Annotated in this window: 52 protein-coding genes (2 of these 52 running past the window's edge); 32 read left to right on the plus strand and 20 right to left on the minus strand. The window is 44.8% G+C overall.

Annotation, left to right across the window (positions count from 1 at the left end; genetic code table 11):
• On the minus strand, positions 1–105 hold the start of the coding sequence (gene pilM / locus ITG09_14910) for a type IV pilus assembly protein PilM (GenBank protein UPR51939.1). It extends 921 nt beyond the left edge of the window; the window shows 105 of its 1,026 coding nt (coding positions 1–105); its start codon is at positions 103–105; its stop codon lies beyond the left edge, outside the window.
• A gap of 151 nt (positions 106–256) precedes the next feature.
• On the opposite strand from pilM, the gene ITG09_14915 reads away from it, so the two are divergent.
• A complete protein-coding gene (locus tag ITG09_14915) occupies positions 257–2,818 on the plus strand; it encodes a PBP1A family penicillin-binding protein (GenBank protein UPR51940.1) in 2,562 nt (853 codons plus the stop codon).
• Between the two features lie 111 nt (positions 2,819–2,929).
• Here ITG09_14915 and oxyR read toward each other — a convergent pair whose 3' ends face one another.
• Positions 2,930–3,823 carry a DNA-binding transcriptional regulator OxyR gene (oxyR, locus tag ITG09_14920; protein UPR51941.1) on the minus strand — a complete coding sequence of 298 codons (894 nt, stop codon included), beginning with the start codon at positions 3,821–3,823 and terminating at the stop codon, positions 2,930–2,932.
• 222 nt (positions 3,824–4,045) lie between these two features.
• Between oxyR and ITG09_14925 the strand changes: the two genes are divergently transcribed.
• Positions 4,046–4,774 (plus strand): glutathione peroxidase, encoded by a 729-nt coding sequence (locus tag ITG09_14925; GenBank protein UPR51942.1) that lies wholly within the window; start codon positions 4,046–4,048, stop codon positions 4,772–4,774.
• Positions 4,775–5,065: 291 nt separating this feature from the next.
• A complete protein-coding gene (locus ITG09_14930; protein UPR51943.1) occupies positions 5,066–6,532 on the plus strand; it encodes a dihydrolipoyl dehydrogenase in 1,467 nt (488 codons plus the stop codon).
• 254 nt (positions 6,533–6,786) lie between these two features.
• Here ITG09_14930 and ITG09_14935 read toward each other — a convergent pair whose 3' ends face one another.
• A complete protein-coding gene (locus ITG09_14935; protein ID UPR51944.1) occupies positions 6,787–7,134 on the minus strand; it encodes a RidA family protein in 348 nt (115 codons plus the stop codon).
• Positions 7,135–7,221: 87 nt separating this feature from the next.
• Between ITG09_14935 and ITG09_14940 the strand changes: the two genes are divergently transcribed.
• On the plus strand, positions 7,222–7,470 hold the full coding sequence (locus ITG09_14940; GenBank protein UPR51945.1) for a DUF3624 domain-containing protein: 249 nt from the start codon (positions 7,222–7,224) through the stop codon (positions 7,468–7,470).
• Positions 7,471–7,723: 253 nt separating this feature from the next.
• On the opposite strand, the gene argH is transcribed toward ITG09_14940, so the two are convergent.
• The 4 genes from argH to argC all read right to left on the minus strand — a co-directional run bounded on the left by argH (position 7,724) and on the right by argC (position 13,076).
• The gene (argH, locus tag ITG09_14945; protein UPR51946.1) at positions 7,724–9,598 is read right to left on the minus strand and encodes an argininosuccinate lyase; all 1,875 of its coding nucleotides are present in this window, start codon (positions 9,596–9,598) and stop codon (positions 7,724–7,726) included.
• 347 nt (positions 9,599–9,945) lie between these two features.
• Complete coding sequence (locus ITG09_14950) at positions 9,946–11,157, minus strand: argininosuccinate synthase (protein UPR51947.1); 1,212 nt, start codon at positions 11,155–11,157, stop codon at positions 9,946–9,948.
• 113 nt (positions 11,158–11,270) lie between these two features.
• Positions 11,271–12,059: an acetylglutamate kinase gene (gene argB, locus ITG09_14955; GenBank protein ID UPR51948.1), complete on the minus strand. Its 789-nt coding sequence runs from the start codon at positions 12,057–12,059 to the stop codon at positions 11,271–11,273.
• A 12-nt stretch (positions 12,060–12,071) separates the two neighbouring features.
• The gene (gene argC, locus ITG09_14960; GenBank protein ID UPR51949.1) at positions 12,072–13,076 is read right to left on the minus strand and encodes an N-acetyl-gamma-glutamyl-phosphate reductase; all 1,005 of its coding nucleotides are present in this window, start codon (positions 13,074–13,076) and stop codon (positions 12,072–12,074) included.
• Positions 13,077–13,229: 153 nt separating this feature from the next.
• On the opposite strand from argC, the gene argE reads away from it, so the two are divergent.
• From argE to ITG09_14975, 3 genes are all read left to right on the plus strand, one after another.
• Entirely contained in the window at positions 13,230–14,366 is a 1,137-nt protein-coding gene (gene argE / locus ITG09_14965) for an acetylornithine deacetylase (GenBank protein UPR51950.1), read from the plus strand.
• A gap of 239 nt (positions 14,367–14,605) precedes the next feature.
• Entirely contained in the window at positions 14,606–17,242 is a 2,637-nt protein-coding gene (ppc, locus tag ITG09_14970) for a phosphoenolpyruvate carboxylase (GenBank protein ID UPR51951.1), read from the plus strand.
• 349 nt (positions 17,243–17,591) lie between these two features.
• A complete protein-coding gene (locus ITG09_14975) occupies positions 17,592–18,131 on the plus strand; it encodes a PadR family transcriptional regulator (GenBank protein UPR51952.1) in 540 nt (179 codons plus the stop codon).
• A 172-nt stretch (positions 18,132–18,303) separates the two neighbouring features.
• On the opposite strand, the gene metF is transcribed toward ITG09_14975, so the two are convergent.
• From metF to ITG09_14990, 3 genes are all read right to left on the minus strand, one after another.
• The gene (metF, locus tag ITG09_14980) at positions 18,304–19,203 is read right to left on the minus strand and encodes a methylenetetrahydrofolate reductase (protein ID UPR51953.1); all 900 of its coding nucleotides are present in this window, start codon (positions 19,201–19,203) and stop codon (positions 18,304–18,306) included.
• A 297-nt stretch (positions 19,204–19,500) separates the two neighbouring features.
• Positions 19,501–21,912, minus strand: coding sequence for a bifunctional aspartate kinase/homoserine dehydrogenase II (locus ITG09_14985; GenBank protein UPR51954.1), 2,412 nt, complete (start codon positions 21,910–21,912; stop codon positions 19,501–19,503).
• Between the two features lie 2 nt (positions 21,913–21,914).
• Positions 21,915–23,096: an O-succinylhomoserine (thiol)-lyase gene (locus ITG09_14990; protein ID UPR51955.1), complete on the minus strand. Its 1,182-nt coding sequence runs from the start codon at positions 23,094–23,096 to the stop codon at positions 21,915–21,917.
• Between the two features lie 208 nt (positions 23,097–23,304).
• On the opposite strand from ITG09_14990, the gene metJ reads away from it, so the two are divergent.
• Positions 23,305–23,625 carry a met regulon transcriptional regulator MetJ gene (metJ, locus tag ITG09_14995; GenBank protein UPR51956.1) on the plus strand — a complete coding sequence of 107 codons (321 nt, stop codon included), beginning with the start codon at positions 23,305–23,307 and terminating at the stop codon, positions 23,623–23,625.
• Between the two features lie 200 nt (positions 23,626–23,825).
• Here metJ and ITG09_15000 read toward each other — a convergent pair whose 3' ends face one another.
• Both ITG09_15000 and rpmE read right to left on the minus strand, forming a co-directional pair.
• On the minus strand, positions 23,826–25,115 hold the full coding sequence (locus tag ITG09_15000) for a malate dehydrogenase (protein UPR51957.1): 1,290 nt from the start codon (positions 25,113–25,115) through the stop codon (positions 23,826–23,828).
• Between the two features lie 347 nt (positions 25,116–25,462).
• On the minus strand, positions 25,463–25,681 hold the full coding sequence (gene rpmE, locus ITG09_15005; protein UPR51958.1) for a 50S ribosomal protein L31: 219 nt from the start codon (positions 25,679–25,681) through the stop codon (positions 25,463–25,465).
• Between the two features lie 331 nt (positions 25,682–26,012).
• On the opposite strand from rpmE, the gene priA reads away from it, so the two are divergent.
• The 7 genes from priA (at position 26,013) to rraA (ending at position 33,961) form a co-directional block, all read left to right on the plus strand.
• Entirely contained in the window at positions 26,013–28,214 is a 2,202-nt protein-coding gene (gene priA / locus ITG09_15010) for a primosomal protein N' (protein UPR51959.1), read from the plus strand.
• 239 nt (positions 28,215–28,453) lie between these two features.
• A complete protein-coding gene (gene cytR / locus ITG09_15015; GenBank protein UPR51960.1) occupies positions 28,454–29,458 on the plus strand; it encodes a DNA-binding transcriptional regulator CytR in 1,005 nt (334 codons plus the stop codon).
• Between the two features lie 122 nt (positions 29,459–29,580).
• Positions 29,581–30,120 carry an SPOR domain-containing protein gene (locus tag ITG09_15020; protein UPR51961.1) on the plus strand — a complete coding sequence of 180 codons (540 nt, stop codon included), beginning with the start codon at positions 29,581–29,583 and terminating at the stop codon, positions 30,118–30,120.
• A gap of 228 nt (positions 30,121–30,348) precedes the next feature.
• Complete coding sequence (gene hslV / locus ITG09_15025) at positions 30,349–30,897, plus strand: ATP-dependent protease subunit HslV (protein UPR51962.1); 549 nt, start codon at positions 30,349–30,351, stop codon at positions 30,895–30,897.
• Between the two features lie 58 nt (positions 30,898–30,955).
• Positions 30,956–32,296 carry an HslU--HslV peptidase ATPase subunit gene (gene hslU, locus ITG09_15030; protein UPR51963.1) on the plus strand — a complete coding sequence of 447 codons (1,341 nt, stop codon included), beginning with the start codon at positions 30,956–30,958 and terminating at the stop codon, positions 32,294–32,296.
• Positions 32,297–32,451: 155 nt separating this feature from the next.
• A complete protein-coding gene (locus ITG09_15035; GenBank protein ID UPR51964.1) occupies positions 32,452–33,369 on the plus strand; it encodes a 1,4-dihydroxy-2-naphthoate polyprenyltransferase in 918 nt (305 codons plus the stop codon).
• Between the two features lie 73 nt (positions 33,370–33,442).
• A complete protein-coding gene (gene rraA / locus ITG09_15040) occupies positions 33,443–33,961 on the plus strand; it encodes a ribonuclease E activity regulator RraA (GenBank protein UPR51965.1) in 519 nt (172 codons plus the stop codon).
• A gap of 109 nt (positions 33,962–34,070) precedes the next feature.
• Here rraA and zapB read toward each other — a convergent pair whose 3' ends face one another.
• On the minus strand, positions 34,071–34,313 hold the full coding sequence (zapB, locus tag ITG09_15045) for a cell division protein ZapB (GenBank protein UPR51966.1): 243 nt from the start codon (positions 34,311–34,313) through the stop codon (positions 34,071–34,073).
• A gap of 324 nt (positions 34,314–34,637) precedes the next feature.
• Here zapB and glpX point away from each other — a divergent pair, with 324 nt between their 5' ends.
• The 3 genes from glpX to ITG09_15060 all read left to right on the plus strand — a co-directional run bounded on the left by glpX (position 34,638) and on the right by ITG09_15060 (position 36,954).
• Positions 34,638–35,645, plus strand: a complete 1,008-nt coding sequence (glpX, locus tag ITG09_15050) for a class II fructose-bisphosphatase (GenBank protein ID UPR51967.1) — start codon at positions 34,638–34,640, stop codon at positions 35,643–35,645.
• A gap of 198 nt (positions 35,646–35,843) precedes the next feature.
• Positions 35,844–36,470, plus strand: coding sequence for a transcriptional regulator (locus ITG09_15055; protein UPR51968.1), 627 nt, complete (start codon positions 35,844–35,846; stop codon positions 36,468–36,470).
• Positions 36,471–36,606: 136 nt separating this feature from the next.
• The gene (locus ITG09_15060; protein ID UPR51969.1) at positions 36,607–36,954 is read left to right on the plus strand and encodes a DUF3135 domain-containing protein; all 348 of its coding nucleotides are present in this window, start codon (positions 36,607–36,609) and stop codon (positions 36,952–36,954) included.
• A gap of 60 nt (positions 36,955–37,014) precedes the next feature.
• On the opposite strand, the gene ITG09_15065 is transcribed toward ITG09_15060, so the two are convergent.
• Complete coding sequence (locus ITG09_15065; GenBank protein ID UPR51970.1) at positions 37,015–37,443, minus strand: DUF805 domain-containing protein; 429 nt, start codon at positions 37,441–37,443, stop codon at positions 37,015–37,017.
• Between the two features lie 45 nt (positions 37,444–37,488).
• The gene (locus ITG09_15070) at positions 37,489–37,836 is read right to left on the minus strand and encodes a 5-carboxymethyl-2-hydroxymuconate isomerase (protein UPR51971.1); all 348 of its coding nucleotides are present in this window, start codon (positions 37,834–37,836) and stop codon (positions 37,489–37,491) included.
• A gap of 249 nt (positions 37,837–38,085) precedes the next feature.
• On the opposite strand from ITG09_15070, the gene tpiA reads away from it, so the two are divergent.
• On the plus strand, positions 38,086–38,856 hold the full coding sequence (tpiA, locus tag ITG09_15075) for a triose-phosphate isomerase (protein UPR51972.1): 771 nt from the start codon (positions 38,086–38,088) through the stop codon (positions 38,854–38,856).
• A 149-nt stretch (positions 38,857–39,005) separates the two neighbouring features.
• On the opposite strand, the gene pfkA is transcribed toward tpiA, so the two are convergent.
• The 3 genes from pfkA to ITG09_15090 all read right to left on the minus strand — a co-directional run bounded on the left by pfkA (position 39,006) and on the right by ITG09_15090 (position 41,867).
• Entirely contained in the window at positions 39,006–39,968 is a 963-nt protein-coding gene (pfkA, locus tag ITG09_15080; GenBank protein UPR51973.1) for a 6-phosphofructokinase, read from the minus strand.
• 317 nt (positions 39,969–40,285) lie between these two features.
• Positions 40,286–41,194, minus strand: coding sequence for a CDF family cation-efflux transporter FieF (gene fieF, locus ITG09_15085; GenBank protein UPR51974.1), 909 nt, complete (start codon positions 41,192–41,194; stop codon positions 40,286–40,288).
• Positions 41,195–41,357: 163 nt separating this feature from the next.
• Complete coding sequence (locus tag ITG09_15090; protein UPR51975.1) at positions 41,358–41,867, minus strand: CpxP family protein; 510 nt, start codon at positions 41,865–41,867, stop codon at positions 41,358–41,360.
• Positions 41,868–42,054: 187 nt separating this feature from the next.
• On the opposite strand from ITG09_15090, the gene ITG09_15095 reads away from it, so the two are divergent.
• The 9 genes from ITG09_15095 to ITG09_15135 all read left to right on the plus strand — a co-directional run bounded on the left by ITG09_15095 (position 42,055) and on the right by ITG09_15135 (position 51,659).
• Positions 42,055–42,744 carry a response regulator gene (locus ITG09_15095; protein UPR51976.1) on the plus strand — a complete coding sequence of 230 codons (690 nt, stop codon included), beginning with the start codon at positions 42,055–42,057 and terminating at the stop codon, positions 42,742–42,744.
• Positions 42,744–44,123, plus strand: coding sequence for an envelope stress sensor histidine kinase CpxA (cpxA, locus tag ITG09_15100; protein ID UPR51977.1), 1,380 nt, complete (start codon positions 42,744–42,746; stop codon positions 44,121–44,123). The genes ITG09_15095 and cpxA overlap by 1 nt, the downstream gene beginning before the upstream one ends.
• A gap of 76 nt (positions 44,124–44,199) precedes the next feature.
• Positions 44,200–44,820, plus strand: coding sequence for a superoxide dismutase (locus ITG09_15105; protein ID UPR51978.1), 621 nt, complete (start codon positions 44,200–44,202; stop codon positions 44,818–44,820).
• A gap of 231 nt (positions 44,821–45,051) precedes the next feature.
• A complete protein-coding gene (locus ITG09_15110) occupies positions 45,052–46,257 on the plus strand; it encodes a site-specific integrase (protein UPR51979.1) in 1,206 nt (401 codons plus the stop codon).
• A 2-nt stretch (positions 46,258–46,259) separates the two neighbouring features.
• Positions 46,260–47,558 (plus strand): hypothetical protein, encoded by a 1,299-nt coding sequence (locus tag ITG09_15115; protein UPR51980.1) that lies wholly within the window; start codon positions 46,260–46,262, stop codon positions 47,556–47,558.
• Between the two features lie 276 nt (positions 47,559–47,834).
• Positions 47,835–48,341: a hypothetical protein gene (locus ITG09_15120; protein UPR51981.1), complete on the plus strand. Its 507-nt coding sequence runs from the start codon at positions 47,835–47,837 to the stop codon at positions 48,339–48,341.
• Entirely contained in the window at positions 48,338–48,754 is a 417-nt protein-coding gene (locus tag ITG09_15125) for a hypothetical protein (GenBank protein UPR51982.1), read from the plus strand. Before ITG09_15120 ends, ITG09_15125 begins: the two co-directional genes overlap by 4 nt.
• A 23-nt stretch (positions 48,755–48,777) precedes the next feature.
• Positions 48,778–51,138, plus strand: a complete 2,361-nt coding sequence (locus ITG09_15130) for a hypothetical protein (GenBank protein ID UPR51983.1) — start codon at positions 48,778–48,780, stop codon at positions 51,136–51,138.
• Entirely contained in the window at positions 51,135–51,659 is a 525-nt protein-coding gene (locus ITG09_15135) for a hypothetical protein (GenBank protein UPR51984.1), read from the plus strand. The genes ITG09_15130 and ITG09_15135 overlap by 4 nt, the downstream gene beginning before the upstream one ends.
• 214 nt (positions 51,660–51,873) lie before the next feature.
• Here the strand turns inward: ITG09_15135 and ITG09_15140 are convergent, their stop codons facing one another.
• Positions 51,874–52,185 carry a helix-turn-helix transcriptional regulator gene (locus ITG09_15140; GenBank protein ID UPR51985.1) on the minus strand — a complete coding sequence of 104 codons (312 nt, stop codon included), beginning with the start codon at positions 52,183–52,185 and terminating at the stop codon, positions 51,874–51,876.
• A 104-nt stretch (positions 52,186–52,289) separates the two neighbouring features.
• Here ITG09_15140 and ITG09_15145 point away from each other — a divergent pair, with 104 nt between their 5' ends.
• The 3 genes from ITG09_15145 to ITG09_15155 all read left to right on the plus strand — a co-directional run bounded on the left by ITG09_15145 (position 52,290) and on the right by ITG09_15155 (position 54,585).
• A complete protein-coding gene (locus tag ITG09_15145; protein UPR53655.1) occupies positions 52,290–52,820 on the plus strand; it encodes a hypothetical protein in 531 nt (176 codons plus the stop codon).
• Positions 52,814–54,193, plus strand: a complete 1,380-nt coding sequence (locus ITG09_15150; protein UPR51986.1) for a DEAD/DEAH box helicase family protein — start codon at positions 52,814–52,816, stop codon at positions 54,191–54,193. The genes ITG09_15145 and ITG09_15150 overlap by 7 nt, the downstream gene beginning before the upstream one ends.
• A gap of 104 nt (positions 54,194–54,297) precedes the next feature.
• Positions 54,298–54,585, plus strand: coding sequence for a hypothetical protein (locus ITG09_15155; protein ID UPR51987.1), 288 nt, complete (start codon positions 54,298–54,300; stop codon positions 54,583–54,585).
• A gap of 567 nt (positions 54,586–55,152) precedes the next feature.
• On the opposite strand, the gene ITG09_15160 is transcribed toward ITG09_15155, so the two are convergent.
• Positions 55,153–56,919, minus strand: a complete 1,767-nt coding sequence (locus ITG09_15160; GenBank protein UPR51988.1) for an exo-alpha-sialidase — start codon at positions 56,917–56,919, stop codon at positions 55,153–55,155.
• 681 nt (positions 56,920–57,600) lie between these two features.
• On the opposite strand from ITG09_15160, the gene ITG09_15165 reads away from it, so the two are divergent.
• Positions 57,601–57,671: the start of a hypothetical protein gene (locus ITG09_15165; protein UPR51989.1), read on the plus strand. 76 nt of this gene lie beyond the right edge of the window; only the first 71 of its 147 coding nucleotides appear in the window; it begins with the start codon at positions 57,601–57,603; the stop codon falls past the right edge of the window.

Below are 57,671 nucleotides of genomic sequence, written 5' to 3' on the forward strand. Positions count from 1 at the left end.
CTCTTTGTATCCCACTAGGGCATACAACTCCCCCACGGGTTTTAGTACCACGGCTTTGATGCTGTGATGATTTATATCTATACCTGTAATTAATGATGAACCCATGTGACCTAGCTCCTGAAGTGCCAAGCATTTCGTTGATTATCTAGGGGTTGTGATTATTAGTTAAATAAGCGTTAATAAACGAAAGCTAAGTTTTTAGCCTAGAGTACAAGGGTTTGCTGCTTATCAGCCTTAACTAATCAGGGATTATCCGGTGAAGTTCATAAAGCGATTATTCATATTTACATTGATTTGCATGATTCTTGGAGTCAGTACAATTTTTGGGTTTTATTATTACGTAAAACCAGAGTTGCCTGATGTTGCCACTTTGCGTGACGTAGAACTCCAAACCCCGATGCAAGTCTTCAGTCAAGACGGAAAATTGATCTCTCAATTTGGTGAAAAGCGTCGTAACCCAGTCACTTATGACGAGATACCTCGCCACCTGGTTGAAGCCCTAATTGCTACTGAAGATAGTCGTTTCTACGAGCACCCGGGTATTGACCCAATTGGTATTACTCGTGCCGCGATCGTTGTTGCGATGTCAGGATCTGCAAAACAAGGTGCGAGTACCATTACTCAGCAGCTTGCGCGTAACTTCTTCTTATCTAATGAGAAAAAGATCATGCGTAAAATCAAAGAGATCTTCATTGCGATCCACATTGAACAACTTCTTAGTAAAGAAGAGATCATGGAGCTTTACGTAAACAAGATCTTCCTTGGTCACCGTTCATATGGCTTTGGCGCAGCTGCTCGTGTTTACTTTGGTAAAGACCTCCCTGAACTGACTCTGAGTGAAATCGCTACACTTGCTGGTATGCCAAAAGCACCATCCACAATGAACCCTATCTACTCTATTGAGCGCGCGACTCACCGTCGTAACGTGGTATTACGTCGCATGTTAGACGAGAAATACATCACTCAAGCAGAGTTCGATGAGGCTCGCAATGAAGAGCTTATCTCGAAATACCACGGTGCAGAGATCGAACTGAGCGCACCATATGTTGCTGAAGTTGCACGCGCTTGGATGGTGGAACGCTACGGTGAAGAAGCTTATACATCAGGCATGAAAGTCTACACGACCGTTGATTCGAAACTGCAAAAAGCAGCGAACCAAGCCGCGATTAAGAACCTACTTGGCTACGATGAACGTCACGGCTACCGTGGTGCGGAAAAAGTATTGTGGCAAACTGCACAGTCAGCGTGGGATCAAGAACAAATCGTTAAACACCTTAAGTCTCAACCAACCTATGGTGACCTAGTCCCTGCTGTTGTTACCGCGGTTGATTCGAAAAGTGCTCAAATTTGGGTTAAGAACCAAGGTGAAGGCACTATCGAATGGCAAGGTATGAACTGGGCACGTAAATTCCTAACAGATAACCGCCAAGGACCAGCACCTTCTCAAGCGAAAGAGATTCTGGCTGTTGGTGAGCAAATCTGGGTTCGCCATGAAGCTGTTACCGGCGATGAAGTCTCTGAGGAGCCGACAGAAGAGTCAGCAACGACAGAATCAGAAACACCAATTTTATGGCGACTAAGCCAAGTACCAAATGCGAACACCGCATTTGTTGCAATGAACCCGAACAACGGCGCGGTATTGTCGATGGTCGGTGGCTTTAACTTTGTGCACAACAAGTTCAACCGTGCGACGCAATCTATTCGTCAGGTGGGTTCTGGTATCAAACCATTTATCTACTCAGCAGCGATTGAGAAAGGCTTAACGCTAGCCTCACTGATCAATGATGCGCCGATTAACCAATGGGATAAGAGCCAAGGTACAGCATGGCGACCAAAGAACTCGCCACCGACTTACGTGGGTCCAACTCGTCTACGTATTGGCTTAGCTCAGTCTAAAAACGTAATGGCGGTACGTGTACTGCGCGAAGTAGGCCTAGATGATACTCGTAACTATCTAACTCGATTTGGCTTTGATATTGATGAAGTCCCGCGCTCTGAAACCATTGCTCTGGGTGCTGGTAGCTTAACGCCAATGAAAGTAGCTCAAGGTTACTCAGTATTCGCTAATGGCGGCTACTATGTTGAACCTTTCTACATCAGCCGCATTGAGACACCATTTGGTGAGACTGAATTTGAAGCGACACCGAAAGTGGTTTGTAAAGACGATTGCCAGCAGCAAATGACCGCAGACCCAATGGCGGACGAGTTTGCAGAGCAAGATGTGGATGCCAAAGTACAATACGCACCTCAAGTTATCTCTGAACAGAACGCATTCCTTGTTCGTGAAATGATGTACAGCAACATCTGGGGTGGCGGTGATTGGAGCGCAGGTACTGGTTGGAACGGTACTGGTTGGCGTGCACAGCCGTTGAAGCGTCGTGACATTGGCGGCAAAACGGGTACCACCAACGATTCGAAAGATACTTGGTACAGCGGTTACGGCCCTGGCATGGTTGCAACGGTATGGGTTGGTTTTGATAACCACAACCGTAACCTAGGCAGAACCAAAGCAAACTCGAACCTTGGTAAGAATCAGATTACGGGTGCAGAAGCTGGCGCGAAAACAGCAGAACCTGCATGGGTTGATTTCATGGGTACAGCGTTAGCGGGCGTGCCTGCTGAACGTAAAGAGATTCCGGAGAACATCGTTCGTGTTCGTATCGACCGTGAAACTGGCTTATTGACGAACAAATTCGATAGCTCATCGATGTTCGAGTACTTCGAAAAAGGCACAGAGCCAACCGAATACATCACTGAACGTTTCAATGACGACATCTACTCAACCTCATCAGGTGAAGCAGTAGAAGAACTGTTCTAGCTAGGGTTTGTTGAACCTAATAAGATGAACAAACAAAAAGGGTTGATATGAATTCATATCAACCCTTTTTTTATATCTATATCCGACCAGACTAGGCTCTGAACTCAAGCGCTAAGCCGTCTTCTCCAATTGAGTGCGAATCGTTTCCGCCAGTTGCTCAAAGCGACCTTTCAATGGAGAGCCCGGACGGTAAGCCACAACAATTCGACGTGAAGGTGTTGGATTCACCGCAGGTACGTAACACACACCATCTTTCTGCTTTTCCTTTGGCACCGATAGCTGAGGTAGCAAGGTAATGCCCGCCCCCGCCGCGACCATGTTACGCAGCGTTTCTAAGCTGGTTGCCTTAAAACGTTCATCGTCTTTTGCGCCCGCAGCAAAACAGAAGCCCAAGGCTTGGTCTCTTAAACAGTGACCGTCACCTAACGCCAGTACGGTTTGTCCATTTAACTGCAGCATATCGACAGTGTCTTGCTGAGCCCACTCGTGGTCACATGGAACGGCAACACTTAACGGCTCGTCATACACATCAATTTCTTTAAACACCGCCGTTTCATCAACCGCAGCCAGTACCAAGCAATCAAGCTTGCCATCTTCAAGTTGGCTCACTAATTGATGGGTCTGGGCTTCATGCAAGTAAAGCTCAAGATCTGGGAAGCTCTCTTTCAGGTGAGGAATGATTTTAGGCAAGATGTAAGGACCAACAGTCGGAATAAAACCAATGTGCATCGGCCCCGTCATCGCTTCACCATGTCCACTCGCCATATCTTTAAAAGTTTTCACTTCGTTGAGAATGCGCTTGGCTTGTTCAACAAGTTGTAACCCTGATTCTGTAAATATGACCTTCCTTGGACTACGCTCGGTTAACTGAAGTCCAATTTCATCTTCTAGTTTGCGTATTTGACCGCTTAGTGTCGGCTGACTGACAAAGCACGCTTCTGCCGCTTTTCGGAAGTGTTTATGCTCTGCGAGCGCCACCAAGTATTCAAAGTCACGAATGTTCATGATCAGTCTCTTACCTCAGGTTTTAATAAGAACAAGGGTTCTAATCGAAACATTTAAAAGAAAAATGCTTTTGATAGAATTTACCTATCAAAACCATAACATCAAACGATTAGAGCTATCAAAGGATTTATCTAATAATGGGCTCAACAAAACGAAACTGAGCAACGAAAAACGTTAAGCTCTAATAGAACAAAATTAAAAATACTATTTAAGGAAATCAATATGTTTGCATCTAAAGAAGGTCAATCAATCCCTCAAGTAACATTCCCAACTCGCCAAGGCGATGCATGGGTTAACGTAACGACAGAAGAGCTATTTAAAGACAAGACAGTTATCGTATTCAGCCTACCAGGTGCGTTTACACCAACATGTTCTTCAAGCCACCTTCCTCGTTACAACGAACTACATTCAGTGTTCAAAGAAAACGGTGTTGATGACATCCTTTGTGTTTCTGTAAACGACACGTTCGTAATGAACGCATGGAAAGCTGACCAAGAAGCTGAAAAAATTACATTCATCCCAGATGGCAACGGTGACTTCACAGACGGCATGGGTATGCTAGTTGAGAAAAACGACATCGGCTTCGGCAAACGTTCATGGCGCTACAGCATGCTGGTTAAAAACGGCGTGGTAGAAAAAATGTTCATCGAAGAAGACGTACCAGGCGACCCGTTCAAGGTTTCTGATGCTGATACTATGCTTAACTACCTTGCTCCTGAGCACAAAGAGCAAGAGTCAATCACAGTATTCACTAAGCCAGGCTGTCCTTTCTGTATGAAAGCGAAACAGAACCTAATCGACAAAGGTCTAAACTACGAAGAAGTGGTTCTAGGTAAAGACGCAACAACAGTAAGCCTACGTGCAATCTCTGGTCGCACAACAGTTCCTCAAGTATTCATCGGTGGCAAACACATCGGTGGTAGCGAAGAACTAGAAACTTTCCTAGGTTAATCACTTAGTCGCTAATAAACGCTTAGTAATACCAGCTAACCCACCCTCTTGTGGGTTAGCTATTCCAAACCACTCTTATCTGAGCTTTGGAAAAAGATGTAGCTTCTGACTCGCTAACTTTTAACTAACCTATAGTTAGTAACAAGAAGCAGTTAGTAACAAAAAGCTGAATCACAAGCTAAACCTAATAAAACAGAATCACAAAACTGACCCGCAATCCTAACTCTCAAAAAATCACCAGAGTTGGAGGGGTTCGTTCACACTAAATTTAGCCATTGCGAGAAAATTATTATGAAACAAGTCAATGTAGATGTAGCAGTTATCGGGGGCGGTACGGCAGGTCTAGGTTCTTACCGCGCTGCAAAAGCACACACTGACAGTGTCGTGATGATTGAAGGCGGCCCTTACGGTACAACCTGTGCTCGTGTTGGTTGTATGCCATCTAAACTGCTTATTGCAGCGGCAGAAAGTGTACATCACATCAAGAAAGCTCCGGCTTTTGGCGTTCACCCACAAGGCGACATCGTGATTAATGGCCGTGAAGTGATGGACCGAGTGAAGTTTGAGCGTGACCGTTTTGTTGGTTTTGTTTTAGAAGGTGTTGATGAAATTCCAGAGCAAGACAAGATCTCTGGCTACGCAAAATTCTTAGACGACAACACGCTACAAATCGATGACCACACGGTTGTGGCCGCTAAGCGTATTGTTATCGCGACAGGTTCGCGTCCTGCATACCCTGCAGTTTGGAATGAACTCGGCGACCGCCTGATCATTAACGATGACGTGTTCAGCTGGGATGATTTACCAGAGTCGGTTGCGGTATTTGGCCCAGGTGTTATTGGCCTAGAGCTTGGTCAATCACTACACCGCTTGGGTGTGAAAACAAAACTGTTCGGTTTAGGTGGTCAAGTCGGCCCAGTAACCGACCCAGAGATCATGGCGTACGCAGATAAAGCCTTCAATGAAGAGTTCTACCTAGATGCTGACGTAAAAATCGAAAGCATGAAGCGTATTACAACGGAATCAGGTGAGGCTCGCGTCGAAATCCAGTTCATCAATAAGCAAGGTGAACTAGAAACCAACATCGTTGAGTACGTACTGGCAGCGACAGGCCGTCGTCCAAACACAGACAAACTTGGCCTAGAGAATACCTCTCTTGAGCTTGATGAGCGTGGTGTTCCAATCGCAGACCACTACACGCTACAAACATCATTGCCATCAGTATTCATTGCGGGTGATGCCAGCAACCAACTGCCTCTGCTACATGAAGCAGCAGACCAAGCGCGTATTGCGGGTGACAACGCAGGTCGCTTCCCTGAGATTCGAGCTGGCCTGCGCCGCTCTAAAATCTCTGCGGTATTCTCTGACCCGCAAATCGCGATGGTTGGTGAAACGTACAAAGAGATCACCACTCGCTTAGGAACATGTGGTTGTTTCGCAACAGGTGAAGTGTCTTTCGAGAACCAAGGTCGTTCACGAGTGATGCTACGCAACAAAGGTATTCTGCACGTTTACGGCGAGCAAGGTACAGGTCGTTTCCTTGGTGCTGAAATGATGGGACCAAACGCAGAACACTTGGCTCACTTACTCGCATGGGCACACCAGAAAAAGATGACAGTTTCTGAAATGCTAGATATGCCGTTCTATCACCCAGTAATCGAAGAGGGTGTACGAACAGCGCTACGTGACTTGAATGCGAAACTGCACCTAGGTCCAGAGATGGTGAAACACTGTCTAGATTGCGGCCCTGGCTGTTAATCTCAGGCCATAGAGACAGGTAGCCGTTTGCTCCTTAACAGAGACTAGATACTAAAAAGGAAAGCCATTGGCTTTCCTTTTTGTTTTGGCAACGAGCAAACTATAGATTCCCGATTACGCTCCTTCGTCGCTTTCGGGAATGACGATAATTATCAAAATATGATAAGACCGAAATCCTCTACGTCATTCCAGAACTGAGGAACGAAGTATCTGGAATCTCTTGAAGCCATTACCTGTCGCTAAATACTTAGCAATTACTTCTCAGCAGCAATAACAGAGATCTCAACCAGTAGCGCTTCACGAGCCATGTCGCCAGTTACACATGCGCGAGCTGGAGCATGACCTTCTGGAACCCATGCATCCCATACTGCGTTCATTTCTTGGAAGTCTTTCATGTCTTTCAAGTAAATCGTTGCTGACAGCATGTGCTCTTTGTCGCTGCCTGCTTGCTCAAGTAGCGCTTCTACTTTATCTAGCATCGTCTGTGTTTGCTCAGTGATGTCTTTGGTTGCATCAGCACAAACTTGGCCACATAGGTAGATAGTGCCGTTGTGTTTCACAATACGGCTCATGCGTTGTTTGGTGTCTTGGCGCTCAATCATCGACTTTCTCTCTCTGTGTCACCGTGATCCAATATCTTGTGACGTGTTATTATCAGGGCAACAAGCATAACGCGAATCAAACCCAAGATGACATGCATTCATTGCAATAAAAGTGAAAAAATCCGTAACAAACTCGGTCGCTGCCAGCGTTGCATGAATCAGCTGATGGTGTTGTCGATTTTGAGTTGGGGAGTATGGTGGCTATTTTTCAGAGAAGATCCAAAAACCATCAATGCCATCGCTTTGATGATGGCCGCTTTCGCGTTCAGTGGTTTGTTGTCGCTGCATTGGTTCATGAAGTTTTTGGTTCTGCCTTTAAGGAACAAAAAGCATTAATAACGAGATTGGTTGGATAGGCGATAACGGTTAGGTGCTTGATTCAATACACAAAGAATTAATCTCAATTCGAGTTATCATCACTTCTCAAACAACAGATAGAAAAAAGCCCCAGAACCAATCGATTCTAGGGCTTTCTTAGAAAATTCTAAGAAAAAGCAGTGGTACTTTAATAGACCGGGCTTTTCTTAATTTGTTCCCAAAAAAAGATCAGATTTTTGATCTTTTTTTTAGGGACTATAAAATCAATGCCTTATGCAACATTCACCTTAGCGATAATCTGCTCGACCAAGTTCACTTCCAAGGCCACTTCATCACACGCATGTTGACGAGGGCACTGGTCGCAATCTTTCAGTACCTTCTCAGGTAGCAGGGATTTCGATGTTGGTAAGAAGTCATGCTTCATAAAGAACTCAGGTGTACGAGTCAGTACAAATACCTTCTTGATAGCCATTTGGCGCGCTTTCTCAACCAAGTGCTGAACAATCGCCGTCCCCTGCCCTTGACCTTGCCAACCTGCTTCAACGCCCAGTGAACGTATTTCCGCTAAGCCAGAGTCATACACATAGAGCGATGCACAACCTGTCACCTCACCATGATGCTCTGCGACCGCAAACGACCCTATATCACGCACCAGTTCATTACGAGAACGAGGTAGGTTTTCACCCATGTTCGCCCAGTAAGCGACCATGCCTTCCAACGCTTCAATATCAGTCAGACGAGCAGGACGAACCTTGACGATGGAAGTGTCACGCTGTGATAAACGTTTCTCAGCTTGGTCAACCGCGTAAGCCACTTGCTGTGGAGATACACCGCCTAGCGCGCTACGTTTTTCAAGACACGATTCAATGGTCAGGATGTCATACACATCCTCTTCAATCACCTCAGAGAACTCTTTCATCTCTGCGATGGTTAATTCTTCTAATGCACAGCCTTTAGCAATCGCCGCCACTACCGTCACACCAACAATGTGGTGAGCTTCACGGAAAGGAATACCTTTCGCTACTAAGTAATCAGCCAGCTCTGTTGAGTTCGCGTAGCCTTGTTTCGCTGCTTCAAGTGTACGTTCGCCGTTCACTTTAATGCCGTCAAAACAGAGCGCTGCCATTTCCATACAATCATTCCAAGTATCTAAAGCGTCGAATAGACCTTCTTTATCTTCTTGCATGTCTTTGTTGTACGCCAAAGGCAGAGCTTTTACTGTCATCATCATCGCAGCTAACGAACCGTATACACGGCCCGTTTTGCCACGGATAAGTTCTAGCGCATCAGGGTTTTTCTTTTGTGGCATCAGAGATGAACCTGACGTCACGGTATCCGCTAACTCGATGAAGTTTGATTCACCTGAGTTGTAGAAAATCATATCTTCTGCAAGACGCGAAAGGTGAAGCATAGAAATAGAAGCGATCGACATCAGCTCCATCACATGGTCACGGTCAGAGACTGAATCTAGAGAGTTGCGCGTTGCACGACGGAAACCTAAGTTGTGAGCTAACTCTTCACGGTCCATCGGGTAAGCTGTTCCTGCCAGGGCACCAGAACCCAGCGGACATGTATCTAGACGCTTAATCGCATCATTCAAACGAGAATAATCACGCTCAAGCATTTCAACGTAAGCCAAGCACCAGTGAGCAAAAGTTACCGGCTGAGCACGTTGTAAGTGAGTGTAGCCAGGAAGCACGGTTTCTTGATGCTGAGAAGCAACATTCACCATTTGGCTTTGCAGACGATCAAGCGCTAACAGCAGTTGATTACCTTGCTGACGACACCAAAGCTTAAGGTCAGTCGCTACTTGGTCATTACGAGAACGGCCAGTATGAAGTTTTTTGCCCAAATCACCGACTTTGCCGATAAGTTGTTGCTCAACCCAGCTGTGAATATCTTCTGCATCAGAACGTAAGATCTGTTCAGGATCTTCCATCACTTCGAGTTTTAGCTCGTTCAGTGCAAGCTCTAGTCTTTGCTGCTCTTCTTCTGTTAGAACATTGACCGACTGTAGAGCTTTTGACCAGGCAATAGAGCCCACAATGTCTTGCTCAGCCAATCGGTAATCAAAACGAAGAGAATCGTTAAAATCTTTGAACCGCGTGTCTGCTGCTTGGGTAAATCTACCGCCCCATAATGCCATTGTGTATCTCCTAATTGCACAGTGCTCACTGTTTTTGCAAATGATAATTCTGATTAAGATTCAGTATTTTTCTGATGGTTTAAACTTACGGCAATTCAAAATGAAAATAAAGTATTAATTCATTATTTTCACATATTTATTCACCAAAAGATCATTCCATTGATTATTTTCAGCGTGGAGCGCGAATTATATGCCATTCAATGGTAAAAGCTGAAGCTGATTTATTAAGCGAATAGAAAACAAAAAGCCCATTCACTGTTTAGTAGTAAATGGGCTTTGCATAATAATGTCGGTTTACTGGCCTTTAACCTTTCGCTAAAGGCTAGCCCGCTAACTCATTGTTAGGATTACTTTTGGCTATTCAAAGCACGGATACGGCTTGATAGCGAGTAAAGACGGATGAAGCCTTCAGCGTGGCTTTGGTCGTAAACTTCATCTTCACCAAAAGTAGCAAACTCTTCTGAGTATAGGCTGTTGTCAGAACGCTTCTGAGTCACCGTTGCATGGCCTTTGTAAAGTTTGATAACCACTTCACCATTCACGTCTTGTGCTAGCTCTTCTGTCGCGGCAAGGATTGACTTACATAGCGGAGTGAACCAACGACCATCGTATACAAGGTGAGAAGCCTTAACACCTAGTTCTTCACGGAATTCGAATGCCGCTTTATCAAGAACCAGTTGCTCTACTGCACGCAGTGCTTCCATCATGATCGTGCCACCCGGAGTTTCGTAACAACCACGAGACTTCATGCCAACAAGACGGTTTTCTACGATATCGATACGACCAACACCGTGCTTAGCACCCTTCTCGTTTAGGTAAACCAGTGCGTTGTATGGCGTCATTGTTTCGCCATCAACCGCAACCACTTCGCCTTTTTCAACTTTAAGCGTAACAGTTTCAGATTCGTTTGGCGCTTGCTCTGGGTCTACAGTCCAAGCCCAGCAATCTTCATCTGGTGCGTTCCATGTATTTTCTAGAACGCCACCTTCTGTAGAGATGTGCCATGCGTTTGCATCACGCGAGTAAATCTTAGTAAGAGAAGCGGTACAAGGGATGTTACGCTCTGCTAGGTAGTCTAGACACTCTTCACGGCTCACTAGATCCCACTCACGCCAAGGTGCAATTACGTGTAGATCCGGTGCTAGTGCAGCAAATGCGCCTTCAAAACGAACTTGGTCATTACCCTTACCTGTACAGCCGTGGCATAACGCGTCCGCACCGACTTTACGTGCAACTTCAACCTGAGCTTTCGCAATGATTGGACGAGCCATTGAAGTACCTAGTAGGTATTTACCTTCGTAGTAAGCGCCTGTTTTTAGAGTCGGGTAGATGTAATCTGCCACCATCTCTTCTTTCAGGTCAGCGATGTAACACTCAGAAGCACCAGACGCTTTTGCTTTCTCTTCAATACCAATCAGCTCTTCATCGCCTTGGCCTACATCAGCAACAAATGCGATAACTTCGCAGTCATAGTTCTCTTTCAACCATGGAATGATTACTGATGTGTCTAGACCGCCAGAGTAGGCTACTACAACTTTCTTTACGTTAACTTTGCTCATTTTCTTTCTCCTAATTTCCATACTGCACATGGCGGTCAGCGTTGGAAATGACTTCATAATTATATGTTTATTTAGTTTGTCTAAATTCTTTAAGTAGTGACCCGCTGTGAGACCTACTGAGGTAAAAACTGTGTTCCGATGCTCTTACCTGAAAAAAGTTGTGTCAGTTTGTCTGGGTATCGCCAAGTGGCGACTTCGATTGGTCGTCCGAGGTCGTTAGCAGCTTCTAGTGCGGCTTTAACCTTAACGATCATGCCGTCAGTAATGACTTTTCCTGTGATGAGGTCATCGGCTTGTTGTTGATTGAGGCTTGGAATCAGATGACCTTTACCATCCAACACACCACTTACATCAGAAAGCAGTACCAGTTCAGCATCAAGTGCGCCTGCAACGGCAACCGCGGCTTGATCGGCATTAACGTTCATCAGTTGGCCTTGATCAGTCAGACCAATAGAACTAATGATTGGCAGTGCGCCAGCATCAAGAATCGCTTGCAGGACGGTTGAGTCGCCCGGCTCAGCTTTACCTACTGCACCCAACTCAGGATTCAGCTCGCTGACTTTGCATAAACCACCATCTGCTAGGCTCAAACCAACGGCATTGATACCGTCTTTAATCGCCTGACCTTGAAGTAATTTATTCGCCGTACCCGCTAGTGCACCAGCGATCACAGGGATCTGATCATAAGGAGTAACACGTAGCCCTTCTTTCTTAACGGTTTCGAGGTTTAAATTCTTCATCAAGTCATCAACAAGGTAGCCGCCACCGTGCACAATCACGATTGGTCGTTGTGCCTGTTGTTGGTAAGCAGAAATAGCACCAAATAACTTGCTAAGTGTTTCACCACAAGATAGCGCAGCGCCACCTAACTTTATGATTAATGGTTGATTATTCAGGCTCATATCTAGATTCCTTTACACTAACGCAGTTAATGGTGCAAAACCATAACGTAAATTTAAACACTGCATCGCTTGGCTAGATGCACCCTTTAATAAGTTATCAATCGCTGAAACAACGATGATGTGCTGACCTTGAACCTTCCAACCTAAGTCACAAAAAGGCGTCTGTTCTACATCTTGAATTCTTGGCAATGTCTCTTCGAGTAATCTCACTGCTGGCTTACCTTGATAAGCTTGCTCAAAGGCATCTTGTATCTGTTGTTCTGTCACACCTTCAGCTAGTTTCATGGTGATGGTCGCCAAAATGCCACGCTTAAAGTTGCCGAGGTGTGGAGTGAAAATCACATCACATCCTAAATGTGCGGCCATTTCAGGTTGATGACGGTGATTAAATACGCCATAAGCTTGCAGGCTTACTTCACAGAAGCTGTTGACCATAGTCGCCTTGCGACCTGCACCAGTAACGCCACTGGTTGCGTTAATCACTGGCCATTGGTTTTCATCCAGTAACTTTGCTTCAACCAAAGGCTTAATCGCCAGTTGTGATGCAGTTGGGTAACAACCCGCGACAGCGACAAGCTGAGCTTCTTTGATTTCTTGTTCGTTCCATTCAGCTAAACCGTAAGCCGCTTTGTCTAGCCATTGTTCGTGTTGATGTTCAAAACCGTAAAACTCTTGATAGAAATTTTCACCTTTAACTCTGAATGCACCCGATAGGTCGAACACTTGGCAATCGTTCTCTAGAAAGATTGGCGCTAGGTCGTGACTTACTTCGTGTGCAGTGGCTAAGAAAATCACATCAGACTGCTTTGCCACTTCTTCTGGATTCGTTAATGGTTGTACTGGCATATCAATCAAGCCAGCTAACTTACCGTGCAATGCCGCAATAGGTTTACCTGCGTCTACACTATTGGCTGAGACATATAAACCTGATAGCGTGAGCTCAGGGTGTCTTTTTATCATTAGAGCCAGTTCTGCTCCTGTGTAGCCGCTTGCGCCAATGATCGTGGTTTTCAACATCTCAACACATCCATTCTTGAGGTAAGTTATATTTCAAATTTGACTATTCATACTTAATTTTTAGCTTTATTTGATTTCTTATGCATTAAATATGATTTAATATGTGTTTTACCGACTTATGGTTTTCCTGTCAATAGTAGAAGTGAAGTTATTATGCAATTACCGAGTTTTCTTGAGGTCTATAAAGGCCTGATTTCCACCGACTCCATTAGCTCGACCGATCCAAGCTGGGATCATGGCAACGAGAAAGTGATCGAAAAAATGGCTCAATGGTTTAAAGACGTAGGCTTTAGCGTTGAGGTGGTAGAGGTCGAACCCGGCAAGCATAATATGGTCGCAAAGATGGGTTCTGGTGAAGGGGGCTTATTGCTTGCAGGACACAGTGATACCGTGCCATTCGATGAAGGACGTTGGAACTTCGCCCCTCACGCACTGACAGAGCACAACAACCGCTTCTACGGATTGGGCACCGCCGACATGAAAGGCTTTTTCGCTTTCGTTTATGAAGCTGCGAAGAAGATGGATTGGAGCAAGCAAACCAAGCCGCTTTATGTATTAGCAACCTGTGACGAAGAAACCACTATGCTGGGTGCTCGTCATTTCACTGAAAATGCACCGTTTAAACCGGACTACTGCATTATTGGTGAGCCAACCAGCCTTGTACCTATTCGTGGTCATAAAGGCCATGTCGCCAATGCCGTGCGAGTAACGGGTAAATCAGGTCACTCTTCAGATCCCGCTTTAGGTGTCAACGCTATCGAGATCATGCATGAAGTGTTATTTGCTTTAATGCAGCTGCGTGACAAGTTAGTCAAAGAGTATCATCACCCAGGTTTTGCGATTCCAAGCCCGACCCTAAACCTTGGTCATATCCACGGTGGCGACAGCGCTAACCGTATCTGTGGTTGTTGTGAACTGCACTATGATGTTCGTCCTTTACCAGGCATCAGCTTAGATGGCTTGGATAACATGCTGCGTAGCGCACTGAAAGAAGTAGAAGCAAAATGGCCGGGCAGAATTGAGATTACACCACTACACGAACCTATCCCGGGTTACGAGTGCCAACACGACCATCCATTTATCGGAGGCATGGAATCCGTTTGCGAAACTGAATCACAAACCGTGAACTATTGTACGGAAGCTCCTTTCCTTCAAGAACTTTGCCCAACCTTAGTTCTGGGTCCGGGCTCAATCGACCAAGCTCACCAACCGGATGAGTTCTTAAGCTTCGATTTTATTGACCCAACAATTGATGTTCTGAGTAAATCTATCCGTAAATATTGTTTCTAAATCCGAACATTCACATAAAAGCCACCCTAAAAAGTGGCTTTTATTCTGCTATCCCTGATATAGCCTCAATCTTGTAATTAAATTTCACTTTTTCTCTAAGTTTTGAAAAATTTACTTCTCCCGCATTTTTAAACCTAATAATTGCAAACTTAGAATGCTTTATTTGACTAGATACAGCAGTTTTCGCTAGATTGTGTACTTAACAAGGAACAATGGATGTAATTTTTTTACGAGGCAGGATGACAATGAACGAGAAATACGCCGCTCTCAAGAGTAACGTAAGCATGCTGGGACGCTTGCTAGGTAACACAATCCAAGATGCACATGGTGACGTTATCTTAGAGAAAGTGGAGACTATCCGTAAACTTTCCAAATCCGCCCGCGCAGGCAACAAAGCTGACCGTGACAGCCTAGTTGAAGAAATCAAAAACCTGCCGAACGAACAACTCACTCCTGTTGCTCGTGCATTTAACCAATTTCTCAACCTCACCAATATGGCAGAGCAGTACCACACCATCTCTCGCCACTGTGAGGAGCATGTTTGCGAACCAGACGTGCTGCAATCTCTATTTTCCAAATTAAACCAGAATGACATCAGCAAGCTAGACGCGGCTCAAGCCGTTCGCGACCTGAACATTGAACTCGTTCTGACTGCACACCCAACAGAAATCACTCGTCGTACCATGATCAACAAGCTGGTTAAGATCAACGAGTGTCTGTCTAAATTAGAATTAAGCGACCTATCACACAAAGAGCGTGTGAAAACCGAACGTCGCCTGGAGCAACTTATCGCTCAAGGTTGGCACTCAGATGTGATTCGTCAGCAACGCCCTACGCCACTTGATGAAGCTAAATGGGGCTTTGCAGTTGTTGAGAACTCGCTTTGGGAAGCTGTGCCAGATTTCCTACGTGAAATGGACGGCCGACTAAAAGGCTACCTTGGTGAAGGCCTGCCAATTGATGCACGCCCGGTACACTTCTCATCTTGGATGGGCGGTGACCGCGATGGTAATCCATTTGTAACGCACACCATCACCAAAGAAGTGCTGCGCCTATCTCGCTGGAAAGCCGCTGACCTGTACCTAGGTGACGTAAACGAGCTGATTACCGAACTGTCGATGACTAAGTGTAATGATGCCGTTCGTGAGCTAGCGGGTGACGAGCACGAAGCTTACCGTGCAATCCTAAAGAGCCTACGTACTCTGCTGAACAACACGCTAGAAGTGCTTGATGCGAAACTGCACGACGCTGAAGTACCGAAGAAAGAAACACTACAGAACATCGACCAACTTTGGACTCCGCTTTACGCGTGTTACCAATCGCTGCACGAATGTGGCATGGGCGTAATCGCAGACGGTTCTCTACTTGATACCCTGCGTCGCCTGAAAGCATTCGGTGTGCACTTGGTTCGTCTCGATGTTCGTCAAGAAAGTACACGTCACTCAGATGTGCTGTCTGAACTGACTCGCTACCTAGGCATTGGCGATTACGACCAGTGGAGTGAGCAAGACAAGGTTGCTTTCTTAACTAATGAATTAAGCTCAAAACGCCCGCTGCTACCACGCGACTGGGAGCCATCTGAACAGGTCAAAGAGGTTTTAGACACCTGTAAAGTGGTTGCTGCTCAACCTCGTGAAGCCTTCGGTGCTTACGTGATTTCTATGGCTCGTACTGCATCAGATGTACTGGCTGTTCACTTGCTGCTACAAGAATGTGGTTGCCCGTACCGCATGGACGTATGTCCTCTGTTCGAAACGCTAGACGACTTGAACAACTCAGAAGCGGTAATGAAACAGTTAATGAGCATCGACTTGTACCGTGGCTTTATCCAGAACCACCAAATGGTGATGATTGGATATTCTGACTCAGCGAAAGATGCCGGCGTAATGTCTGCAGGTTGGGCTCAGTACGACGCGATGGACAAACTGGTTAAGGTTTGTGACGAAGAAGGCATCGAACTGACTCTATTCCACGGCCGTGGCGGTACAGTTGGTCGTGGTGGTGCTCCAGCGCACGCAGCCCTTCTTTCTCAACCACCTAAGAGCTTGAAAGGCGGCTTACGTGTAACTGAGCAAGGCGAAATGATCCGCTTTAAGCTTGGCTTGCCAGATGTTGCCGTAAACAGCTTCAACCTATACGCAAGTGCGATTCTAGAAGCGAACCTTCTGCCGCCACCTGAACCAAAACAAGAATGGCGCGACCTAATGGAAGTGCTGTCTCAAGTCTCTTGTGAGGCTTACCGTAACGTGGTTCGCGGTGAAGAGAAATTCGTACCTTACTTCCGTCAAGCTACGCCAGAGCTAGAGTTAGGCAAATTGCCCCTCGGTTCTCGCCCTGCGAAACGTAACCCGAACGGTGGCGTAGAAAGCTTGCGTGCGATTCCATGGATCTTCTCATGGAGCCAAAACCGTTTGGTACTTCCAGCATGGTTAGGCGCAGGTGAAGCCATTCAATACTCAGTAGACCAAGGCCATCAAGCGCTACTTGAAGAAATGTGTCGTGAGTGGCCATTCTTCTCAACTCGTCTGGGTATGTTGGAAATGGTGTACTCAAAGTGCAACATGGAAATTGCCAAGTACTACGACCAACGTCTTGTTGATGAAGAGCTATTACCTCTGGGTGAGTTACTGCGTGAACAGCTACAAAAAGACATCAAAGCAGTACTGAATGTAGAAAATAACGAGAACTTGATGCAGAGCGACCCTTGGGGGCTTGAGTCAATTCGCCTACGTAACATCTACGTTGAGCCACTAAACATGCTTCAAGCAGAGCTGCTTTACCGTACTCGTAAGTGTGAAACACCACCAGCAGAGCTAGAAGAAGCGCTAATGGTGACGATTGCAGGCATTGCAGCAGGTATGCGAAACACTGGTTAATTAGTGATTCCTACTACAAAAAGAACAAAAGGTCGCCACATGCGACCTTTTTGTTTTGCATAATAACCACTAGTGAGTATTTTGTCAGTTTTTTGGGTTATTTTGTCCATGTATTCTACTTTATGCTTATTATTTAGATATACTACTGCTCCGCTGCGGAAACACTCCAAAAAAATAATCTGCAGCAATTTGACCAATAAACTGGTCAACCTAGGTGATAAACGGCTTTGTAAGGTGACATAACCAACCGATGAGTTGGTGCTACTTAGACATAACCAATATAACGTGCCATTAGAAGCACACTTGTTGTTTAAGTATTTGTTTACTGTTTACCATTTGGATTTCAGACATGTCATTACCACACGTAATTCTAACCGTTTTAAGTACACGCGATGCTACTGGTTACGATATCACAAAAGAATTCTCCGCAAGCATTGGTTACTTCTGGAAAGCTAGCCATCAACAAGTTTACCGCGAGCTAAATAAAATGGCTCAGAACGACCAGGTAACTTGCGTGCTTGAGCCTCAAGAAGGCAAACCTGATCGTAAAGTTTACTCTATCACTGATGCTGGCCGTGGCGCGCTAGGTGAATGGTTTGAACAACCGACTGCACACCCAACCGTTCGTGATGAGTTCTCAGCTAAGCTAATGGCTTGTGCTGTACAACCTTCTGACGCTTACCGTGTACAACTTGCTGAGCTAGTAGAAGAGTCTCGCAAACTGGTTTCTCACTACCGTGAAATCGAAGCGGCTTACTACGCAACGCCATCAACACTAGACAAGCAAGCACGCCTTGAGCGTCTTACTCTTCGTCGTAACCTACTTATCCGTGAAGCATGGATTGTATGGGCTGAAGAAGTACTGCTTGAACTTGGTGCTCTTGCTTAAGTTAAGCTAGAAGCTAGAAGCTAGAAGCTAGAAGCTAGAAGCTAGAAGCTAGAAGCTAGAAAAGCAAAAGGCTTGAACTCTTAGAGTCCAAGCCTTTTTTGTATCTATAGGATTTGAAATTTACAGCCAAAGGCTTTTCACAAGCGCTTAGGCTTTACTTCTTAGACTTTGCTTAAAGCGCAGCGACTTGTGGACGAACACCTAGCGTATGACAAAGTGCATAAGTCATTTCTGCACGGTTTAGCGTGTAGAAGTGGAAATCTTTCACACCTTCACGGCTCAGCGTACGAACCATATCAATGGCTTGGCTAGCACCTACTAATTGACGAGTTGTTGGATCATCATCCAAACCTTCAAACTGCTTCGCCATCCAGCCTGGTACTTTTACGTTGTTCATTGCTGCAAAGCGAGACGCTTGCTTGAAGTTAGAAACTGGCAAGATACCCGGTACAATCTCAACATCAACGCCAGCCGCTACGCAACGGTCACGGAAACGTAGGTAGCTTTCAACATCGAAGAAGAATTGCGTAATAGCACGGTTTGCGCCCGCATCCACTTTGCGTTTTAGGTTGATAAGGTCAGATTGAGCGCTCTTCGCTTCAGGGTGAACCTCAGGGAATGCAGCAACCGAGATATCAAAATCATGGCGCGATTTAAGCAGTTCAACTAGGTCAGAGGCATACATCTCTGGAGCTCCACCGCCAGCAGGAATATCACCACGCAGCGCCACAATACTTTCAATACCATTTGCCCAGTAATCGTCGGCAATTTGAATCAGCTCTTCGCGGCTAGCATCAATACACGTTAAGTGTGGCGCAGCAATTAGGCCTGTTTGGTTCTTGATTTCTTTAATGATTGAGTGGGTACGATCACGTTCACCTGAGTTTGCACCATAGGTTACTGATACAAATTTTGGTTGAAGTGTTTTAAGACGGTGAACAGAATTCCACAGTGTTTCTTCCATCTTCTCACTGCTTGGTGGAAAGAATTCAAATGACACATTGATGTTATCAGAAAGCTCAGCAATATTCTGATTTAAAGCGTCGATATGGCCTGCGTGTGTGTATCCCATCTTACTCTCCCTGTGGCAAAAACAACCACTAAAATCTCAAATCCTTAAACGACGTTTAGACGTCTATATGTCTGTAGAATGTATTGAATACGATTTAATGTCAACAGATCCATTATGAATTTTTCTCAAGTAGATCGTGAGTAAAACTCAAGTAGTTAGATGACTCACAAAGCAGAAATAATGTAGAGAAAAGGCTGAAAAACACATCGTGCTTTCAGCCTTATTTATCTTAGTGAATAGTATGCTATTTAGACACTAAAACAATTTATCTGAGTATTAAACCAACCGATCTGAGTATCAGAACAGACTAGACATTCTGTTTAGGTCAGATTGAATTGCACCCGCCGTTACTTCACGCCCCGCTCCTGGACCACGAATAACCAATGGATTATCTTTGTACCATTTGCTCTCAATCGCAAAGATGTTATCGCAAGGCAGCAAGTTCGCTAGAGCGTGTTCTTTAGACAGAGCTTCAACGCCTACGGTTGCCTTACCATTCTTCTCTAAACGCGCTACGTAACGCAGAACCTTCTGTTGAGAGTGCGCTTTCTCTAAACGCTCAGCCAACTCTTCGCTCAACACAGAAGCCTTATCAAAGAAGTCATCAACCGACAGGTCTTGTAACTCTTCAGGTACCAATGATTCCACTTTTACGTTTTCAGGCTCGATGTCTAAACCCGATTCACGAGCCAGAATCACCAGCTTACGCATCACGTCTGAACCATCTAGGTCAGCACGTGGGTCTGGCTCAGTCAGGCCTTGTTGCCACGCTAAGTCTACCAACTCACTGAACGGCACAGTGCCATCAAACTGTTGGAACAACCAAGACAAGGTGCCCGAGAAAATGCCAGACAAGGCAATGATGTCATCGCCACTTTCACGCAAATCACGTACCGTGTGGTTAATCGGCAAACCTGCACCAACGGTCGCGTTGTACAACCAGTGACGGCTGATCTTCGCGAAAGCATCTTGTACCTGATGGTAATACTCGCTCGATGCAGAGCCTGCCACCTTATTCGCCGAGATCAGGTGAATACCTTGTTGTGCGATTTGCAGATATTTTGATGCAAGCACTGGGCTCGCAGTAACATCGAGAACCACTGCTTCATCGTAACCTTGAATAGAGCCCAAACGCTCTAACCAGTCGTTACCGTTGTTGGCAATCGCTTCGTCATCAAAGCGCTTACCTACCGAAGTCGCATCTATGCCTTGGTCATCGAACCAATAGGTTTGGCTATCAACCACCGCAACTAATTCAAAGTTCATTCCACGACGCTTTTCAAGTTCCGCCTTTTGCTCTGCAAACAGGCTTAACCAGCTTGAACCAATGTTGCCCTTGCCACATAAAGCAATCGCAACACGCTTCTGCGCTTGGAATAGCTGAGAGTGAATACCTTTCACTAGGCTTGAAGTTTCACTCTTACGAATCACAGCCACTAAACTCAATCCTGAGTTCGCTTCTGAGATGAACTCAACCGGCGAGCTCTTAAGCTGCTGGTAGAAACCGTAACAATGATTCGGGTTCTTAGTCACGCCAGCACCCACGGCAGCAATGAGAGAGAATCCTTCTTTAAGCTTGATCTCAGCTTCAATCGCGTGATCTTGTAGATATTCTAACGCACCACCAGCGATCTCTTCTGTGTAAGCAAGACGCAAACAGTGCTGATCCGGTTCAAGCTCATAAGCAAGCGGCTCAAGTTGAGCGCGCTTAAGCCCTTCAAGCACTTCACTCTCTAGACGGTCGAAATCATGGCCATGACCAAAGGTCAGTTGCACAATAAGAACTTCATCCAGAGAAGTAATGATTTTCGCACCACGACCCGATGCCAGTACACGCTCTATCTGTGTAGAGCCCGCCTCTGGCTGATAACTGCAGCGTAAGCTTAAGTCCATAGCACTTTGAGCCACAGGCTGTAGCGTTCGGCTATGAAGCACTGGAGCCGCTAGACGAGCTAACTCACTCGCTTCATCAAGGCGAAGCAGAGGTAGTAAGCACGCATCCGAAACCAAACGAGGGTCAGCGCTGTATACACCAGCGACATCACTCCAAATTGTTACGCGTTCAACCTCAGCCAAAGCACCAATCACAGTTGCTGAGTAATCCGAGCCGTTACGGCCGAGTAGAACCGTTTCACCGTCAGTATTTTGAGCCATAAAGCCAGTAATCACGACACGACAATGTGCATGCTGCGCTAAGGCTTCTTTAATCAGAGGGTAAGAACGTGCACGGTCCACTTCAGGTTGAGCACCCACTTCTGCACGTAAAAAGGCACGTGCATCTTGAGCAACCGCTTGTAAATCATGTTGGCACAACAAAGCAGCTAACAGACGTGAAGACCAAACCTCACCATGTCCTAGCACTTGTGCTTTTTGCGCTTCGCTTAGAGGAGCCGTTAACTCACCCAAAGCGGTAAATTCTTGCTGAATAGTGGTCGTTAGCTGAGCCGCAGACTCACCTTCAAGCAGCGCTTCAATCAGCTCAAGTTGGAACTGACGAAGTGCTTGCAAACATTCGTGGGCGATACGGCCATCTTTGTCGAGCGCTTCAACAAACTCAATCAAGCGGTTCGTTGTTTTACCCGCTGCCGATACCACGACCAAGTCAGTGGCTGATGAGTATTCTCTAAGAATGTTGACCACGCGTTGGTAACACTCAGGATTCGCTAAGCTGCTACCACCAAATTTATGTAGCTGGCGAAAGGTTGCCATTACTAACCCTCCCCTTCAGCGATAAAGCCTTGTGTTTTTTCAAACGCTTGCTTGAGGTCATCGATTAAGTCTTCTGCATCTTCAAGGCCAACAGAAAGACGCAGTAACTGTTGAGAAACGCCCGCTTCTGCCAGTGCTTCTTCGCCCATCGCACGGTGAGTCATCGACGCAGGGTGGCAAATTAAGCTTTCCACACCGCCCAGTGATTCTGCCAAAGAGAACAGCTCTAATTTATCAACAAAGTACTTAAGCGCCTCAAATGAACCTGCAAACTCGAAGCTCAGCATTGAGCCAAAGCCAGACTGCTGTTTCTTCGCGATATCATGACCCGGATGCTCAGGAAGGCTTGGGTGGTAAATAGTGCCGACGAGATCTTGTTGCTGCAGAGACGCCAGAATTTCACGTGAGCTTTCTTCGTGAACTCGCATACGTGCACCTAGCGTACGAATACCACGTAAAGTCATGTAGCTATCAAATGGTGTGCCGGTCGCACCAATACAGTTGCCCCACCATGCAAGCTCTTCAGCGTGCTCTTCAGTTTTCGTAACGACAACACCACCAATAACGTCCGAGTGTCCGTTGATGTACTTAGTGGTTGAGTGAATAACAAAATCCGCACCCAGCTCTAAAGGCTTTTGGAACACCGGCGTCAAAAACGTGTTGTCGACAGCAACCAGAGCACCTACCTCTTTCGCTTTACGGCAAGTCTCTGCAATATCAACCACACGAACTAATGGATTCGATGGTGTTTCGATTAAGATCAACTTTGGCTTAAGCGCGATCGCCGCATCCAGTGCGGCTTGATCCGATTGATCAACGAACAGAACTTTAAAGTCACCTTTCAGCGAGCGAGTGTTAAACAGACGGTAAGTACCACCATAGCAGTCGTGGGGTGCGATAATAAGATCATCGCCGCCTAGGAAAGCAGAAACCCATAAGTTAAGCGCCGAGGTACCACAGTTAGTGACCACCGCGCCTTTGCCCGACTCAAGCTCAAACAGTGCCGTTTCTAGTAAACCGCGGTTTGGGTTACCAGAACGGGTGTAATCGTACTTTGGCACTTCACCAAAAGCGGGAAATCCATAGTTAGTCGAAAGATAAATGGGTGGGACAACGGCATGGTGTTGCGTGTCTGACTCGATACCAGTACGTACTGCGATTGTTGCTGGCTTCCGGCTGCTCATAGGTGCTTCCTTACAAGTTTGGCGTCTGGGTATCACAGCCACTTGTGGGGTTTTTGCGGCTGTGTTAGATATATGTTATTCACTTTACTTTCATAAACGTGAGACGTCAACACTTCTAGACGTCTATATGTCTTTGCTTATGGCAGTAAATCCCGCTAAAATCACCACTATTAATTTATTCTAACAACTAAAGTGATGAAGGTACGCAATGGCCGACTGGAATGGTGAATACATAAGCCCATATGCTGAGCATGGAAAGAAAAGCGAACAAGTAAAGAAAATTACAGTTTCTATCCCTCTAAAAGTGTTAAAGGTTCTTACTGACGAGCGCACTCGCCGCCAGATTAATAACCTACGCCATGCAACAAACAGTGAGCTACTGTGCGAAGCCTTTCTACATGCGTACACGGGCCAACCACTACCAACGGATGAAGACCTTCGTAAAGATCGTCCTGACGATATCCCTGCTGAAGTGAAAAAACTGATGACAGAAATGGGTATCGAGTTCGAAGCGTTTGACGAAGAATAAAAACAACTCAGTCACTGCCTTCATTATTGATTCGCTATAGCTGACCCTATTTATCACATCACGCATTGCGTTTTTATGACTGCGCTGTGAATGATAGACATAAAAAAACCGACTCCTATGAGTCGGTTTTTTATTATTCTTTTTCGTCTCGATAACGAAACGACGATACCAGACGATTATGTCATCCAGTATCTATGTCTCTATGCCATATAGTTAGCAGGCATCTCGATACGAGCTACGCCAGATTCAACAGCCGCTTCCGCAACCGCTCGTGCTACGCGAGGAAGTAGGCGTGGGTCCATTGGCTTAGGAATGATGTAACCCTTACCAAACTCCAGTGCAGTCTCGCCCGCAGCTGCTAGTACTTCAGCTGGAACTTCTTCTTTCGCTAGTTCACGAATCGCTTTAACCGCCGCTAGCTTCATTTCGTCATTGATTTCGCTCGCACGCACGTCTAACGCACCACGGAAAATGAATGGGAAACAAAGTACGTTGTTTACTTGGTTAGGGTAATCACTACGGCCTGTACCCATGATTAGGTCAGAACGAACTTCGTGTGCAAGCTCAGGCTTGATCTCTGGATCTGGGTTTGAACATGCAAACACAACAGGCTTATCTGCCATCAGCGTTAATGCTTCAGCAGGCAATAAGTTAGGACCCGATACACCCAAGAACAAGTCAGCGCCTTCGATAACATCTTCAAGCGTGCGCTTGTCAGTGTTATTTGCGAACAGCTCTTTGTATTCGTTTAGGTCATCACGACGAGTGTGGATCACACCTTTACGATCAAGCATGTAGATCTTTTCACGCTGAGCGCCACACTTAATCAGTAGTTCCATACAAGCAACCGCTGCTGCGCCAGCACCTAAACAAACGATCTTACACTCTTCAAGTTTTTTACCTTGAAGTTCGATCGCGTTCAGCATACCCGCTGCTGTCACAATCGCAGTACCGTGTTGGTCATCGTGGAATACCGGAACATCACAACGTTCAATCAGGCGACGTTCAATCTCAAAACAGTCTGGTGCTTTGATGTCTTCCAGGTTAATACCGCCGAATGTATCTGCGATATTCGCAACCGTATCAACGAACTCATCGATTGTGCGGTGTTTTACTTCAATATCGATAGAATCTAAACCAGCAAAACGCTTAAACAGTAGCGCTTTACCTTCCATAACTGGTTTAGAAGCAATAGGACCAAGGTTACCTAGGCCAAGAATCGCTGTACCGTTAGAGATAACAGCAACCATGTTGCCCTTACCTGTGTACTTATAAACGTTATCAACGTTCTGTGCGATCTCGCGAACAGGCTCAGCCACGCCTGGGCTGTATGCAAGTGCTAGGTCTTCTGCAGAGTTTGCAGGCTTCGTCAGTTCTACGGCAATTTTGCCTGGAATCGGGAACTCATGATAATCAAGAGCTTGCTGACGGAATTGTTCTTGAGGCGATAATTCTTGAGAGGATTGAGCTTGGCTGCTGTCTTCAGACATAGGTGTAGGTTCCTAGGATATTATTATTTGGGGGATCTTGTTCATGTTAATGGATGTACTTCAAAGTTCCTAGGTAGTTAAAGCCCCTGTCTCATTAAAAAACGAGATTTCACTACTAATAAGACCAGTGAGCAGTTGAAATTACTATCGCTTGTTGAACTTTCATGCGGAATTTTGGTGACGAATGATAAGCAAGGAATTGCCGTGCAATAGAATAAAGAGGCAACTTATCGTTAGGTGAGATGACTGGGTGAGATGGATGCTTGAATGGACGTCAGTGATTTTACAAATTGCAGGCAACAAAAAAGGACACCGAAGTGTCCTTTTTCATGTCTAAATAGCGAGAATTACTTCTTGCTAGAAAGAGCACCGAAACGCTTGTTGAAGCGATCAACACGGCCGCCAGTATCTACGATACGTTGCTTACCAGTGTAGAACGGGTGACATTTGTCACATACGTCTAGGTGGATTGATTCTTTTGCTAGCGTTGAGTTGAACTCAAATGTGTTGCCGCAAGAACAAGTTGCAGTAACTGCTTTGTATTCTGGGTGGATTCCAGCTTTCATGGGATAACCTCAAGTAGGCCGTGTCGCTATACGATTCTAAGCCGCACACCACACGTAGTTTAAAAAAGAAATAAAGACACCGCATCGACACAAAAGAGTGATGAAGCCATACCTTTAAGGCGCAGTATAGTAATGAATCTATAAGGCAGGATCAACTGATTTGATACATTTTTCACCAATTGTCTCTTTATTTCCTTTATCGACCTGAGATTTCGGCCGCTCGTTGTCTGTATGCACTAACTCGCCGCCTTCATCCAAACTGCTTCTCGAATTTAAGCTCCTTATCCTTTAGACTGTTCGCTCTCGTCAACTCAGATAAAGCCGTCCCTTTATGCGTCCAATGATTGCCCGCGTGGCACTGCCTGTTCCACTCGACAAGCAGTTCGATTACAAGATTCCAAACCACCTATTTCCGATTATTGGTGGACGAGTCTCTGTGCCTTTTGGACGACAAACCTTAACCGGCATTGTAACGGCTCTGGTTAACGAATCTGAATTCGAGCTAGACAAGCTCAAGCCAATTAAAGCCTTATTAGACAATCAGCCTGTTTGGCCGGAATCTGTCTATTCACTGTTAATGTGGTGCAGTCAGTTTTATCAGTACCCTCTTGGCGAAACCTTTGCTAACGCCCTTCCAAGCGCCCTAAGAAAAGGCAAAGCCGCCGACTTCGCGACGCTGGTTGAGTGGCAGTTAACGCCATCAGGTAAAGACCAACTGATGCAAGGTTTTGGTCGCGCGGTCAAGCAAGCCAAAGTGATGCACATGCTTGAACACGGTCCGGTTCCTCATCAAGAGTTCATTGATGAAGAAGTTGGCAGTGCAGTACTCAAAACGCTAGAAGAGAAAGGCTGGATTGAATCGGTAGAGAAAAAGCCAAAACGTCAGCCGTGGCCAGTTGACCTTGAAAACAACCAAGACAAACCTAAGCTCAATGCCGAACAAGCCATCGCGATTGCGACCGTAAATAGCCAAACCGACTTCGGTTGTTTCCTGCTAGAGGGTGTCACGGGCTCAGGTAAAACTGAAGTCTACCTGAATATGATCAAACCGATTCTAGACCAAGGTAAACAAGCGTTAGTATTGGTTCCTGAAATAGGCCTGACACCACAAACGATTAACCGCTTTAAACGACGCTTTAATGTGCCTGTTGAGGTTATCCACTCAGGTTTAAACGATTCTGAGCGACTGAATGCTTGGTTATCAGCGCGAGACAAAATAGCGGGCATTGTGATTGGTACGCGCTCGGCTCTGTTCACACCCTTCGCTGATCTGGGAATTATCATTGTCGATGAAGAGCACGATGCCTCTTATAAGCAGCAAGATAGCCTACGCTACCACGCTCGTGATGTAGCCATCATGCGTGCTCATAAAGCGCAGATTCCGGTTGTGTTAGGCTCGGCGACTCCGGCCTTTGAAACGCTGCACAACGCTCAGATCGGTAAATACAGTTACCTCACCCTGACCTCACGTGCGGGTGTCGCGCTGCCGACCACCAATAAAGTGTTGGATGTGAAGGGTGAATATCTAGAAAGTGGCTTGTCTGCTTCTTTGATTGCTGAGATGCAAAGACACCTCAAAGCGGGCAACCAAGTGATGCTGTTCCTCAATCGCCGAGGGTTTTCTCCCGCATTGATGTGTCACGATTGTGGTTGGACAGCCGAGTGTAAACGCTGCGATGCTTACTACACCTATCACCAATACAGTAATGAGATGCGCTGCCACCACTGTGGCTCTCAGCAGCATATCGTGCACAATTGCCAAGGTTGTGGGTCTGCGAACTTGGTGACAGTGGGTGTCGGTACCGAACAACTTGAAGCGCAGCTTGGTCAGCTATTCCCTGAATACAAAACCATACGAATTGACCGCGACAGCACCCGCCGTAAAGGCAGCTTAGAAAGTGCGCTTGAATCGATTCGTAAGGGTGAATACCAGATTCTTATCGGTACACAGATGCTGGCTAAAGGTCACCACTTCCCTGACGTGACACTTGTGGCGTTACTGGATGTGGATGGCTCTTTATATAGCAGTGACTTCCGAGCGTCTGAACGTCTTGCCCAGCTATTCATCCAAGTAGCGGGACGCGCAGGACGAGCAAGCAAACCCGGTGAGGTGATCTTACAGACTCACCACCCAGAACATGGGTTGCTGCAAGCCTTGCTACACAAAGACTATAACCACTTTGCTCAGACGGCGCTGGCAGAGCGTAAACAGGCAATGTTACCGCCTTATACCTTTATGACGCTGTTTAGAGCAGAAGCCAATGACACACGTTTGGTGGAAGAGTTCTTGCGTCAGGTTCGCCACACATTAGAATCTCATCCGCTGTTTGACCAATATTGCATGGTACTAGGGCCAACCCCGGCCCCATTAGCAAAACGAGCAGGCAAATCGCGCTGGCAGTTAATCTTACAGACTCAAACTCGCTCGTTAATGCAGAAGCTATTAATGAGCGCTAAACCGGCAATTAATATGTTACCCGCCGCGAAAAAAGTTCGCTGGTCACTCGACATAGAGCCACAAGATCTAAGCTAAACCCCTCCGGGTTAAAACTAATGATAAGTTTGTTCACAAATATTTCATATTTCTCGTGAGCAACTTCACACGAGTCATGTGATTTTTGTTAATCTAGCCGTAACTTTACACGGATTAAACGAATAAAATATTGCAATAAAAAAAGTGTTAGCAACACTTTCATAATATCTATTCGATTACATTTATTATTCACGCCTTAGATACTTAGGCGACAAAGGAACTTAAAGAGGGTTTAATTTATGGCGACAATGAAGGATGTTGCCCAGCTAGCAGGCGTCTCAACAGCCACAGTATCACGTGCATTGATGAACCCTGAGAAAGTCTCAGTTTCGACTCGTAAACGAGTGGAAACAGCAGTACTTGAAGCTGGATACTCACCCAATACATTAGCTAGAAACTTACGTCGCAACGAATCAAAAACCATCATCACTATCGTTCCTGATATCTGTGACCCTTATTTCGCCGAAATCATTCGAGGTATCGAAGATGCCGCAGTAGAAAATGACTACCTTGTCTTACTGGGTGATAGCGGCCAACAAAAGAAGCGTGAGTCTTCGTTTGTTAACTTAGTTTTCACCAAACAAGCTGACGGCATGTTGTTGCTTGGCACTGACCATCCATTTGATGTCAGTAAGTCTGAACAAAAGAATTTACCACCAATGGTGATGGCGTGTGAGTTTGCCCCTGAGCTTGAACTTCCTACCGTACACATCGATAACCTGACCTCTGCATTTGAAGCGGTTAACTACCTAGCTCAGTTAGGCCATAAACGTATCGCTCAAATATCAGGTCCTGTATCAGCAACGCTGTGTAAGTTCCGCCAACAAGGTTACCAACAAGCTCTGCGTCGTGCAGGTGTGGCAATGAACCCAGCCTACAGCACGGTCGGCGACTTCACTTTTGAAGCCGGTGCTCAAGCAGTTCGTCAATTACTAGCACTGCCTGAACAACCAACCGCTATCTTCTGTCACAACGATGCGATGGCCATTGGTGCGATTCAAGAAGCGAAGAAGTTAGGTTTACGTGTTCCTCAAGACCTATCGATTGTTGGCTTCGATGACATTCAGTTCGCTCAATACTGCGATCCACCGCTAACCACCATTTCTCAACCTCGTTACGAGATTGGACGCCAAGCGATGTTGATGATGCTTGATCTACTGAAAGGCAACGATGTGCAAGCAGGTTCGCGTCTGCTTGAAGCCAAATTAGTGGTTCGAGGCAGTACTGCGCCACCTCGAATGTAAACCTTAGAAATACCGATATAAATCTGCGGCACATTTTGATGTGCCGCTTCCATTTCTGCACTATTATCCTCGCGCAATCTGGATTACCATGAGGGCAGAATCAGCAACTATTGAATTGTCTTGTGGCTAATAGAGATTATGTAAAACGTGGTCGTGGCACTAAAAAACCGACCAAAAAACAAGCCCCTCGCCGTAAACCTTGGCGTAGTGGTCTTTTGGCGATCCTCCTTGTTGGCGGATTTGGTTACGGACTTTACTTATTGAGTAATGATCCTGAGCCACTAGCGCCGGCTCCAGTAGTGAGCAAACCAAAGCCTAAGCCAAAACCAGCGAAAGTGATTCCGCCACCTCCAGAAGAGAAGTGGGACTACGTTGAAACGCTGCCAAGCCGCGAGATTGAAGTAAAAGCCAAAGAGCAACAGATCTCCAAGATCCCTTACATCATGCAGTGTGGCGCTTACAAAACCTCGTCGCAGGCAGAAGCACGTAAGTTGGATATTGCCTTCCAAGGTATCTCAAGTGAGATCCGCAAGAAAGATGGCAGCAGCTGGTACCGCGTGGTTCTAGGACCTTACAAGTTGAAGCGTGACGCAGAACGCGATCGCCATAAGCTACAGCGCGCAAAAATCGAACCTTGTGCTATTTGGAAAGACACCGAGTAGTTTTAGATTCAACGGCAGTCTCTTTCTTAATAAAGAAAGAAAGATAACCAAACACCGAAAGCCTCCCATTGTGGAGGTTTTCTTTTATCCCCCTCCCCTTTAGCCAAATTTCCTTACAACTTCCTCCGATAAGTTGCACGACATCACTCGCGGTTCCTTGAATTATCCGAGTGCCATCCTCATATACTTTTTATACCCAAAGATAAGAAATATTAAGAGGCCCTACTCGTGACTACCATTGTATCTGTACGTCGTAATAATAAAGTCGTCATCGCGGGTGATGGACAAGTATCTCTAGGCAATACTGTAATGAAGGGCAATGCCCGTAAAGTACGTCGCCTATACAACAACAAAGTACTGGCAGGTTTTGCTGGCGGTACAGCAGATGCTTTCACGCTATTCGAAAAATTTGAAAGCAAGCTGCAAATGCACCAAGGCCACCTAACCAAAGCTGCCGTTGAGCTGGCGAAGGATTGGCGCAGCGACCGTGCTCTGCGTAAGTTAGAAGCACTGTTAGCAGTAGCGGATGAGACCGCTTCACTGATCATCACAGGTAACGGTGACGTAGTTCAACCAGAGAACGACCTGATTGCGATCGGTTCGGGCGGTAACTTCGCTCAAGCAGCAGCTACCGCACTATTAGAAAATACTGATTTAGATGCGCGTGAAATCGCAGAAAAGTCGCTGAACATTGCCGGCGATATCTGTGTCTTCACCAATCATCACCACACTATTGAAGAACTAGAAAGCACCGTTGAGCTGCCAAAGCCAGAGTAACGACCGCTTCCATCAATAACGTTGTATTCAACAGTGATTAAAGAATTAAGGAAAAACCATGTCTGAGATGACTCCTCGCGAAATTGTTCACGAACTCAATCGCCACATTATCGGCCAAGACAACGCTAAGCGTTCAGTTGCCATTGCACTGCGTAACCGCTGGCGTCGTATGCAGCTTGAAGAAAGCCTGCGTGTTGAAGTATCACCAAAGAACATCCTAATGATCGGCCCAACGGGTGTAGGTAAAACTGAAATTGCTCGCCGTCTAGCGAAATTAGCAAACGCGCCTTTCATCAAAGTAGAAGCGACTAAGTTCACCGAAGTGGGCTACGTTGGTAAAGAAGTTGAAACCATCATCCGTGATCTAACGGACGTTGCGATCAAGATGACGCACCAACAAGCGATGGAAAAAGTACAGTACCGCGCTGAAGAACAAGCTGAAGAACGCATTCTTGATGCCCTTCTACCACCAGCTCGTGATGCTTGGGGTCAGAACGAGCAATCAACGGAAGACACAACCTCTTCAAACACTCGTCAGATTTTCCGTAAGAAACTGCGTGAAGGTAAGCTAGACGACAAAGAGATCGAAGTTGATGTGGCCGCGCCGCAAATGGGCGTTGAAATCATGTCACCTCCGGGCATGGAAGAGATGACGAACCAGCTACAAGGCATGTTCCAAAACCTCGCTGGCGACACCAAGAAAAAGCGTAAAATGAAAATCAAAGATGCATTCAAAGCACTGACGGAAGAAGAAGCTGCGAAGCTTGTGAACCAGGAAGAGCTAAAAGAGAGCGCGATCTTCAACGCTGAAAACAACGGTATCGTATTCATCGATGAGATCGACAAAATCTGTAAGCGTGGCGACAGCTCAGGCCCAGACGTATCTCGTGAAGGTGTTCAACGTGACCTGCTTCCTCTTATCGAAGGCAGCACAGTATCAACTAAACACGGCATGGTTAAAACTGACCACATCTTGTTTATCACATCAGGTGCATTCCAAGTGGCTAAGCCATCAGACCTGATCCCTGAACTGCAAGGTCGTCTACCAATTCGCGTAGAACTTGAAGCACTATCAGCACATGACTTCAAACGCATCCTGACTGAGCCAAAGGCATCACTGACAGAGCAGTACATTGCCCTGATGAAAACAGAAGATGTCGGCATTGAGTTCACTGAAGATGGTATCAACCAAATCGCAGACGCAGCATGGCGTGTGAACGAAACTACTGAAAACATCGGTGCGCGTCGTCTACATACCGTCATGGAGCGCCTAATGGATGAGATTTCATTCGACGCAACAGACAGAGCCGGCAGCAAATTGGTGATTGATGAAGCTTACGTAATATCTAAGCTTGGCGAACTCGTAGAAGACGAAGACCTAAGTCGCTTCATCCTGTAGCACAGGAAACTCCAACTTATTGCTCTATCTCAAAGAAATAGCAGCTAATAAGCGAATTCAAGGCCCACTTTCGAGTGGGCTTTTTATTACCCGAAAAATGGGCGTATACTCAAATCACAGTATGAAACGAAGACTTACAAAGAATTAGACCTACGATGAAACAATCTCTACTGATTTGGCTTGATGCCGCACGACCAAAAACTCTGCCTCTCGCACTTGTCTCTATTCTTACAGGAAGTAGTTTAGCGTTCGCCGGTGGTCAGTTTTCTTTATCGATAGCCCTACTGGCATTTTTAACCGCCACCCTATTACAGATTTTATCGAACCTAGCCAATGACTATGGCGACGCCGTAAAAGGCACAGACAACGAAAATCGTTTGGGGCCAACACGTGCCATGCAATCTGGCGCGGTAACCGCCAAAACCATGAAGCAAGCGATCATCCTCAACATCGTGTTTACCATGGTCGCTGGGCTGATTCTTATTTTTCATGCCTTAACCTCGATTGAAAGTATCTTATCTTTCATTGCGTTAGGCGTATTAGCCATTGTTGCAGCCATCGCTTATACCGTCGGTAATAAACCTTATGGCTATATTGGCCTTGGCGACTTATCGGTGTTTATCTTCTTCGGTTTATTAGGTGTTTCAGGGACTTACTTCTTACACACTGGCCATGTTGAACCAAGCCTGTTTCTGCCAGCATTAGGCTGTGGACTGATGGCGGTTGCGGTACTCAATATCAACAACATGCGTGATATCGAAAACGACAGCGAATGTGGTAAGCGCACCATGGCGGTTCGTCTGGGGCAGCGCAAAGCCAAGCAATACCATTTCGCCCTGCTTAGTTTGGCGCTTGCGTCTTTCGCCATCTACCTACTGATTCAAGAAAAACCGGTCTGGATTAGCCTGCCGTTTTTACTGAGCATTATTATTGTGTACAAGCATGGCAAGGCCGTTTGGGAAACCGAAAAGCCAGCGCAGATTGCACCGATGATGCCCGTGATTGTGAAATGCTCACTGGTCACTAACCTATTGTTTGCAGGGGTTGTCGTAGCTCAAACTCTATTGAGTTAAATGAGACTAATCATTGCAAAGGGATCAAGCACCGATATACTCAAAGTAAGCTCATTGTTCAAAAGGTATACTAATGGAATACAACACTTCAGCACTGTGCGACATATATTTGGATCAAGTTGATGTCGTGGAGCCAATGTTCAGCAACTTCGGTGGACGTGCATCCTTCGCAGGACAGATCACGACATTAAAGTGTTTTGAAGACAACGCTTTGATTCGCTCTGTACTAGAGCAAGACGGTCTGGGGCGTGTGTTGTTAATCGATGGTGGCGGCTCACTGCGCAAGGCGCTGATCGATGCTGAGATTGCCCTACTGGCCGAAGACAATGAGTGGGAAGGTATTGTGGTTTACGGTTGCGTTCGCGAAGTCGATGAACTTGAAGACATGAATCTAGGTATTCAAGCCTTGGCTTCTATCCCTGTTGGCGCGAGCCAAGAAGGTGTCGGTGAGGTAGATGTTCCCGTGAACTTTGGTAGCGTGACCTTCTTACCCGAAGATTACCTCTACGCCGACAACACCGGCATCATTCTTTCTGCCGAACCTTTAGATGTAGAACTAGATCTGGATGTCGAAGAAGAAGAGGGCGAGTAGCCCACTCAGCTTTGAATAATAAAACAAAGCATAAGAGTACGAAGCATTAGAACGCAAACAAAAACGCCCGCTACTGAGTAGCGGGCGTTTTTTAAATCTGAAGAGTCGATTACTCTACGTCATCCATTTTACCAAGAAGGTTACGGATGCGATCTTGCCATGCAGAATGCTCTTCCTGCATTTGCTGAGTTTTTTGCTCTAGCTCGTGACGACTTGCTTTAAGCTCACCAGCTTCTGTTGCTAGTGCTTGTTTCTCTTCTTTAAGCTCTTCTACTTCCATTTGAAGAAGTGCAATTGTATCTACTGCTGTTTGAATTTTTGCTTCTAGCTGCTCTAGTACTTCAAAAGACATTCTGGCCTACCTTTAAGTTATCCGTTTGATGGTGAAGGTTCACTCCACTTATTTCCCCATTCTACTCAGCAGAGCAAGGATAAACACTCAATATATTCGATATTTTGCGCCATTCGATGAAAAAAACAGCGCTTTTTACCGAATATTGACGTGAACGATTACCGCCACAACGGCAAACCGATTATTTTGATGAATAATAACTGTTTTCCACTGCGAATTGATCGAGAGCAATCTCCAAAAAACAAAAAGGCAAACGTTTTCTTTTGGATATGGTAAAATTCGCCGCGAAATTTCTATTCCCCCTTTGAAAGTTTTGGAGTCCGCATGAAACGCGATTTAGCAATGTCATTCTCTCGTGTCACAGAAGGTGCAGCACTAGCTGGTTACAAGTGGCTTGGCCGTGGCGATAAAAACGCTGCAGATGGCGCTGCTGTAGAAGTAATGCGTAGCCTATTAAACAAAACCGAAATTAGCGGTGAAATTGTTATCGGTGAAGGTGAAATCGATGACGCACCTATGCTATACATCGGCGAAAACGTAGGTGTGGGCGGCGACGCTGTCGACATCGCAGTTGACCCAATTGAAGGGACACGCATGACAGCAATGGGCCAATCAAATGCATTGGCTGTATTGGCGGCAGGCGAAAAAGGCAGCTTCCTTAAAGCGCCTGATATGTACATGGAAAAGTTGGTTGTTGGCCCTGGCGCTAAAGGTGTGATTGACCTAGAACTACCACTAACAGAAAACCTAGAAAACATCGCTAAAGCATTAGGTAAAACACTCGATACTCTAGTCGTAACCACGCTTGCTAAGCCTCGTCATGATCAAATCATCGCCGACATGCAAGCAATGGGCGTTCGTGTATTTGCTGTGCCAGACGGTGATGTTGCAGCTTCTATCCTAACATGTATGCCAGACTGCGAAGTAGACGTCATGTATTGCATCGGTGGCGCACCTGAAGGTGTGGTTTCGGCTGCTGTTATTCGTGCACTCGACGGCGACATGCACGGTCGTCTTCTACCTCGTCACGAAGTTAAAGGCGACACAGAAGAAAACCGCAAGCACGGTGAACTTGAACTTGAGCGCTGCGCAGAAATGGGCGTAACGGCGGGTATCGTGTTAAAGATGGAAGACATGGCACGCAGCGACAACGTTGTATTCTCAGCTACGGGTATTACTAAGGGTGACTTATTAGAAGGCATTTCTCGACAAGGCAATATCGCAACCACAGAAACTTTGCTTATCCGTGGTCGCTGTCGCACGATTCGTCGCATCAAATCTATCCACTACCTAGAGCGTAAAGATCCAGAAGTAGTCGGTCATATCCTGTAAGCTAAAACTCGGTTAAACAAAATATTCGAAGGCTGATACCAAGTATCAGCCTTTTTTTTTATTGGTGCACCAGAATCTCACCATGGCTGCCGATCGAGTAAAACGCTATCTATAGAGTAAATCATCATCAATATAGTAAATGGTTTGCTTTATAAACACCTTGCCTCATAATAGTAAGGTTCATGAGGTAGGGATAGTATGAAAACAAGCGACAAAATCTTACAGACCATTAAGCGTCAAGGCGCGGTAACCGCGAAACAACTGTCAGAAGAATTTGGCATGACGACAATGGGTGCAAGACAACATCTGCAAAGCCTGGAAGATGACGGTATTCTTGCGTTTCATGATGTGAAAGTGAAAGTGGGTCGCCCGACTCGCCACTGGTCCCTGACTCAACAAGGCCATAGCCAATTTGCAGACCGACATGGTGAACTCACCATTCAAGTGATTGATGCTGTAGAAAATCTATTTGGTAAAGAAGGACTGGCTAAGGTTGCTGCCGAGCGTGAACAACACACACTCAAGCAGTATCAAACTGCGCTGTCTGACTGTGATTCACTTATCAGCAAGCTTAAAAAACTCACCCAACTTCGTGAAGACGAAGGCTACATGGCTGAGCTTCAAGAGCATGATGACCACTACATCTTGATTGAGAACCACTGCCCTATCTGCAAGGCTGCAACTCGCTGCCCTAGCCTGTGCCAATCTGAACTCAATGTGTTTACTGAGTTACTAAAAGATGAGTGCCACGTGAGTCGCACTGAGCACATTATTGCTGGTGAGCGACGTTGTACTTACACTTTAACACCCACACCTTTATCGTAATCCCAAACACTAAAGCCTAGCGCCAAGCCACTGATCTCGTCTCAATATTGAGAAAATGCCAATAGAACAAAATTTGCACAGAATTCTTTCTTAAGCTTATAGCATATGAAACATGCTTAATGCTAAGGAAGGAATGATGGCACATCCACAACCCACTCAAAAACTGCCACCCTTTGATGAACTTGTCCAACTCGCGAAAAGCGATCCGAAAGCATTCAATCAATTCAAACACGAGATGTGCGAACAGATGATTTGTTCGGCTTCAGACGTGATGCAAGACCGACTTCGCGCACAACAAAGTCACATCGACTTAGTGGTTAGCCGTTGTAAAAATCCACATCATGCCAATGTCGTGCTTATGCAAGAGCTACGCTGTCAGGTTTGTAAGTTCCAAGAGGCGCTCGAAGGGCGCTGCGGCTTTGAAGAATCTCTACCTGAAAATGTCGTGCCTTTTAAGCCGAATACCGAACCTAAAATGTACTAAAAGTAGCAAAGTATTAAAAAGAAAAAGGGAGCGTAATGCTCCCTTCTATCTATTCATTGATCAATATTTACATGGGTCTTCGCCGTAGTCATTACGGCCTTCAGTGCCTTTCAACAAGCCACACTCAATCAGAATCCACAAACCACATACTAATGCTGCAACCGTTGCTGCCATGTGAACTGGCGACACCGACTCTGTTGTCGTTGCTACCATTGGCGAAGCCAAACGCCCAAGCACCAGTGGCACGTTCAACAACAGCCAGTAGTTCGACTTATTGCGGTCGTGCCAGCGTTTAGCGGTAATTGCAAGATCCGGGATAACCAGCAACAGTAGAAAGATTGGTAGCAGGATATAGGAATATGCAGGGAACAGAACAGAAATACCGGAAGCAAAACCAGTAATCGCTACATAGTAGAAAACATTCCAAATCCAGTAAGTCTTACGACCAATCCTCCCCTTGAAAGAGAGCAGTAATTCTTTCATCGACATCTTAAATACTCAAATTTATACACCGCTAAAAGTCAGCAGCAATGGTTAGTTTATTACTTTTTGAAAGCAACTTTTATCCATATCACGAATATTCACCGTTAAGCTTCTTACATGACTCGCTTGTTCTTGCAGGATCTGCATTAACGATCGTGACAATTCACGCTTTTGCTCTTCCGTTCGTCCCGAAAGTAACTCAAAGCTGATATGAATAAAGTCTACACTATCTTCCTCCTCACCGACCAACCAATTATGGCAACGCAGTGAACGAGACTTCACTGACGGCACATCAAACAAGCCACATGTGAGAGCGACTTGATGGAGATCTTCCAGTAAGCCTTGGATATTCACTCGCTCATCCACTGAATTTGAGTACTCTAGAACTAGATTCGGCATTGTTACTTCCTGTTGTTAACGCAATCGTTTGTCCCTTAATAACAACTAACGATGAAAAATCCGAGAAGTTAGCTATTATTCTGTCTGCCGGATCACTGATATTTGCTCAGAATCTACTCTGACCATTGAGTAAGATCCAAGAAAGTCATGACCACAGTCATGATCTGTTGATATTAATCTGTTATATTATTTCGTAATAAAGTTTACTTTTTTACATTCGATTTTTTTAAATACTTTGGAGATATTCCTATGCGTCATCCTGTAGTTATGGGTAACTGGAAACTAAACGGCAGCAAAGAAATGGTTGTTGATCTACTAAACGGTCTTAACGCTGAACTTGAAGGCGTAACAGGCGTAGACGTAGCAGTTGCTCCACCAGCACTTTTCATTGATCTTGCAGAACGTACGCTTACTGAAGCGGGCAGCGCGATCATCCTAGGTGCTCAAAACTCTGACCTAAACAACAGCGGTGCATTCACTGGCGACATGTCTCCAGCAATGCTTAAAGAGTTCGGCGCATCTCACATCATCATCGGTCACTCTGAGCGTCGTGAATACCACAACGAATCAGATGAGTTCGTAGCTAAGAAATTCGCATTCCTAAAAGAGAACGGTCTAACTCCAGTTCTTTGTATCGGCGAATCTGAAGCACAAAACGAAGCAGGCGAAACTGTTGCAGTATGTGCTCGTCAACTTGACGCTGTTATCAACACTCAAGGTGTTGAAGCTCTTGAAGGCGCTATCATCGCTTACGAACCAATCTGGGCTATCGGTACTGGTAAAGCAGCGACAGCTGAAGATGCACAACGCATCCACGCTCAAATCCGTGCACACATCGCAGAGAAATCTGAAGAAGTTGCTAAGAAAGTTGTTATCCAATACGGCGGTTCTGTTAAGCCAGAAAACGCAGCAGCTTACTTCGCACAACCAGACATCGACGGTGCTCTAGTTGGCGGCGCAGCTCTAGACGCGAAAAGCTTCGCAGCTATCGCTAAAGCAGCAGCTGAAGCAAAAGCTTAATTTAAACTTCACTGTTTAGATTAAATGAAAGGTCAACTTAGGTTGGCCTTTTTAGTACCTGTCATTCCTGAAACTTCAAACGACAGGCACAAAAAAACCGCTGATAAATCAGCGGTTTTTAAATTCTTTAAGCGAACGCTAAGCGTGGCTTAGAACAACTCTTCTGCAACACGGAACAGCTCAGAACGGTCAGGGTTCTGCATGTTCTCGATACAATCGATGATGTCGTGGTGAACAAGTTCTTCTTTCTCGATACCCACACAACGACCACCATGACCTTCTTGAAGAAGGTGAACAGCGTAGTTACCCATGCGAGAAGCCAGTACACGGTCAAATGCAGTAGGACGACCACCACGTTGGATGTGACCAAGAACCGTTGCACGAGTTTCACGACCTGTTGAAGATTCGATCTCTTTAGCCAGTTCGTTAGCATCCATCATTAGCTCAGTTAGAGCGATGATTGCGTGCTTCTTACCTTTAGCAATGCCATCTTGGATATTGCTGATAAGCTGTTCTTTATCTAGGCCAGTCTCTGGAGTAATGATGTACTCACAACCACCCGCGATTGCTGACATAAGCGTAAGGTCACCACAGTGACGGCCCATGATTTCAACAATAGAAATACGTTGGTGAGAAGAAGACGTGTCACGTAGACGGTCAATTGAATCAATAACAGTGTTAAGCGCAGTTAGGTAACCGATTGTGTAGTCAGTACCCGCGATATCGTTATCGATTGTGCCTGGAAGACCGATACATGGGTAACCCATTTCAGTCAGCTTCTTAGCACCCATGTAAGAACCGTCACCACCGATAACAACAAGTGCTTCGATACCGTGCTTCTTAAGGTTCTCAATGCCTTTCTCACGAACAGCAACGTCTTTAAATTCAGGGAAACGTGCAGAACCTAAGAAAGTACCACCACGGTTGATCACGTCAGATACGCTTGAACGGTCAAGCTTTTCGATACGGTCTTCAACAAGGCCTTGGTAACCATCGTAAATGCCGTAAACTTCAATGCCAACTGATAACGCAGTACGAACAACGCCGCGAACTGCTGCGTTCATACCTGGAGCGTCACCACCACTGGTCAAAACACCGATCTTCTTAATCATGCTCACCCTCGATTTTTGGGAATCTATTATTCAATTCTTGTTCTTGCTGATTGTATATCAACAAGATTTTAAATCTATATTTGTGCGTTATGTTACATTTCCTCAACAGGAATAGCACTCAAATCGCGTAAAATTATGTAACATTTCTACTTCTGTAAGAGTATTACAGTTTTACTCAATAACTTTGTTGATTCACATCAGAATCAACATTAATTGTTACTAAGGTGGTTTTTGAATCACCTTAGAGTTAGTAATTTTTACTCACTCTAGTTCAAAAGCCACCCACTTACCATTTGCCCGCTAATTTTTAGCACGCATTACCACGAGTGGAATTTCTGCTGCTTCTCAGGTCCAAATACCACCGAATACGGGTCTTGGTGAATTAATACATCAGCATCAGGGTACACAGAGATAAGCTTAGCCTCTACTTCGTCAGAAATGCGATGCGCTTCAATAAGTGGGATATTATCTTCCAATTCTAGATGCAGTTGAATGAAGCGAATTGGCCCCGAACGACGCGTTCGTAATTGATGTACACCCAGCACGCCTTCCACGCTCAATGATGTCGCTTTTATCTGCTTCAACTCATCATCCGGCAGTTGATGATCAAGCAGAGACTGAACCGCTTCCATCGCCATTTGATAAGCGCTGTAAAGAATATAGATGCCGATACCGACCGCAAATACTGAGTCCGCCTGACCAACCCCAAACCAACTCAATGCTAAGGCCAGCATAATCGCGGCATTCATATAAAGGTCAGATTGATAATGCAGTGAGTCAGCGGCAATCGCTTGGCTACCCGTTTTCTTCACCACGTGTTTTTGGAAGCGCACTAAACCGAAGGTCATCATCATAGCGAATAAGCTGACGTAGATACCGATTTCAGGGGAGTTGAGTTCATGAGGCCTGAAGAAGCGCTCAATACCATTAAGAATGAGGAAACAAGCCGAGCCTGAGATAAACATCGCCTGTGCTAATGCGGCAAGAGATTCGGCCTTACCATGACCAAAGGTGTGTTCTTTGTCGGCAGGCTGTAGAGAGTAACGAACGACGATGAGGTTAACGACAGAGGCCGCGATATCCAACATTGAATCCACCACGGAAGCCAACAGACTCACAGAACCTGTCACCCACCATGCTGCGACTTTCACTATCAATAAAATAGTGGCGATGGTGGTGGCTGCCCAAGCAGCGAGCGTAACTAAACGTGCGTATTCTTGTTTCATAACTTGGCTATAAAGTGACTGATAGCACAAAGTATAACCTGCAAACAACCAATTGAATATGACAGCTAGGGTGTAAGACATTCATTTTTAGGGATCAAAAAAAGCGGCACACGGCCGCTTCTTTCTAAACACTTTCATTCAAAGCCGCTTTATCAAGCTCGAATTACTTGTCTTTGTTCATGCGTTTTTCCATTTTGTCAGCACACTTAGTCATGCGCTCTTGTTGGATTTCTTTTAGTTGAGTCTTTTGCTCAGCCGTTAGTACGCTCATCATTTCATGTTGCTTCTTAAGCATTGCTACGCGACGCTCAGTTTGCTTCTCAACCATTTGGCTTGCTAGGTCGTTTGCTGCCGCTTCGTCAAAGTTGTCTGCAAGTACTAATGCTTGAACTTTCTCGTGATGCGCTTTCATTTTCGCCATCTTGTCCGCTTTATTGCCTGAGTGTTTTTCCTTCATCTCAGCGCGGTTCGCTTCACGCATCTCTTTTAGTTCTGTTTTTTGAGCATCAGTTAGGTCTAGCTGACGCATCACTTTTTTATCGAAGCCGCCACATTTACCGTGCATGCCTTTGTGGTCGCCTTTATCACCACCACCGTAAGCATATGCGCTTGCTGTACCAAAAATAAGTGGAAGTGCCGCAGCTGCTAATACAAGTTTCTTAGTCATTTTCATAATTGTTGCCTCAATTCGGTATAATAAGTCATGTGTTGCGTCTGTTTTTCAGCGCTTGAATATAGATTAGTCTTTCCCTCGTAAAGTGACGTTTAGAAAGCGTAAAGAATCGTAAAGAGTGAAAGTTGACGAATAATTAGCAGTATTATTAACCCGTAAATAGTAGATAACCGATTAAGGCTTCCCAATGGCGAACATTCTTCTTATTGATGACGACACCGAGTTAACCAGCTTACTCAAAGACATTCTGAGCTTTGAGGGCTTCACTGTTTCCGAAGCCAATGATGGCTATGCAGGACTTGAAGCTATCAATGATGAGATTGACCTGATTCTTTTAGATGTGATGATGCCGCGTCTTAATGGCATGGAGACACTAAAGAAACTGAGAGAAAATTGGGAAACACCAGTGCTAATGCTGACCGCTAAAGGCGAAGAAATCGACCGTGTGATAGGCCTTGAGCTTGGCGCAGACGATTACCTACCTAAGCCTTTCAGTGACCGAGAGTTGCTAGCGCGTATTCGAGCCATCTTGCGCCGAACGCAGACTACCGCAGCACCTAAAGCGGCCAGTGATAGAATTCAATATCAAGACATTGAAGTATTCCCAGGCAAACAAGAAGCATACTGTAATGGCGAACTCATCGACCTCACCACCACAGAATTCGCTCTGTTGAGCCACCTGATCCAAAATCCGGGACAAGTAATCACTAAAGAAGCATTGAGCTTAGATGTGCTAGGTAAAAGACTCGCAGCCTTTGACCGTGCGATAGACATGCACATCTCCAACCTGCGTAAGAAGATTCCCGAGCGCAGTGACGGTAAATCACGTATCAAAACCTTACGAGGTCGTGGCTACTTGTTGGTAGAGGAGGATTAATGCGTATCCCTAAAATCACCAGCTTATATGGACGTATCTTTGCTATCTTTTGGTTCACCATGTTACTGGTGCTTTTGTCGGTACTGTCACTTCCCCATTTAGACCCGCGAGTCGCGCGCGATGTGCCCGCAGATCACCTAGCTAAACTCGAGCGTATCGCCAAAATCACAGAAAAGCGCTACGCCAAAGAACCTAATTTAGGCAAGATTGTCTTCCAACTTGAGGCACCACGCAGCCGTAAGGATTCTCGTCCAAGTATATACTTAACGGATATTGAGGGAGCAGTCCTCACCTCCAAAAGACATTCGGACTACAAGCTTAAAGCGATTCGTAACTTTGTTACCTCAATAGATAACCAAGAAGTACCTAAACAAAAGCTCTACGGGCATTACATGGTCGCAGGGCCAGTACCGGTTACTCTCGCCAACGAAGAATTGTTAATGTATGTCGGAGTGAAGTGGAACCAAACACCGCCATTCTTGTTACGTCTGTTTGATAAACCTTTGCAGTTACTGCTCGCAGTTATGCTGGCGAGTACCCCGCTATTGCTTTGGCTCGCTTGGGCACTAAGTCAACCTGCTCGCAGGCTAGAACGCGCAGCGCAGCGCGTGGCGAAAGGCCAATTTGAGGTCGATCCAACACTCGAAAAAGGTACCTCAGAGTTTAGACAAGCGGGTGAAAGCTTTAACCAGATGGTCGAAGCGGTAAACCAGATGATTTCAGGACAGCAACGCCTGCTTTCTGATATCTCACATGAGCTCCGTTCTCCACTAACACGCCTTCGCATGGCCAATGCATTAGCGATTCGTAAACAAGGTGAAAGCCAAGAATTAGAACGTATTGATACCGAAGCACAGCGTTTGGAACAGATGATCAGTGAGCTACTGACGTTATCTCGTATGCAGGTCGATAGCCATATTACTCGTGAGGTTCAACCTATCTCGAGCTTGTGGGAAGAGATCTTAAAAGACGCAGAGTTTGAAGCTGAACAGATGGGCAAATTGCTAACGTTTTCGGAGATCCCAGAACGCTCTATTTCGGGTAACCCTAAACTGCTGATGAGTGCGCTAGACAACATTACACGCAATGCCATCTACTACGGTAAAGACCAAGTGGATGTGCAATTCCATGTGGTTCAAGATCAGCTAACAATTTGCGTCAATGATAATGGTGATGGTGTTCCAGAGGATGAACTGGATTCTATCTTCAGACCTTTCTACCGAGTCTCAACAGCACGTGATAGAAACTCTGGCGGCACAGGGCTCGGGTTAACCATTACTGAAAGTGCGATTCGTCAGCACAGCGGAACCATCACGGCAAGCCGTAGCCAGCTAGGTGGATTACAGCTCGAAATCACCCTGCCTATCTTACCGGTGTAATACCCCCACAAAGATCACAGTTGATAATGATTGCTATTATCATTATGGTAAATCCTCTAATTATGGAGGATTTACCATGTCGCACACTTTCCCTGCTTTACCCTACGCTTACGATGCCCTAGAACCTTACATTGATGCTAAAACAATGGAAGTGCATTACAGCAAGCACCACAGAACCTACTACGATAAGTTTGTTGCGGCAGTTTCTGGCAGCGAACTAGAACAGCAATCTCTGACCGAGATCTTCGCTAACATCTCGCAGCACAGCCCTGCCGTGCGCAACAATGGTGGCGGCTACTACAACCACATCTTATATTGGAATTGCATGTCTCAAGACGGCGGAGGTGAACCAACTGGTGAGCTTGGTAATGCTATCAAGAGCACATTCGGAGATTTCGAGACTTTCCAAGATCAGTTCGCTCAAGCAGCGATCAATACATTTGGCTCTGGCTTCGCTTGGCTAGTGGTAGAGCAAGGACAACTGAAGATCATCTCAACCTCGAACCAAGACAACCCGTGGATGGATACCGTGGCGAGTGATGGCGAACCGATTCTTGCACTGGATGTTTGGGAACACGCCTACTACATCAGCTACCAAAACCGTCGTCCTGATTACATCAATGCATGGTGGAACGTGGTGAATTGGAATGCCGTATCTGAAAACTACGCGCAAGCATTAGCAAACCAGCTTAAGTGAATGGTGACGGTGGTGAACTGTACTCACTCAGCTTGCCACCGTATACTCTGGCTATCTTTGATTATTCTTGTGAACCAACATGTTTGATATCGCTCTATACGAACCTGAAATTGCACCCAATACGGGTATAATAGCCCCCCAGCCTTAATGGCAATTTTTTTAGGTTTTATTGGCACAACCTCCCCCTCCATACTAGGCTATTAAGATTACATAACTACTGTGTAAATGCTCATGTATAAAAACCTTTACCATGATGTAGAAATCGATGGTATCAACATACAAAGACTACATGTTTATTATGATGACGATTACGAGCCTGTTATTTTACCTAGCTTGTGGTTGGTACAAATTGCAGTAACCTTGGAAGTTTGGGGGTGGCACACATCAGGCCAACGCAGCAATTGTGGCTCCTCACTCTCACGTAAAAAGGTGCTGAACGTAGAGACTGCTTTTAAGGCCGAGCCAATAACAGAAAATACACTGGAAAATTATGTTGGCCATGTGTTTAAATTACTCAAACATATCAACAAAAACCCAGATCTAAGCATTCACCGCACTGAAAATCTGACTACCCGCTATCTCAATCATTACCTCAATGAGGTACTGCCAGAACAATTAAAGTCACCTGAGTCTCTCAAAGCACATCAATCAGGAATTGCCGCATATTGCAATTTTCTATGTGCTTTAGGTGTTTGGGAAAAAGATAATAATCGACCAACAACTATTTATCGAAAAACCAAACAGTACATGGCTGAAAAAGATACACGACCACTCAAGATTAACTATGTCTCTAGCTATGAATACAACGACCTGTTACGTGTGTGCCCATGTAAACGTGACAAGCTATTACTTCAGCTAGGATATGAAGTGGGGTTACGGGCAGAAGAAAATACTGGACTTGAGCTTAATGACTACGAAACACATCAAGGCTTACGCTCAATGTTTAAAGAGCTTGAATCCCGGCCAGAGAAGATGGAGTGGGAATACACCCTTCGAGGGAAATATACCAAGGGTGGGAGAACTGGTAAAATCTACATTGACCGAGAATTACTCCAGAAGATTAAGGAGTACCATGACTTAGATAGAGCAGCCATAGTATCCGAATCTGGGTACGATAGCCCGACATTATTCGTTCGTGACGACCCACAAGGGAAGGGCCTTCCTATTGGTAGGAGACAAGCCACTACAACTTTTAGAAAAGCAAGAACGCAATTACCACAAATTAATCAATCACTTAGCTACCACGATCTTCGTCACTCGTTTGCGACCAAACTATATCATGATGAGCTACTAAACCCTGAAGGCCAAGAAACCCGTTCCGAAAGTGCAGCGCTTGAAGTTGTGCGCCAACGACTCCGCCACAGTGAAGGGTCTACCACGGTAAAAAGATATATACGCCTTCGTATTGTGATGCTAAATCGCGAACACAAGGAATAAGTATGAGTAAGGTTCTTCCTAATGAGTTCGACCAGACCCTGTCACAACCAACAGAACGGTTGATTACTAACCACACCCACCTATTTATCAATAATAAAGCAATCCTTTTTGACAATCGAAGTATCGATGCTAAAACACTTTATCAAGCAACCTGTAGGATACTCATTTCAGAGTGGTGGCAGACATTAGGGGCTCACTCTCAGCGCAACTACAGAAATAACATTAGTGCCTTCTTAACATGGCTAAACAAGCATGAAGTGAACAATACTAACCGTTTAGATTTACTCAACGAATATCAAGCGTACCGTGTCAATGAAGTTAAGGTTAAACCCCAGTCCTCAGGGTTACATTCGCTGCAAATAATGTTAAGAGAAAGCTTGACTGATAATACCTTAACAACACAACAGCAAAACTATATTAAGTTACTTACCCAAAAAACCCACATATCAAATATTGAACCACGTGTACCTGACACTTTAACAGCTTGGTTCGCTCAAATAGATTGGTTGCAACCTATCGTAGGTCAAAGTACCTGGTTAGCAATGGAAAGTCCGAAACGATTGATGGCAAGCTTTAGTGTTACAATTTCTAGTACATTGCTTTGGGTGAGCCGAGTCAAATCTGCAATAAGAAAACTGATAAGTGATTCCCCTTGCCTAAATAAGTTCGACAAAGGGCTAGCATCAAGACAGCGTGATAAACATTACTGCCGTGAGTTACTCACCATAGTGCACAAAAATTCTAAAGATCTACCCGTAGGATCCCTCGAGTTATTACTTACTGATTTTGTAAACCCTATAGCATTTGAAGAAGTAAAATTGCGACTTAATAACGACCAAGAAGTCTGTTTTTTAGGTAAAGTTGATGGGAAACGCACTGAATTCATCAGAAAGCCAAGTCTATTTTCTCCTGAATATCTAGAAACGAACAGTCCATTGGAGCAATTATTAGCAGCTTGGTTATGTGCGTGGCAGACTATTCAACCTAATGATATTTCTAAGCTAACACCTAATAACTTTTGCATTCATTATAACAAACAGAACCGCCCTACAGGAGTTCAGTGTGTTTACTACAAAGGCAGAAGCGGTATCCAAGAACCTCAATTTCTGGAGGCGACGCTCATTGAGGCCAAAGCTCTAATCACCTACCTGAAAAATTCTCCTAATAGCAAACAGTTATTATTCCCTAATAAGCAGACGCATAAAAATTTCAGCCCCTTATCAAGTAAGACTATGAATGGATCGTTGACCCAATTATTGGAGCTTCCTGTTCTATCCGAATTTATCCAAACACAACTCTAGGCCCGATCGATTAGTGATGACTTCCGTCATCTCTATTTAACTATTGCACACCATAGCAGCTCTTCATACCCCATTTGGAGTAAAGCAGCACTTAAAAATCAGCAAAGTTACGACATCGAAACCTATCGAAATAAAGTAGCTCGCCCATTACCGCAATCAATGTTTGGGCTTTCTGCAATTAAGACAAGTTCAGTCCAAGCACGCAGTGACCGGTACCGTGATGGTGACCTTATTAATATCAACTCGCATTCAATAGGCACAGAGAAAACTGGTTATATGACAGATCAAAACAAAGAATGGGTAAACCAGAATGGCCGGATTACTCGAATTGTACTTGATGATATTGAGCACCATGCTTATAAACCAAACATCAATACTGCACTTAACTTAGCCCGAGAGCGTCGGCTGCAGACCCAAATAATGCAAGAGACAGCCAACCAAGAAGTGCGTATAAACCCTCTCGGACAAGTTATCACGACCTCGACCGAGGAGATGACGACAAGTGATAAGCAGAGCCTCCACATCGTATGGGATACACCTGAAACTGTAGTTTACTTCTTACACTATTTGTCAGAAGCCGAACGTCAGGCCAATCGGCTCATTGAGCATGCGTTACAATATTTCGAGCGGACCGTTCTACCTGATGCTGAATGGATGTCATCATTACTTAACAATGGTCTTAGCCCGAAAACCATTCGCTTGGGGAAAAAGAGCTATAAAAAACTACATGAAGTACTGCCCCCCCTATTTGAGAACCAAATACAAGGAAGTGGGAGCATATGATGACTCCAATAGCTTTACCAATAAATGCAAATCATCATGCTTACTCAACAAGTGAATTACAACAACGCTTGATAAACATGGGCTGCACTAGTGATTTAGACGCCAAGCAATGGGTATTCGATGGTTTGGTCCTCAACTTTTCAGGTATCTATGGACTAGAGAACCATAAATCAGAGTGGTCTCAGAAACTTGGGATTAAACCACATTGGTTAGCTCGGCTCTTATTTCTCGACATTATCAAAGCACAACACCATAAAAATTCACTTCGTAATAACTTTAACTTAATAGTCAAATGGATGTTTTGGCTGGCTGAACGTGACCAACATCAAAAAAATTTAGCCTTATCTATAAAACCCGAGCAGAAGGAGGCAGTAAACACACAGGTACTTCAACCTATAAAAAAAGTGACCTGATCGGGTTATTTGAGTACCTAATAATGCACAATATCTCTGAAATAGGTACGCCAGTACGCCGCTTAACACCTCGTTCTTTCGAAGCTATCAACCTAAGAGAGTGGCAACTAACATTACAGCAACTAGGTTTAAAGGAGCTTGGGTTTACTAGTTTCTTCTCTTCTAATGTCCTGAAAAAAGCATGGAAAGAAACTATAAATACAGTATCTTCCGGCGAGTTAACTTATGCCGATTGGAAGAAAGGTGGCACCCTCAACCGTTTGCCACTTGATTACGGACGACACTATATTGAACACTGCCATACTTTTTTTTCTCAACATATCGCTTTAGCTACTGCACTCAGTCTAACCCTACAAGATACTAAATCTATTGCTGGCATGGCTGGTGTCAGCACTTATAGAGCTCAAACTGTCATTTCACACTTTCTAATAGGGCGAGAGATTGAGCAATTGCCCAAAAGCCTCATACACAACTCAACAACAGGATACCGTAAGATAAATGACAGGACACTATTACAAATACAATCGGCAACGAAAGACATTTTTTCTAAGCACCTTCGTTCACTGAAAGTAAGAGAGGCATTACTCAGCACCCTCGAAATCCTTGAACTAGCAAAAGAGCTTAACTTCGATTGTGCGAATGATGATGAACAGGACTGGTTGCGCCATATCGTCACCATATACCTACCAGAACTGGACGATGAACATTACCCATGTACAACAGAAACGAGAGAGCTACATGACAAGTGGATAAATGAAGTGGTCGAGCCAAGGTTAAAAGTAAGTGTTGATTCGGATTATATTAAAGCTTGGCTAAAGCGAAGATGGGGGCTTTTGAGTGAAGATATTGATGTAGAATTCCCCTCTGTTGCTTGGTTTAGTAACCTTGGACTGGAGATCTCGAGCTCCCGTCGTTCTACTTATTTGCATGAATTAATTAGAAAGGTTATTGATTCAGGTTTAACCTACGTTGTCGCTCTAACAGGTTGGCGTGAGTCAGAGTATGGCTGGTCAATACAAGACATTCATATAGCCCGTAATCGCGATTTATTGGATCAATTCACCTGCCCATGGCGGTATACAGTCAAGTGGGAAGTACCTAAAACCAACAATAAAACTAAGCTTTCTCGAGAGATTACTCATAGTACCTTCCTCATATCTCAACAATTAGCACAACTTGTAAATGCTGACACTCTGAGACCTTGCCTTTATCCGAGTCAACATAAACAAATTAAAGATCCCAACCTATCAGCAACCTTTATTAAAAACCGCGTGAAGTCTATGTGGGGACACTTCGTGGATTATTATGCTCCGTTTATCCAACTAGACAAAGCTGAAGCCTTAGTTGCGCTGCGTAAACTGGCTTGTCATCAAGTTTTAAAACAGAGTGAACAGCTGCAACTTAAAATGTTAGCAGCAGAAAGCCTCAATGAAGATTGGCCTAGCTTGCAGCAAGATAACCTACTTGTAGAAGTACGACGAAGGGCTCGTAAAGAAAAATCTCGCGTGATTTTTTTCATAGATAATAATAACCGAAGAGGTCTCTTAAAAAATTATTGCGATGGCAAACTACCAAAACACGTACATAATTTGTTAGAAAAATACCTTTCAACAAGCACTAAACAGGACATAAGGACCCACGCTAATAAGAATAAATTTTCAGCAGACTACAGTAGGGAGGTGGTTAACGAATTGGTTGGAGGGTGCCTATACCCTACCGCACATACATTTCGTCATATGTGGGCTGAAGCTGTGTATCGCCGCTTCGATGGAGATGCTGGCTGGATGATACGCTCCCAGTTTAAGCATATAAGCCAAAATATGTGGCTTGCTTATATTCGCGATAAGGATAATAGGCGGCAGCATGACACAGTAAAAAGGCGTGTTATAAGTTCTTTACTGCAGAATCATCTAAGGAGATCAGGCAAAGGTTTTGCCGGTAAGCTTGACACAATATTACGCAGAGTATTTGCAAAGACTCATGTGACCTCTCCCAACCACCTCGACAGATCAATAGTTCAATTTGCTCAAGAAGAGATTCAAGACATCAAAGCTAATCCTTGGGGGTTCTGCATTTTACTCAAGCGTAACCAGCACCGCGCCAAATGCGCTGTTGACGGTATCCCTCAAAGGCAGAACGCTTGCCCGGGGTTATGCCTTGGGTGTAGTAATAATCTAATCCAAGAAGGAAATATACAAGGAATCTTACTTGGTATCGCCAATGATGTAAAAGTCCTAGAAACCCCAGGGGTCCCAACGGCATGGCGTGAGCCTGCCATGATGACAGTTAGAAATGCACTCAAGCAACTTCAACGTCTAAAGGTGGCTCCAACGATCATGGACACGCTACAAAGTGCCCTAAATACAAAAGAGGACGCATTATGAGTCTCAGCCTACTTCTACAGCAAGCTCAACACGAATGTAAACAACAACCTGAAGAGCTACCTAATTGGGTATCTCCAAAAAATAAATCTATCGAGGCTTGGCGCACCCTACTAGCGCTTGAAGCTCAACGAAAAAACCACATCATAAAACACAGAAAACCCTCCGACTTTACCAAATCAAGCCTTTGGCAAATCAGGGTCAGCGATGTGGCCAATTCCATTGAGGTAAAACCCGCAACGCTCGATCCAACGAAAGGATCAAAGTGGGCCGTAGGTTTCCGTGATGCGCTAAACAATAGCAACAAGAAACTTTTGAAAGCAAAAGAACAACAGGTAAATACCTATCTTAATAATAAAGCTAAAGGTAACTCGGGGAAAACCCATGATGAGCTACTAAAGAAATGCCAACAGTTAGAAAAAGAGCTAGAAAAAGAAAGACGACGAAACACCGAGTCAATATGGCTCAACAGAATCTCTGAACTATCATTACCAGTGAAACAAATACTCGGCCTAAAGGGGTAGCGGAATTATTGCGTAGAAAGTTGCGAGAAATTAGATGTACCTAATACTGTCAAACTTTAACAATTGTATCAGTCAAAACTGGATCTATAACGATACAGGGTAGCTGATAACAACCTGCATCGTTATAGAAGATGTCTCGATATTTTTAAACACTTATTCACCTCAAAACCCACAACAAATTGAATCATGAAGTTTAGGTCATCCCCTCTTTTCTTTAGCCTTTATTTTCGCTAAGTAATGTAATGAGTTTCCTTCTTTCACTCTCCGTCATTTGAGACACAATACATGCTAACTCAGCAGAACTTTCATCTTCACAGAAGAAATAATTGAGCGGCACACCAAGCTCATCAGCGATAAGTTTTAAGGTTTGAACATCTGGGGCATGCTTGCCTTTCTCGTATTGATTCATTCGAGGGCTTGCTGAACTGGCATCCATACCTATGCTTTCTCCCAAGGCTTTTTGAGAGAGTTTTGCTTTTTTTCGAGCTTGTTTGAGTCGCTCTGGGATTGGGTTTTTAAATGACACTTAGATTTCATTTCTCTGAGCTCAAGTTAACTAAGATTTTCTTAGTTTTATGGATTTCTGTATACTAAGCAATCCTTAGTTTTTTGGTTGGTGTAATTTTGGAAATGAAACGGGCTCGAAGAATTAGTGCGGTCATGCACAAGTTATTGATAGAGAATGGGTTAGATGGGTTCACCGTGCTAGAAGCGAGAGATTTGTGGCTATCACTTGATAATGTGGACTCCGACTCTGCCGAAGCTCGCAAAAAGGTGTACCGAGCAATTTTTAATTTTGAAAAGAAAAGTTGGCTGCGAAGTGAGGGCTATGGCCGGGAAAAACGTTACTTTCAAGCGGATCAATTCAAAGCGTTGTATGACAATGTAACCACGAATAATCAAGCGGATATAAAACCTCAAATACCTATTCAAAACTATTCCATTTTGAACTGTGAACTCAATGAATATAAGGGTGAACTTGAGATCGTACTTGGGGAGATTGACGAGTATCAGTCGATTACATCCCGATTTCCTGAGCTAAAAAATAAACTGGCCCCTTTGCATCAGGAAGCTAAAGATCGCGCCGCTTTATTGCTCGGTAAAGTGAATGTTTTAACAAGGGTTCTTAATACTCTCTATGAAGAAGATGAACCGTGTTAAGGGAATGGCAAGGTGAATGCTCTGACAGAGCGTTGAAAAAATATCAATCCAACGGCTCCCATTTCTTTTGCCAAGCTACACCAGGGGCTGGTAAGACAGTGCTTGCCGCTACTATTGCGTCAAGACTGCTACAAAGTGACATGGTAGATCTTGTATTGTGCTTCTCGCCATCATTGACAGTTTCTGATGGTATAAAAAGAACCTTTTCATCGATACTTAATTGCACATTTAATGGTGGTATGGGAGCTATAGGGCAATCTTTAACATACCAATCTATCCAGTTCCTCAATGATGAGTTTTGGCAAACATTGCGGAATCACAGGGTCTTTGTTGTTTTTGATGAAATACACCATTGCTCTGGCTCTGAGGTTGAAAATGCGAACATTTGGGGGCAGCAAGTTCTCACAAAGATTCAAGGGCTTGCTACTTTTACCCTCGCACTTTCAGGTACACCGTGGCGTTCAGATTCTTTACCCATTGTCATGGGTGAGTACAGCGACCCAGACGGACTGCTTCTTGTCGATTACCAATACACTCTTGAACAAGCTATTGCTGATGGAGTTTGTAGAACGCCTAAAATCGTCTTGGTTGATAATGAACACTTGTCTGTTAGTAGTTGCGAAAAAGTCGAATCCTTTTCATCAATATTAGAGATGCTTAAACAGACAAAAGCATCCTACCAGAGTGTTATTCACAACCAAGAGGCGATGGAATATCTACTCGGTTTAGGATGTGAGCGGTTAGAAAAAGTACGTATCAGATCCCCCAATGCCGGTGGGCTGATTGTTGCAGCGTCGGTTCAACATGCGCAAACAATCAAAGAGATACTATCTCAAAAACTTGGGCAAACCGTTTCTATCGTCACTTATCGACATGAAGAACCGCTAGCAGAAATAGAGCGTTATCGACAAAGCGACGCACAATGGATTGTTAGTGTAGGTATGATCAGTGAGGGTACTGATATTCCGCGCCTTCAAGTATGTTGCCATATGAGTTCAGTCAAAACGGAATTGTATTTCAGGCAGGTGCTCGGAAGAATACTTCGTGTGAATAATACAATAAACCAACAAGCGTGGTTATTCACTTTTGCTGAACAAAGTCTGATTGAGTTTTCTGAAAGGATTGAACAAGATATTCCTGAGCCTTGTCTCTATGTAAGTATGGGGAAACCTATCGAAACAGAGTTCTCTGGTCGAGGAAATAGCTTAAGTGTCGCGCTTCCGCTTGAGTCCCAAAACAGTGGGAGAACAACAGTATCTTGGGAAAGCAGTACAGACAGTTCAAATAGTCTCTATGGAACAGTAGGGACGTTTGATGAGCTTCGACTTGGGGCATTTAAACAGAGAGTGATCTCGGCTTTCTCTTCCATGTAGTTGAAGAAACCATAGGCTACAATTTCACTAAAGGCACATTGGGGAGGCCGGAATGAATTACTTTGCAAAGGACCCCTTCTAGGTAATGCAAACCTGGAGGGTAAATGAAAAAGCTAAAACAGCAGTACCGGAACCGTATAAAATACCAGCGCCAATATCTTTGGGATCTTTATCCAAGCGTTCGCAGTGGAACTCATAAGCACTTTTCTACCAAGCAGGAAAAGAGCTACTACTTTCTTCACAAGGTTGAGTGTAGAGGTTACCCGATTAAACTGCGTGCCGCGCGAGGAAAAGCGTTAGCTAACCCATGGGACGACTACCCGTCGTATGTGTATGGCCCAGCAAAAAGTTGGAAGCATAACTCGAAGCGTCAAAAACAATACTACCGATAACCCATCAAAGCTCTCTATTCCGGAGAACTTTTTTATACGCCCCTCTTTCAGTCGAAGGATAATTTATCAGTAACGTCATAACACATTGAATTTAAATCATTAATTTAAAAGAAAATAACTTAATCTTTACGCTGATATTTCTTAAGTGGCCACTCACATCGCAAGTTGCGATGCGCAGGTTGCGATGTGAAGTTAAAACCACCTGGAATCTTGCTTTCTGTGGCAAGAGAGCATCACCCGTAAAGGTAAAATGTGTTGGGGGGAGTTATGAGGGGTTCCCTCAGCGCTGAGTGCGTTTAATGTAAGTAGGGATTGAAGTGGTCCACTCAATGTATAAACACATTTCAGGACGGGACAACTAGCTCAAATAAGCCAGCTCACTCACTATCAGTGGCTCATTTTTTATTCTGTGAATACAGAAAACCACGGGGTTACCCGTGGATGAATGCCAATTCCCAAATTACAGCGTAAGCTGTTTGTAATTTTGGTCAACGCTTTAGCGTTGTCACGGTAAGTACCCCGGGCATGCCCGGGGAATCTTCTCATAGATAATTCTTAAAATATTTATTATTTAACCGAAGCCTGTACCGATTTAATTAACATTCCCTCATCATCATCTTGGCTTGTCGATATAAAGTGGAGGTAGCTAATGCCATTTGGGCTGGTGTTATTAATTGTTAGTCTTTTTAAGACTTTACCATCTAATAAGACTCGACTTGTCGAGTTTTTCTTTACACCATTCCAATCTAAGCTAAGAGTATACCAACGGTTTGCTTCAAGTTCGTGATCACCAATCTTCTCCCCTGGTGCAACATTTAATGTATACATTGAATAGTGAAGCGCTGTTTCATCGACAGCATTGAACAAGCGATCAGCGAGACTGATTTGAGTACCGCCACTATGCTCCTTTAACATGAAGCGGATATCAACTCGACCGTTCTTTCCGTTCGGGAAATTCCAAGTCGCACCGCCTTTTTCATAATTCAGGTCATTGTCTATATGAATTAGTTCCGAATCACTCACTCTCTTAATTTGCAGCGCTTTATGTTCAGGCTTATCGATAAGATCGACAAGGTGAGACGATTGTTTACGATCGTAACTGACGTGGCCTCTAACCTCCGGGATATAGCTATGAACGGTCCAATTTCCTAGACCATTTTCAAAATGGTCACTGCGTTCTTTTTCATAAAGCCAACGCGTGTCCATAATCATCAAACGGCGATGTTCTTTATGTTGCCCAACTGAAATAAGAACGCGATGCTCATCCAATTCGACAAATTCACTTTGCTGCTTACCCCGATCACCCTGACCTTCAAAGAGTGCATAATCGTCTCTATTGCGGTGTTCATCTAGGATAACTTCTCGAAATCCAGTCCATGTTTTACCATCGTTGTTAGAGATTGCAGCATGGTGCGAGTCACGATTGGTAAATACATCTTCCCACATATCATCTTGGGTTCCTTTGTGTTCAGGCAAGGGCATCGTATTTGTCCATAGCGCTAGTAGACGCCCATCCTTCAAGCGGCCAATGGTTGGCATCGTCAGAGTACCGAAAAAACGTGAAGGCTGTGATTCTGTCCATGTATCACCATAGTCTGACGAGAACGCTTCGTAGTACTGGTCTTGAGAAGTACGAATAAGAATCCAAAGGCGTCCGTCCCTAAGCTCTACAATAGAACCTTCAACGCCACTATTACGCCATCGCACACCTTGGTGGATCTCGTCTTTTTCATGCGGTGGTGCTGATATTATATCTTGAGAAGCGCGCCAAGTTAGACCGCCATCATCTGAAATATGTAATGTTGTGCCTACGCGCATATCATGTGATGGAATTAAAATACGTTGACCATTATTAACGAAAGTTGGACTACGCATTATGCCACCAAGGGTCAGGTAGTTCTCTTTGTCACTTTGCTTCCAGTTATAGTCAAGTTGGCCACCTTTAGTCACAGCGCCCCACTCGCCATCAAGCCCTCCACTGGAAATAAAAACGTAGCCATTGATTGGCTGGACTCGAATATATTCTCCAGTATTTGGGTTAGGAACAATAGCAGGGGATTCAATCGGAATTCCGCCAAAGTTAGGTGGGTAAGATGCTGACGCCAAGCTTTCTTGCCATGTAAGACCATTATCATTACTGACCAGCACTTTTCGGCCATCATAACCTTCCCCACCATTATAGTGGCGAATTTCATTCTCACTAGCGCGAACTAACCCTCTGCCTGCATCGGCAGGGGGAACCCCAACTATTTCTGGAGGTTGGATATTTTCAGTACTCGCCAATACAGCCTGTGGAATAAGTAGAGACAACACAATAAACTTATGTAACTTCATTTTTTCTCCAAAGATTTAACCAGATAACGAAATATTCAAATTAGACACAGTTCAGTTTGAAATTAAACTCCAAATAAAACCCAAACATGCGAATCCCCCCTATAATGTAACGATGAAGAATTATTTCAATACAAAAACACCACAATGGAGCTTTGCTTCACGACTTTATTCGTAAAATAGAAAGGAATGAGATCTGGCCTCAAGTATTATGTAAAAAAACCTTACAAATATTGAAAATCAAAATCTTAAGAAATTGTTATTTAATGACATTAAATCATTACCTAGTAACCATTCACTAACGGTAATTTGACTTGTCATTTTTGATGAGCACTGATGTGGTTTAGAGATCTTAAAAGGTTCGATGACGGTTTTGTCACGACAGACGTAATGATGTCGGTCTGCACCGACACTGACCGGAGAATAAATGGCAAAACGGCTTCATTCCAAATAACAGCCAACCTGAGTCTGTCGGATTTTTTTGAGCTGAAATAGCCGAAAGACCACAAATTCCCAAGTCCAGAAAGTCAAGACGCTGCCGAGCTACAAGTGATGCTAAAAGTACTGATGGCCGAGCAAACACAAAAGGAATTACTGCGGAAACAAGACCGTCAATCCTTACTTCAGCAACTCAAATTCGCCTTCGTTCTCCAGTTCGCTATACGCTAGAGGAGTTAAAGCCTTATGATGAATCACAAGGTAACTTCTTCAACGAAGCTGATTAAAGTCGTGATGGAAGAAGAAGTTGAGGTGAC

Source organism: Vibrio cyclitrophicus, from assembly GCA_023206055.1.
Taxonomy (GTDB): domain Bacteria; phylum Pseudomonadota; class Gammaproteobacteria; order Enterobacterales; family Vibrionaceae; genus Vibrio; species Vibrio cyclitrophicus_A.

Excerpts from the sequence above, each read along its gene's own strand:
- ITG09_15035 (UPR51964.1), top strand. The coding sequence starts at position 32,452 with ATGAAACAATCTCTACTGATTTGGCTTGATGCCGCACGACCAAAAACT.
- glpX (UPR51967.1), top strand. The coding sequence starts at position 34,638 with ATGAAACGCGATTTAGCAATGTCATTCTCTCGTGTCACAGAAGGTGCA.
- ppc (UPR51951.1), top strand. The coding sequence starts at position 14,606 with ATGACAATGAACGAGAAATACGCCGCTCTCAAGAGTAACGTAAGCATG.
- cytR (UPR51960.1), top strand. The coding sequence starts at position 28,454 with ATGGCGACAATGAAGGATGTTGCCCAGCTAGCAGGCGTCTCAACAGCC.
- ITG09_15000 (UPR51957.1), bottom strand. The coding sequence starts at position 25,115 with ATGTCTGAAGACAGCAGCCAAGCTCAATCCTCTCAAGAATTATCGCCT.
- ITG09_15060 (UPR51969.1), top strand. The coding sequence starts at position 36,607 with ATGGCACATCCACAACCCACTCAAAAACTGCCACCCTTTGATGAACTT.
- pfkA (UPR51973.1), bottom strand. The coding sequence starts at position 39,968 with ATGATTAAGAAGATCGGTGTTTTGACCAGTGGTGGTGACGCTCCAGGT.
- ITG09_15155 (UPR51987.1), top strand. The coding sequence starts at position 54,298 with ATGAAAAAGCTAAAACAGCAGTACCGGAACCGTATAAAATACCAGCGC.
- ITG09_14935 (UPR51944.1), bottom strand. The coding sequence starts at position 7,134 with ATGATTGAGCGCCAAGACACCAAACAACGCATGAGCCGTATTGTGAAA.
- ITG09_15055 (UPR51968.1), top strand. The coding sequence starts at position 35,844 with ATGAAAACAAGCGACAAAATCTTACAGACCATTAAGCGTCAAGGCGCG.
- metF (UPR51953.1), bottom strand. The coding sequence starts at position 19,203 with ATGGGATACACACACGCAGGCCATATCGACGCTTTAAATCAGAATATT.
- fieF (UPR51974.1), bottom strand. The coding sequence starts at position 41,194 with ATGAAACAAGAATACGCACGTTTAGTTACGCTCGCTGCTTGGGCAGCC.
- ITG09_15070 (UPR51971.1), bottom strand. The coding sequence starts at position 37,836 with ATGCCGAATCTAGTTCTAGAGTACTCAAATTCAGTGGATGAGCGAGTG.
- ITG09_15125 (UPR51982.1), top strand. The coding sequence starts at position 48,338 with ATGATGACTCCAATAGCTTTACCAATAAATGCAAATCATCATGCTTAC.
- ITG09_15160 (UPR51988.1), bottom strand. The coding sequence starts at position 56,919 with ATGAAGTTACATAAGTTTATTGTGTTGTCTCTACTTATTCCACAGGCT.
- ITG09_15135 (UPR51984.1), top strand. The coding sequence starts at position 51,135 with ATGAGTCTCAGCCTACTTCTACAGCAAGCTCAACACGAATGTAAACAA.
- ITG09_14985 (UPR51954.1), bottom strand. The coding sequence starts at position 21,912 with ATGGCAACCTTTCGCCAGCTACATAAATTTGGTGGTAGCAGCTTAGCG.
- ITG09_15105 (UPR51978.1), top strand. The coding sequence starts at position 44,200 with ATGTCGCACACTTTCCCTGCTTTACCCTACGCTTACGATGCCCTAGAA.
- rpmE (UPR51958.1), bottom strand. The coding sequence starts at position 25,681 with ATGAAAGCTGGAATCCACCCAGAATACAAAGCAGTTACTGCAACTTGT.
- ITG09_14940 (UPR51945.1), top strand. The coding sequence starts at position 7,222 with ATGACATGCATTCATTGCAATAAAAGTGAAAAAATCCGTAACAAACTC.
- ITG09_15095 (UPR51976.1), top strand. The coding sequence starts at position 42,055 with ATGGCGAACATTCTTCTTATTGATGACGACACCGAGTTAACCAGCTTA.
- ITG09_15130 (UPR51983.1), top strand. The coding sequence starts at position 48,778 with ATGCACAATATCTCTGAAATAGGTACGCCAGTACGCCGCTTAACACCT.
- ITG09_14925 (UPR51942.1), top strand. The coding sequence starts at position 4,046 with ATGTTTGCATCTAAAGAAGGTCAATCAATCCCTCAAGTAACATTCCCA.
- ITG09_15145 (UPR53655.1), top strand. The coding sequence starts at position 52,290 with ATGAAACGGGCTCGAAGAATTAGTGCGGTCATGCACAAGTTATTGATA.
- argB (UPR51948.1), bottom strand. The coding sequence starts at position 12,059 with ATGAGCCTGAATAATCAACCATTAATCATAAAGTTAGGTGGCGCTGCG.
- priA (UPR51959.1), top strand. The coding sequence starts at position 26,013 with ATGCGTCCAATGATTGCCCGCGTGGCACTGCCTGTTCCACTCGACAAG.
- ITG09_15115 (UPR51980.1), top strand. The coding sequence starts at position 46,260 with ATGAGTAAGGTTCTTCCTAATGAGTTCGACCAGACCCTGTCACAACCA.
- metJ (UPR51956.1), top strand. The coding sequence starts at position 23,305 with ATGGCCGACTGGAATGGTGAATACATAAGCCCATATGCTGAGCATGGA.
- tpiA (UPR51972.1), top strand. The coding sequence starts at position 38,086 with ATGCGTCATCCTGTAGTTATGGGTAACTGGAAACTAAACGGCAGCAAA.
- ITG09_15120 (UPR51981.1), top strand. The coding sequence starts at position 47,835 with ATGACAGATCAAAACAAAGAATGGGTAAACCAGAATGGCCGGATTACT.
- ITG09_15065 (UPR51970.1), bottom strand. The coding sequence starts at position 37,443 with ATGTCGATGAAAGAATTACTGCTCTCTTTCAAGGGGAGGATTGGTCGT.
- ITG09_15090 (UPR51975.1), bottom strand. The coding sequence starts at position 41,867 with ATGAAAATGACTAAGAAACTTGTATTAGCAGCTGCGGCACTTCCACTT.
- rraA (UPR51965.1), top strand. The coding sequence starts at position 33,443 with ATGGAATACAACACTTCAGCACTGTGCGACATATATTTGGATCAAGTT.
- ITG09_15110 (UPR51979.1), top strand. The coding sequence starts at position 45,052 with ATGTATAAAAACCTTTACCATGATGTAGAAATCGATGGTATCAACATA.
- oxyR (UPR51941.1), bottom strand. The coding sequence starts at position 3,823 with ATGAACATTCGTGACTTTGAATACTTGGTGGCGCTCGCAGAGCATAAA.
- argC (UPR51949.1), bottom strand. The coding sequence starts at position 13,076 with ATGTTGAAAACCACGATCATTGGCGCAAGCGGCTACACAGGAGCAGAA.
- argH (UPR51946.1), bottom strand. The coding sequence starts at position 9,598 with ATGGCATTATGGGGCGGTAGATTTACCCAAGCAGCAGACACGCGGTTC.
- zapB (UPR51966.1), bottom strand. The coding sequence starts at position 34,313 with ATGTCTTTTGAAGTACTAGAGCAGCTAGAAGCAAAAATTCAAACAGCA.
- ITG09_14950 (UPR51947.1), bottom strand. The coding sequence starts at position 11,157 with ATGAGCAAAGTTAACGTAAAGAAAGTTGTAGTAGCCTACTCTGGCGGT.
- argE (UPR51950.1), top strand. The coding sequence starts at position 13,230 with ATGCAATTACCGAGTTTTCTTGAGGTCTATAAAGGCCTGATTTCCACC.
- ITG09_14930 (UPR51943.1), top strand. The coding sequence starts at position 5,066 with ATGAAACAAGTCAATGTAGATGTAGCAGTTATCGGGGGCGGTACGGCA.
- ITG09_14975 (UPR51952.1), top strand. The coding sequence starts at position 17,592 with ATGTCATTACCACACGTAATTCTAACCGTTTTAAGTACACGCGATGCT.
- hslU (UPR51963.1), top strand. The coding sequence starts at position 30,956 with ATGTCTGAGATGACTCCTCGCGAAATTGTTCACGAACTCAATCGCCAC.
- ITG09_14990 (UPR51955.1), bottom strand. The coding sequence starts at position 23,096 with ATGAGCAGCCGGAAGCCAGCAACAATCGCAGTACGTACTGGTATCGAG.
- cpxA (UPR51977.1), top strand. The coding sequence starts at position 42,744 with ATGCGTATCCCTAAAATCACCAGCTTATATGGACGTATCTTTGCTATC.